This is a genomic window from Niabella digestorum, assembly GCF_036409055.1.
In the GTDB taxonomy this organism is placed as follows: Bacteria; Bacteroidota; Bacteroidia; order Chitinophagales; family Chitinophagaceae; genus Niabella; species Niabella composti.
In genome coordinates this window covers 57672-115342 of the sequence record NZ_JAZGLY010000001.1, presented here as the reverse complement: position 1 = coordinate 115342, position 57671 = coordinate 57672, and the positions used below count along the sequence as shown (strand labels likewise).

The 57671-nt window shown below is 40.6% G+C and carries 46 protein-coding genes (2 of these 46 cut by a window edge); 19 read left to right on the top strand and 27 right to left on the bottom strand.

Annotated features, from left to right (window positions below; genetic code table 11):
• The 3 genes from miaA to V2H41_RS00500 form a co-directional block, all read right to left on the bottom strand.
• On the bottom strand, window positions 1-322 hold the beginning of the coding sequence (miaA, locus tag V2H41_RS00510; RefSeq protein WP_330973149.1) for a tRNA (adenosine(37)-N6)-dimethylallyltransferase MiaA. Its footprint begins 587 nt before the window's first position; only the first 322 of its 909 coding nucleotides appear in the window; it begins with the start codon at window positions 320-322; its stop codon lies off the left edge, out of view.
• A 40-nt stretch (window positions 323-362) separates the two neighbouring features.
• A complete protein-coding gene (locus V2H41_RS00505) occupies window positions 363-923 on the bottom strand; it encodes an IS1096 element passenger TnpR family protein (protein ID WP_330973148.1) in 561 nt (186 codons plus the stop codon).
• Between the two features lie 199 nt (window positions 924-1122).
• On the bottom strand, window positions 1123-2619 hold the full coding sequence (locus V2H41_RS00500; protein ID WP_330973147.1) for a glycoside hydrolase family protein: 1497 nt from the start codon (window positions 2617-2619) through the stop codon (window positions 1123-1125).
• Window positions 2620-2671: 52 nt separating this feature from the next.
• On the opposite strand from V2H41_RS00500, the gene V2H41_RS00495 reads away from it, so the two are divergent.
• Window positions 2672-4879 (top strand): HAD-IIB family hydrolase, encoded by a 2208-nt coding sequence (locus tag V2H41_RS00495; protein WP_330973146.1) that lies wholly within the window; start codon window positions 2672-2674, stop codon window positions 4877-4879.
• A 51-nt stretch (window positions 4880-4930) separates the two neighbouring features.
• On the opposite strand, the gene bglX is transcribed toward V2H41_RS00495, so the two are convergent.
• The 13 genes from bglX to V2H41_RS00430 form a co-directional block, all read right to left on the bottom strand.
• Entirely contained in the window at window positions 4931-7216 is a 2286-nt protein-coding gene (gene bglX, locus V2H41_RS00490; RefSeq protein WP_330973145.1) for a beta-glucosidase BglX, read from the bottom strand.
• A 43-nt stretch (window positions 7217-7259) separates the two neighbouring features.
• Window positions 7260-7934, bottom strand: a complete 675-nt coding sequence (locus V2H41_RS00485; protein ID WP_330973144.1) for a GDSL-type esterase/lipase family protein — start codon at window positions 7932-7934, stop codon at window positions 7260-7262.
• 68 nt (window positions 7935-8002) lie between these two features.
• Entirely contained in the window at window positions 8003-9775 is a 1773-nt protein-coding gene (locus tag V2H41_RS00480; RefSeq protein ID WP_330973143.1) for a family 43 glycosylhydrolase, read from the bottom strand.
• Window positions 9776-9783: 8 nt separating this feature from the next.
• Window positions 9784-10365, bottom strand: coding sequence for a glycoside hydrolase family 16 protein (locus V2H41_RS00475; protein ID WP_419784731.1), 582 nt, complete (start codon window positions 10363-10365; stop codon window positions 9784-9786).
• A 367-nt stretch (window positions 10366-10732) separates the two neighbouring features.
• Window positions 10733-11815 carry a LamG domain-containing protein gene (locus V2H41_RS00470; protein WP_330973142.1) on the bottom strand — a complete coding sequence of 361 codons (1083 nt, stop codon included), beginning with the start codon at window positions 11813-11815 and terminating at the stop codon, window positions 10733-10735.
• A gap of 36 nt (window positions 11816-11851) precedes the next feature.
• Window positions 11852-13399 carry a RagB/SusD family nutrient uptake outer membrane protein gene (locus V2H41_RS00465; RefSeq protein ID WP_330973141.1) on the bottom strand — a complete coding sequence of 516 codons (1548 nt, stop codon included), beginning with the start codon at window positions 13397-13399 and terminating at the stop codon, window positions 11852-11854.
• A 92-nt stretch (window positions 13400-13491) separates the two neighbouring features.
• Window positions 13492-16596 (bottom strand): SusC/RagA family TonB-linked outer membrane protein, encoded by a 3105-nt coding sequence (locus V2H41_RS00460; protein WP_330973140.1) that lies wholly within the window; start codon window positions 16594-16596, stop codon window positions 13492-13494.
• Between the two features lie 191 nt (window positions 16597-16787).
• Window positions 16788-18137 carry a glucoamylase family protein gene (locus tag V2H41_RS00455; protein ID WP_330973139.1) on the bottom strand — a complete coding sequence of 450 codons (1350 nt, stop codon included), beginning with the start codon at window positions 18135-18137 and terminating at the stop codon, window positions 16788-16790.
• A 20-nt stretch (window positions 18138-18157) separates the two neighbouring features.
• Window positions 18158-19858, bottom strand: a complete 1701-nt coding sequence (locus tag V2H41_RS00450) for a glucoamylase family protein (protein ID WP_330973138.1) — start codon at window positions 19856-19858, stop codon at window positions 18158-18160.
• Window positions 19859-20015: 157 nt separating this feature from the next.
• Entirely contained in the window at window positions 20016-21536 is a 1521-nt protein-coding gene (locus V2H41_RS00445) for a RagB/SusD family nutrient uptake outer membrane protein (protein WP_330973137.1), read from the bottom strand.
• 56 nt (window positions 21537-21592) lie between these two features.
• The gene (locus tag V2H41_RS00440; RefSeq protein WP_330973136.1) at window positions 21593-24817 is read right to left on the bottom strand and encodes a SusC/RagA family TonB-linked outer membrane protein; all 3225 of its coding nucleotides are present in this window, start codon (window positions 24815-24817) and stop codon (window positions 21593-21595) included.
• A gap of 158 nt (window positions 24818-24975) precedes the next feature.
• Window positions 24976-26037: a FecR family protein gene (locus tag V2H41_RS00435; RefSeq protein ID WP_330973135.1), complete on the bottom strand. Its 1062-nt coding sequence runs from the start codon at window positions 26035-26037 to the stop codon at window positions 24976-24978.
• Window positions 26038-26106: 69 nt separating this feature from the next.
• Window positions 26107-26706 (bottom strand): RNA polymerase sigma-70 factor, encoded by a 600-nt coding sequence (locus V2H41_RS00430; protein ID WP_330973134.1) that lies wholly within the window; start codon window positions 26704-26706, stop codon window positions 26107-26109.
• Window positions 26707-26921: 215 nt separating this feature from the next.
• Between V2H41_RS00430 and rpoN the strand changes: the two genes are divergently transcribed.
• From rpoN to V2H41_RS00410, 4 genes are all read left to right on the top strand, one after another.
• Window positions 26922-28421, top strand: coding sequence for an RNA polymerase factor sigma-54 (gene rpoN / locus V2H41_RS00425; RefSeq protein WP_330973133.1), 1500 nt, complete (start codon window positions 26922-26924; stop codon window positions 28419-28421).
• Between the two features lie 138 nt (window positions 28422-28559).
• Window positions 28560-29474 carry a PfkB family carbohydrate kinase gene (locus V2H41_RS00420; RefSeq protein WP_330973132.1) on the top strand — a complete coding sequence of 305 codons (915 nt, stop codon included), beginning with the start codon at window positions 28560-28562 and terminating at the stop codon, window positions 29472-29474.
• 157 nt (window positions 29475-29631) lie between these two features.
• Window positions 29632-29934, top strand: coding sequence for a hypothetical protein (locus tag V2H41_RS00415; protein WP_330973131.1), 303 nt, complete (start codon window positions 29632-29634; stop codon window positions 29932-29934).
• Between the two features lie 291 nt (window positions 29935-30225).
• Complete coding sequence (locus V2H41_RS00410) at window positions 30226-31218, top strand: aspartate-semialdehyde dehydrogenase (RefSeq protein WP_330973130.1); 993 nt, start codon at window positions 30226-30228, stop codon at window positions 31216-31218.
• A gap of 93 nt (window positions 31219-31311) precedes the next feature.
• Here V2H41_RS00410 and bcp read toward each other — a convergent pair whose 3' ends face one another.
• Both bcp and V2H41_RS00400 read right to left on the bottom strand, forming a co-directional pair.
• Window positions 31312-31779, bottom strand: coding sequence for a thioredoxin-dependent thiol peroxidase (gene bcp, locus V2H41_RS00405; RefSeq protein WP_330973129.1), 468 nt, complete (start codon window positions 31777-31779; stop codon window positions 31312-31314).
• Between the two features lie 17 nt (window positions 31780-31796).
• A complete protein-coding gene (locus tag V2H41_RS00400) occupies window positions 31797-33785 on the bottom strand; it encodes a peptidoglycan DD-metalloendopeptidase family protein (RefSeq protein WP_330973128.1) in 1989 nt (662 codons plus the stop codon).
• 274 nt (window positions 33786-34059) lie between these two features.
• Between V2H41_RS00400 and carB the strand changes: the two genes are divergently transcribed.
• The 5 genes from carB to V2H41_RS00375 all read left to right on the top strand — a co-directional run bounded on the left by carB (window position 34060) and on the right by V2H41_RS00375 (window position 41466).
• Complete coding sequence (gene carB / locus V2H41_RS00395) at window positions 34060-36912, top strand: carbamoyl-phosphate synthase large subunit (RefSeq protein WP_330973127.1); 2853 nt, start codon at window positions 34060-34062, stop codon at window positions 36910-36912.
• A gap of 147 nt (window positions 36913-37059) precedes the next feature.
• Entirely contained in the window at window positions 37060-38334 is a 1275-nt protein-coding gene (gene serS, locus V2H41_RS00390; protein WP_330973126.1) for a serine--tRNA ligase, read from the top strand.
• Window positions 38335-38345: 11 nt separating this feature from the next.
• Window positions 38346-38654: a hypothetical protein gene (locus V2H41_RS00385; protein ID WP_330973125.1), complete on the top strand. Its 309-nt coding sequence runs from the start codon at window positions 38346-38348 to the stop codon at window positions 38652-38654.
• Between the two features lie 125 nt (window positions 38655-38779).
• On the top strand, window positions 38780-40234 hold the full coding sequence (locus V2H41_RS00380) for a DUF1800 domain-containing protein (RefSeq protein WP_330973124.1): 1455 nt from the start codon (window positions 38780-38782) through the stop codon (window positions 40232-40234).
• Between the two features lie 32 nt (window positions 40235-40266).
• Window positions 40267-41466, top strand: a complete 1200-nt coding sequence (locus V2H41_RS00375; RefSeq protein ID WP_330973123.1) for a DUF1501 domain-containing protein — start codon at window positions 40267-40269, stop codon at window positions 41464-41466.
• Window positions 41467-41488: 22 nt separating this feature from the next.
• On the opposite strand, the gene V2H41_RS00370 is transcribed toward V2H41_RS00375, so the two are convergent.
• Window positions 41489-42871, bottom strand: a complete 1383-nt coding sequence (locus tag V2H41_RS00370; protein ID WP_330973122.1) for a hypothetical protein — start codon at window positions 42869-42871, stop codon at window positions 41489-41491.
• 15 nt (window positions 42872-42886) lie between these two features.
• Complete coding sequence (locus V2H41_RS00365; RefSeq protein ID WP_330973121.1) at window positions 42887-43588, bottom strand: SDR family NAD(P)-dependent oxidoreductase; 702 nt, start codon at window positions 43586-43588, stop codon at window positions 42887-42889.
• 86 nt (window positions 43589-43674) lie between these two features.
• On the opposite strand from V2H41_RS00365, the gene V2H41_RS00360 reads away from it, so the two are divergent.
• A complete protein-coding gene (locus V2H41_RS00360) occupies window positions 43675-44370 on the top strand; it encodes a YjjG family noncanonical pyrimidine nucleotidase (RefSeq protein WP_330973120.1) in 696 nt (231 codons plus the stop codon).
• On the opposite strand, the gene V2H41_RS00355 is transcribed toward V2H41_RS00360, so the two are convergent.
• A complete protein-coding gene (locus tag V2H41_RS00355; protein WP_330973119.1) occupies window positions 44367-45272 on the bottom strand; it encodes a DUF72 domain-containing protein in 906 nt (301 codons plus the stop codon). The genes V2H41_RS00360 and V2H41_RS00355 overlap by 4 nt on opposite strands.
• 23 nt (window positions 45273-45295) lie before the next feature.
• Complete coding sequence (locus V2H41_RS00350) at window positions 45296-46264, bottom strand: UDP-3-O-(3-hydroxymyristoyl)glucosamine N-acyltransferase (RefSeq protein ID WP_330973118.1); 969 nt, start codon at window positions 46262-46264, stop codon at window positions 45296-45298.
• A 634-nt stretch (window positions 46265-46898) separates the two neighbouring features.
• On the opposite strand from V2H41_RS00350, the gene V2H41_RS00345 reads away from it, so the two are divergent.
• From V2H41_RS00345 to V2H41_RS00330, 4 genes are read left to right on the top strand one after another with little or no spacing between them, the layout of a single operon-like run.
• On the top strand, window positions 46899-47774 hold the full coding sequence (locus V2H41_RS00345; RefSeq protein WP_330973117.1) for a YicC/YloC family endoribonuclease: 876 nt from the start codon (window positions 46899-46901) through the stop codon (window positions 47772-47774).
• A gap of 41 nt (window positions 47775-47815) precedes the next feature.
• Window positions 47816-48289, top strand: a complete 474-nt coding sequence (locus tag V2H41_RS00340; RefSeq protein ID WP_330973116.1) for a gliding motility lipoprotein GldH — start codon at window positions 47816-47818, stop codon at window positions 48287-48289.
• A 6-nt stretch (window positions 48290-48295) separates the two neighbouring features.
• Window positions 48296-49288, top strand: coding sequence for a sensor histidine kinase (locus V2H41_RS00335; protein ID WP_330973115.1), 993 nt, complete (start codon window positions 48296-48298; stop codon window positions 49286-49288).
• 30 nt (window positions 49289-49318) lie between these two features.
• On the top strand, window positions 49319-50023 hold the full coding sequence (locus V2H41_RS00330; RefSeq protein WP_330973114.1) for a response regulator transcription factor: 705 nt from the start codon (window positions 49319-49321) through the stop codon (window positions 50021-50023).
• A gap of 6 nt (window positions 50024-50029) precedes the next feature.
• On the opposite strand, the gene V2H41_RS00325 is transcribed toward V2H41_RS00330, so the two are convergent.
• Both V2H41_RS00325 and V2H41_RS00320 read right to left on the bottom strand, forming a co-directional pair.
• Entirely contained in the window at window positions 50030-51694 is a 1665-nt protein-coding gene (locus V2H41_RS00325; protein ID WP_330973113.1) for a C45 family peptidase, read from the bottom strand.
• Window positions 51687-53198, bottom strand: coding sequence for a phytoene desaturase family protein (locus V2H41_RS00320; RefSeq protein ID WP_330973112.1), 1512 nt, complete (start codon window positions 53196-53198; stop codon window positions 51687-51689). Before V2H41_RS00320 ends, V2H41_RS00325 begins: the two co-directional genes overlap by 8 nt.
• An 82-nt stretch (window positions 53199-53280) precedes the next feature.
• On the opposite strand from V2H41_RS00320, the gene V2H41_RS00315 reads away from it, so the two are divergent.
• From V2H41_RS00315 to V2H41_RS00300, 4 genes are all read left to right on the top strand, one after another.
• Window positions 53281-53670: an HYC_CC_PP family protein gene (locus V2H41_RS00315; protein ID WP_330973111.1), complete on the top strand. Its 390-nt coding sequence runs from the start codon at window positions 53281-53283 to the stop codon at window positions 53668-53670.
• 118 nt (window positions 53671-53788) lie between these two features.
• Entirely contained in the window at window positions 53789-54217 is a 429-nt protein-coding gene (locus tag V2H41_RS00310) for a heavy-metal-associated domain-containing protein (protein ID WP_330973110.1), read from the top strand.
• A 95-nt stretch (window positions 54218-54312) separates the two neighbouring features.
• Entirely contained in the window at window positions 54313-54855 is a 543-nt protein-coding gene (locus tag V2H41_RS00305; RefSeq protein ID WP_330973109.1) for a heavy-metal-associated domain-containing protein, read from the top strand.
• Between the two features lie 57 nt (window positions 54856-54912).
• On the top strand, window positions 54913-55722 hold the full coding sequence (locus V2H41_RS00300; RefSeq protein ID WP_330973108.1) for a hypothetical protein: 810 nt from the start codon (window positions 54913-54915) through the stop codon (window positions 55720-55722).
• A gap of 53 nt (window positions 55723-55775) precedes the next feature.
• Here V2H41_RS00300 and rplQ read toward each other — a convergent pair whose 3' ends face one another.
• The 3 genes from rplQ to rpsD form a co-directional block, all read right to left on the bottom strand.
• A complete protein-coding gene (gene rplQ, locus V2H41_RS13925; RefSeq protein WP_409966559.1) occupies window positions 55776-56375 on the bottom strand; it encodes a 50S ribosomal protein L17 in 600 nt (199 codons plus the stop codon).
• Window positions 56376-56482: 107 nt separating this feature from the next.
• Complete coding sequence (locus V2H41_RS00290) at window positions 56483-57481, bottom strand: DNA-directed RNA polymerase subunit alpha (protein ID WP_330973107.1); 999 nt, start codon at window positions 57479-57481, stop codon at window positions 56483-56485.
• A gap of 109 nt (window positions 57482-57590) precedes the next feature.
• Window positions 57591-57671, bottom strand: the final stretch of a protein-coding gene (gene rpsD, locus V2H41_RS00285; RefSeq protein WP_330973106.1) for a 30S ribosomal protein S4. Its footprint extends 525 nt past the window's final position; the window shows 81 of its 606 coding nt (coding positions 526-606); the start codon falls outside the window, past its right edge; the stop codon is at window positions 57591-57593.

Here is a 57671-nt window from a genome sequence, read left to right as displayed (position 1 = left end):
TAATATACAGTCCGGTTCCTCCGGTAACCACTACCGTATTATACTGCTGAAACAACTTTTTAAGCAGTTCCAACGCATAGGTTTCGTACCATGCCGCACTAATATCGTCGTGTATGCTGTGCGAGGCTATAAAAAAATGAGGTACTTGCGCCAGCTCTTCCGGGGTTGGCCTTGCCACACCTATATTGAGTTCCTTAAAACACTGCCGGCTATCTGCAGAAAGAATGACTGTATTAAAATATCGGGCCACTTCAATAGCGTAGGTAGTTTTACCTACGGCGGTAGGTCCGGCTATTACAATAATCGATTTTTGATGATGCAATTCCTTTTTTATATCAATGGTCTGATGTCTTTAACAATTATTAATCTTCATCTTGATAATCATCGCTAGCATCTTCAAAACCATAATCTTCACCCTCTTCATCCTTTTCGTTAAACCCCTCGGCACCGCGCACCAGATCGTACTTCTCCTCAATATCCGCAAACCTGTCTCCTAGCAACCCTTTTGTACCATACTGCTTGGGCCCGATACCTTCCGAACGTACAACAGCGGGATAGTCCAAGCGGCTATCTTCGTCCTTCGCCACATTAATCAATTCTATCAGAAACCCCCATTGCTTATGAAAATCATAGGTATAGGTAAATTTCTGATTAGTATTACGTACTTCGGATCCAATAGTAGTCTCGGCCATCAAAAGGGGTTCGGCCTTATATGGTTTGTCGTATTTTTCCAGCGTTATTTCCCGTCCTTGTTGCCAGTTATCATTACTCCTGTAAAAGGTTGCCTGATGTTTGTTGTCAAACTCATACGCCTTCAATATGGCATGATGCAGATCCAAAAAGGTCTGCGTATGCTTAATTACCACATCCCTATAAATGCTCTCGTCTTCCTCAAAATATACCCTGAATTTAAAAACTGCCATATGCCGAAGGTACAAAGTTTCTGTAAAAGTAAATAAGAGTGCCTTCAATTTAAAATATCGTATGCGTTACTCCTCTTTGCTATAATACCCTAAAAAACAATGTGATTACAAACACCTTTCTTCATTGTCAAATAACTTCTTGTAGGTTGATCAGAAAAGTCTGTAGCGCATCGATTGTTTTAAACGAAAAGAGGATAAATCAGTTTAGAAAGATATCCTGATCAGATAAATATTCGTCTTCTAAAGGTGGTAATTTTTTAATGAAACTATTATTGAGCGATACTACGGAGGAAGCCGAGTAAAGTCCGATATACTTATTACTGTAAGTATAGTCGATTAAAGTAAGCTTTACCAATCCATCAATAACGAGTTCGATATAATTACCGTAGCGAATAAGTTTGAAATGGTACGTGTATTTGGGATTAATGGTAAAAACATTATCCTGTAACACTTTAAACTTAAAGTTGGAGCGGATATCCGCATCGTTGAACCCCCAAGCACGTAGTTCCACATGGCCGTTGATTACATCAAAAGCAAAATAGTATCCCGATCCTTCCTCATCCATGTCGGTTACCAATCCCAGTTTTCCCATTCCTTCCACCGATATCACACCTTCCCAAATAAAATCGTCTGCAGGTTTTTCAAACACAAATATTTCGTATCCGCTTCGAGAGCCCATCACCCAACGGTTATCTTCCTTGATAAAAGTAGCAGTAGGATTATTAAATAATTGTTTAACTGTAGAGAACTGATTTTGCTGTACCGCGTCATACGCCACCTCTTCCCAGTGATCGAAACTCTTCAATAAAAGCCTTCCCCTATCATCGGTGTCCAATTGCTTGGGAGGAAGAAACACCCGATAAGAATTAATCATGCCCGATGTATAGAAAAACGAATAAATCAACAATTTTCCGTTTTTGCTTTCTACTACCCGAGCGGCATAGTTCCCTTGCGGTAGCAAAACATTAGAATGAAAGGCATGATACTCCCCCAATATATCGCTACTGAACCAGTAACGTACTTTTACATCTTCTCTTATGGATGCAATAATATAGTGGCGCCCGTTCAACTGAAAGATACAGGGACACTCCAGATCGTCATACACCATTGGAAAATGTAGGGGCGGCAAATAAGTAACCTTGTTTTCATGATACTGCAATAGACCGATACATCCTCGGCGCGATATAGGCCCATGCGATACTCGGGCACATACCAGAAAATAAGTCTGATTGTTATAATCGAAACGAAACGGATCTCTAAAACTCAACCACTTACGAGGATTGTTTTCTACACTTTCATAATAAGGACCCTTGGACTCGATGGGGAATACCCCTTCATTCTTTTTTTCCCAATGATATAAATCCTTAGAAAACGCCCTACCTATTAAGGAATTCGTTCCCCGGAGCTTTCGCTGCAACCCGGTATAATACATTTCAAATCCATCGGCGGTTTTATATACATGCATCGTCCACAGCATATCATCATCCCATTCACCGGGATCGCCTACAAATAGCGCATTTTTTACACGCTTCCAGGATATACAATCTTTGGAAACGGCATGCGCGATGTAATCATGATTGGGAATAATGAGATGAAAAAGATGATAGACGCCGTTGTGCAGTATAATAGTTACATCGCCTATTTCCCAGTCACTAAAACCAGAACCGGAATAAAAACGTCTTTGGATTTGCTGCATTTCCGATAAAAATACTTATATTCCACCTATCCTCAAACACTTATCCGTAGATATGAAAGAGTATTATATACAATTATTTAGCCCTCACGGACTTATCCGCTATAAGAACCCAGAGATTGGTAGAGACAAAGACACAGGTGGGCAAGTGAAATATGTTTTAGAATTATTGGAAGCTTTATCACAGCATCCTCAAGTTAGAAAAGTAGATTTATTCACCCGCCGAATTTCCGATAGACGCGTCTCCACATCGTATAGTCAGCCTATTGAAATTGTAAATGAAAAAGCAAGAATAATAAGGATCGAATGCGGAGGCAGCACTTATAAGGAAAAAGAGCAACTCTGGGATCATCTGGATGAATTTATTAACAACACTATTCGCTTTAATGAAGAAGAAGATGATTTTCCGGATATATTGCACGGGCATTATGCCGATGGCAATTACATAGCTTGCGAACTTAGCAAGATATTCTCACTGCCCTTTATTGCAACGGGACACTCATTAGGCCGCAACAAGAAAAACATTCTCCTCAGTCAAGGATGGACGGAAAAGAAAATCAATGACAAGTTCAATATGGAAAAAAGAATCAGGGTGGAGGAGAATATTCTGGAACAAGCCGACATGATTATCACCAGTACCCAACATGAAATCAACACCCAGTATAAGGACTATCATAATAAACATAAGGCTACATTTAAAGTCAATCCCCCTGGTATCAACACCGATGTTTTCTACCCTTATTACCGCCTGGAAATGCCCTCATTTACTATGACCATCGAGCAAGAACAGGCATTACACAGAATTAATTCTGAAATTGAACGTTTTCTTTTTAATGCAGAGAAGCCTCTTATTCTATCCATTGGCCGTGCCGATAAGCGAAAAAATTTTGAATCGCTAATTACCAGCTATGGGCAAGATAAAGAATTACAAGCCATGGCCAATCTAGCCATTTTTGCGGGTGTTCGAAAAGATATTACGGAAATGCCGGATGATGAAAAAGAAATACTGACCAATCTGCTACTGCTGATGGATAAGTATGACTTATACGGAAAGATGGCTTTACCAAAGAAAAATGATCCTAGCAGAGAGGTTCCCGAAATTTATCGCATAGCAGCACGTAAGAAAGGTGTGTTTGTAAATGCTACTCCCGGAGAAAACTTTGGACTCACAATAATCGAAGCAGCTGCTTGTGGTTTACCTATTGTAGCCTCACCCACCGGTGGTCCTAAGGAAATTGTAGAATCGGCACAAAACGGTATTCTGGTGGATGTAGAAGATACCGAAGCTATCGCACATGCTATTAAAAAAATTATTGCCGATGAAACACTCTGGGAGCAATACTCAGCAAACGGTGTGAAAGCCGGAGCCGAGGATTATACCTGGAAAAAACACGCCGAACGGTATATTGCCGCTATCGATGAAATTTTTGCCCATAAGGCTGAAAAGTTCCAGTCTCAATCATCCTTTGGTAAAAAACTCTCTTCGGCCGAAGTTTTTTTCATCAGTGATCTGGATGGCACCTTAATTGAAGGAGACCGTAGCGAAGGCCTTGCTGAACTGATGCAATGGATACAAGAACATCGCGTGGCATTTGGCATCTCGAGTGGTAGAAATAAACATCTTCTCAAACAGGCACTGGCAAAACATCCACTACTGAAACCCGATATTATAATATGCTCTGCGGGTACAGAGCTTTATTATACTACTGAATTTATACCCGATCGTGGATGGGAGAAACATATTAATCATCAATGGAAACGAGAAGCTATTGTACAAACACTAGCTTCACTCCCTTACTTGCAAATGCAGGAGGAAGATGCACAGTGGCCTTATAAGATCAGCTACTATGTGTCGAACGATTTTGGCGATGACGAGCTGGCGCATATCAATAAGCTCTTGGATGATAGAAAACTTCATGCAAAGATTCTGCTTACCGATAACCGATTTTTAGACATCATACCTCGTCGTGCAGGAAAAGGTAATGCAGTCCGTTATCTCAGCTACAAATGGAAATTGCCGGTAGAACAGTTCTTTACAGCCGGTAATGGTGGCAATGATCTGGATATGTTACAGGGAAGAGTTAAAGGAATTGTAGCAGCAGATTACAGCAAAGAACTGGAGATTCTCAGGAACAAAAAAACCGTATACTTTGCCCAACAACCATTGGCAAAAGGTTTATTGGAAGGTATTATTTTTTATTCCAAGCCATCAGAAAAACAAAAAGAAAACACTTCCGAAAAAAAAGCAGATTCCAGAAAATAGGAATCTGCTTTTTTAATACTCCCGGTAACTTTTACAAGTAATATGCTACATCTATTTCGCCCAATTCACTTTAGCAGTCTTTACATCTCTTGAATTTCCGCCAATCATGATCTCAAATTCGCCGGGCTCCCAATCATATTTTAATTCGCTGTTATAAAATTTTAAATCCTCAGTAGTGATGTTAAAAGTTACTGTTTGGGTTTCTCCTGCCTTCAGCATGATTTTCTGAAACCCTTTCAACTCTTTAACCGGACGGGTAACAGATCCTACTAGATCGCGTATATACAATTGCACAACTTCTGCACCGTCGTATTTTCCTGTGTTGGAGATGGTAATACTTGCTTTTAAAGTTTGATTACCTTTCAAAGAAGTACTACTTAACTGTACATCACCATAAGAGAATGTAGTGTAACTAAGTCCATACCCGAAAGAATACAATGGATCATTATTTACATCAATATAATTGCTGCGGAATTTTTGAAACCACTGACCTTCGGCAAGCGGGCGACCGGTATTTTTATGTGCATAATAAATAGGAATCTGTCCCACATTCTGAGGGAAAGTCATGGTAAGCTTCCCTGAAGGGTTCACATCTCCAAACAAAACATCGGCAATGGCCGTACCGGCTTCAGTTCCTCCAAACCACACATTAAGAATTGCGGGTACATTTTTGTCTTCCCAAGTAAGCGTTAACGGACGTCCTGTAAATAATACCAGTACCACGGGTTTGCCAGTAGCTACCAGTTTTTTCAATAACTTCTTTTGTGTATCAGGAATATTCAAATCGGTACGGCTACTGCTTTCTCCGCTAAACTCGGCAGATTCGCCCATAGCGGCGATAATTACATCGGCTTTAGCAGCAATCTCCAATGCCTCCTTTGCCAGTTCATCCTCACTACGTGCATCGCGATTTAATCCTTTACCAAACATTGTAGCTCTTTCTTCCAAAGCCGGATCGGCAGTGAGGTTACTACCTTTGGCATATAAAATCGTTGCTTTATCTCCTAACACCTGTTTTAATCCAGCCAGTACAGATACAGACTTTTCATGCTGTGCGGCTACACTCCAAGTGCCAGTCATATTATTGGCAGCATCGGCCAGCGGCCCCACCAGTGCAATAGTGCCCGACTTTTTAAGTGGTAATGTATTATTAGCATTTTTCAGCAGAACGAAACTTTGTGCAGCAATCTGCCTAGCTATTTTACGATGCTCGGCTGTAAAGATTTCGGTTTTAGCACGATTTTCATCGCAATATTTATAAGGGTCTTTGAACAATCCTAGTTTGTATTTTGCTTCCAGCACGCGACGGCAGGCTGCATCAATCTCCGCAAGGGTTATTTTGTTTTCTTGTAAGGATTTCTTCAATGTTTTCAGAAAACCCTCTCCCACCATATCCATATCAATTCCTGCTTTTAACGCTAATGCCGATACGGTTTGCAAATCTCCTAAACCATGATCGATCATTTCATTAATACCGGTGTAATCAGTTACTACAAAACCTTTAAAGCCCCATTGCTTGCGAAGCACATCCGTTAGCAACCATTTATTAGCAGTTGCCGGAATTCCATCTACTTCATTAAAGGAAGCCATTACGCTTCCTACCCCTGCATCCACTGCTGCTTTATAAGGTGGAAAATACTCGTTATACATACGGATGCGGCTCATATCTACCGTATTATAATCACGACCGGCTTCGCCTGCGCCATAAAGGGCATAATGTTTTACACAAGCTAGAATGTTGTTTCGGGCTTTTAAATCGCCCTGATAACCTTTTACCATGGCTTTGGCAATCATGGAGCCCAGATAAGGGTCCTCACCATTACCTTCAGAAACTCTTCCCCAACGAGGATCGCGCGAGATATCTACCATTGGGCTAAAAGTCCATGCGATACCATCTGCACTGGCCTCGATGGCCGCAATACGTGCTGACTGCTCAATGGCTTTCAAATCCCAGGTGCAGGACAATCCTAAAGGAATGGGAAATACGGTTTCATAACCATGGATTACATCCATACCAAATAGCAACGGTATTTTCATACGACTTTCCTCTACCGCTACCCTTTGTATAGCCTTAATTTTATCCACCCCCTTAATATTAAATAGTCCGCCCACCAGTCCTTTTTTTACGCTGATACCAATATCAGAATTGGTAGCGGTACCGGTAGTAAACTCTCCGGCACTAGGAAGGTTAAGCTGCCCTATTTTTTCATCCAGCGTCATTTTGCTCATTAACGCAGTAATAAAACGATGCATCTCTGCATCGTGCTGTTGCTGAGCAAATCCGGTTTGTAATAATAAAATGACAAATGTTATAACGAATGTGATATTTTTTTTCATAGAGTGCAACTTTTCGCGAATCCATCAAATATTGTAACGAATGCTATCGGGCAGGTTTTTTCAAATAAGGTTTGATAGCCTTTTGCCAAATAGCATACCCTTTTGCGTTCATATGTAAATTATCTTCGACAAATATGTCTTTCATGATGCTGCCATCTTTATTAAACATTAAGGGATAGACATCAATAAATGCTGCGTTTTTATCTTTTGCCAGTAATTGCTTAATTCTTTTATTGGCTTCAGAAAACTTGGGTAGCAAATGTTCCCTACTAGGGCTTGGTTTCATAGCCACATAAGCTAAAGGAACAGTAGGATATTTGCTTCTGATAAGCTTATATAATGTATTAAAACGTTCCATTACTTCATCCACTGAAGGATTATCTTTTGCCGCAAAATCATTTTCACCACAGTAAATAACTATCTGACGTGGATTATACGGATAGATGACTTCATATCGGTAGCGAATCAAATCTACCAGACGGGATCCTCCAAAGGCCCTGTTCAAAATTTTATAACCTGGGAAATAGTCATTCACATCTTTCCATTTGGTAAAAGAAGAACTACCTATAAACAAAATCTGATTGGATTCGGGAAAGGCAATGCTATCTTGCTGTTTAAATTTCTGTACATCTTTCCAATATGGAAAAGGCTGTTGTGCTACTGCGTTGTGTGCAAAAAAAATCAGTACAAAGAATACAATCCAGTTAAGTTTTTTCATACTTTATATTTTAATCAAATTATCCTCTTTATATATTAATATGCTTTCAAAAAATAATCCATTAAGGATTAATCCACCTTAATCACTTTGCTTCGCTCACTTACACCGTTCTCATTAACAGCTTGAATACTGAAGTAGTAAGTTCTTTTGGCATCCATTGCTTTCATCCAGTACTCATTATTACTATGCACCATAATACTCGTATAAAGTTTATCAGGATGCGTGCCATAAAAAATATTATAGGCATAAGCATTGTCTACAGGCTTCCATTTAATGAAAGCACTTCGCTTATCTTTTTCAGTTCTTAATACGACGAAGTCTTGAACTGAATCGGGACGCGCCCCATTGCCATGGCCAAATACCCTGAATCCACTCAATGCAAATTTACCTGTAGGCATGTAAATATTCTCAATTTTTATATAACGAGCCTGCACAGGTTTTTCGAGTTGCACATAATCATGAGGAACATCCTTTTTATTATTGCTCTTGTCTACTAGGAGATTCCACCTCTTTCCGTCAATCGAATAGAATAGTTTATACTGATGATACTGGTCGGTTCTTTTACCCAACCTGTCATCATCCACATCCTGATCTGCATAATTAATCTGAATAGCATATACAGTGGATATATTTCCTAAATCTGACTGAAACCACTCTCCCTTATTTCCCGTCTTAGCACTCCAGTAAGTTTTGATTAACTCATCCACAGCATTATTGGGTACATATGCACCAAGTGTAGACGAAGCCTGAACGGGTTTGTTATAATTTAGGAGCATCCACCCAGTAAAGTAAGGAGACAAACCATCTTTTCCATATTCGCTTTTTATATCGGGAGATGGAATGTAATGAGGGTAATCACCAAAGGTAGTATTGCACCACATCACATCATCTTCATCAAATCCCGTAGGCCATATTCCTATTCTGCGTTCAAAAGTATTTTTAACAGAGATTACTGTAGTTGCAACATGCCAGTATTGATTATAATTATCCTGAAAAGTAGCACCATGTCCTGCTCCTCTTACAAATCCACCTAGCTTAATACTTAGCGGATCGCTCTGTGCTTCAAACGGACCTAATGGACCATTTCCCGCCAGCAATCCATCCGCATAACCGCTGAATTCCGTACCCGGTGCACCGTATTGCAAATAATATTTATCCTTATACTTAGTCATATGGGTTCCTTCGATGAAAGGATCGAGAAAAGTATTATCCATATGCTCTCCGAAACGTTGCCATCCATAACGCCAAGATTCCAAGAAATATAGCTCTTTTCTGGCTCCTTGTGGTTTTAATGTTTTTCTATCTAGTTCAACGCCATAAATAGGGTACACATTACTGCTTCCGTTGTACATGTAGAGTCGTCCGTCGTCGTCGGTAAAGAAAGCAGGGTCCCAACCTCCGATATCAAAGGAATCCACCAGCGGCTTCCATTCATTGCCCTTAGGATTTGTGCTCATCCATATGGTAAAATCTCTAGTATAGGTGGAGCCCATTACAATCATGGTATCGCCAATAATACCCACAGCAGGTGCGCACAGATCGTCATAAGTTTTATTCCAAGGTCTTAAAAAACTTCTGGAAATAAAGTTCCAGTTCAGCATATCACTGCTCCACCAATAACCCCATTGATTAGTGCTAAATAAATAATAATCCCCTTTATAATTTACGATAACTGGATCCGCTGTAGTACGATGTCTTCCCCAAGTACTGAAGTTTGGAATAGGTGTATATCCGTAATCAATGTTGATCGGATTACAATATGTCTGCCTTTGGGCTACAACTTCAGCACATGAAAAAAAGCACGTCAAACTCATTATCAACAATATTCCATATTTTTTCATAACCATCATTATTCGCTTTTACCTATGAAAGGATAATACTTGATATAGTCAATCACCATTGCTGCAGGAAAAATATGTTCATCTACATCGGGTCCTCCCCAGTTACCACCAATGGCAATATTGAGAAGCAAATAAAACTTTTTATCAAAAGGCCATGTGTTATAATCTCCTTTATGGTCGTTTTCAAAACTAAAGACTTCTCGATCATCGAAGAACCCTTTAATATAATCAGGCGTCCAGTCTACGCGGTACAAATGAAAATCAGAAGTTGCATTTGAAACTTTTTGCTGAGCTGTTTTTTGTGTACCCTGTATATGATTGTATGCAGCTGTATGTACACTAAAATGTACCATACCTTCATCCTTGCCTACATGTTCCATAATATCAATTTCGCCCGACTGTGGCCAACCTCCATAACTCCAATCTGTAGGGAGCATCCATATAGCAGGCCAGGTTCCTACTCCTGCCGGTAGTTTTGCTTTCACTTCTATACGACCATATAAAAAATCCTTTTTGTGCCGAGTAACTAATCTTGCGGACGTATAACGACTCTTACCTCGTTGCTCTTTTAAAGCAATAATATGCAACATTCCGTTCCTTATAACTGCATTAGTAATAGCATCTGTATAATACTGGAGCTCGTTATTTCCCCAACCATTATCTCCGATATCATAACTCCAGATGGCAGTATCCGGCTGCCCATCTTTATTAAAATGCTATTCCCATACAGGTTGATCCGCGAAATCAGATGCTCTTCCATACAACTTAGGTGGTGCTGTATTCAAGCAAGCGTTTGTCAACCCCCCAATAGCAAAACAACAGAAAAACAAATCTCATTTCCAGCAATGCATTTTATAAAATGTAAGATACATCTAAATTCCCGACTCATCCACACTCATCAAACAATAAAAGCAGGCAAATACAATTTGCCTGCTTTGGAGAGTATACCAACACTAACTACTCATTCATGATTTGTTGTATTTCTGCTTGTGTCAAGACTTTGTTGAATACTCTGAATTCATCATAAAGACTTAAATCGGACTTATGATCCCAATATGAGAATGTAGGACCGCCCGAGCCAAGCTCGATGGTGGTACAACCTGACAACTCTAGCTTAGATGTATACGTTCCAGAAGCAACTTGTACTCCATCTACGTATATCTTGGTTTCGGTAGGTGAAATGGTAACGGTGATGAACCTCCATACACCTACATTAGAAGACATTGATGGAGTCTCAATCCAAGTTTCACCTGTTGAGTTTCCTACATTAATCTTTATCAACTGATTGGCCCCTTCTCTGAACAATCTGAAACCATATCTACGGCTTTCGTCATTATTAGCAATACTTGGATTCCCTACGACTACCAAGCCGGATCTGTCAGGAACATTATTCAGCTTATACCAGAATGCAAAGCTGATTTCGTTATTAGGACCATGCAGTCCTGCAAGCGGATAAGACAGATAAGCATCCGCAGCACCCCTATAAGCTGCCCCTACTTTTCCTTCAGAAACACTTGTAGTGCTAGGAGCTCCATTAATAGTAGGGTTTACAAAGTTGATCAAATCTTTATAGTCCCCTCCTGGATTGAACGGAACATATAAAGTTTCGCTGTCGAGGACCTTGTTGTACTTGGTAATATTAAATGTATAAGATTTTGTTGTGCTTTTACCAGACAAATCAGTAGCAACTATTTTAAACGTATGAGTACCCACACCGAGGTTGGCATAAGTATAGGTCTCTGATATCCCGCGATAATCTATAAAGTCCTCATACGATTTTAATAAAGTTTCATTCAGGTAAATATCCACCTTTGCCAGCTCAATATCATCCTTCACATCAAACTTAAAATCAAAATTAGCAACATCAGTAGTAGCCGGATATTGCACATCTGATGAAGGACTAATGATATTAATGGTAGGAGCAGACTCATCAGGCCCGGGATCTACCTTTGAAATGGGGTCGATGTATCCCTTCTTGCAGGCCATTAAGGACAGCGATAGCAGAATTCCTGCAGTTATATGTTTAAACACAGTTTTCATATATCAAATGTTTTATCATTTTTAAATAAGATTGGATTAATGCTCAGGATGCGTGTCTGCATATTGTTTCAGCAAAAAGCTTTTATCCAATGCCGCTAATGGATAAGGGAGGTACTTTTTATTCATAGCAAAAGTTCTACCATCGTAGCTCAACTCTGTTGTGTTTTCGAGGCGAATCATATCATAGAATCTAATTCCCCATTCCATTGCCAATTCGGCGTATTTTTCATCCATCACCTGTTGGCTTGTTACACCGCTTAATGCAGGCATACCAGCTCTGGTCCGTACTAGATTTACTGCTGCATCTGCGCTTCCTGCTCCTGCAGCGCCCCCTCTTGTAACAGCTTCTGCATACATCAACAATATTTCGGCATAACGAATACAGATGTAGTTTTTGTTGCTGGCATATCCTGTTCTTCCCGGAATGTTTTCTATTGAGGGCAGGTAATGCTTTCCACTAAAAAAGTACGCCCTCGGATTATCCAGAAAAACATCACCTTCCTGTGTAGTATTAGATACCCATCCAGGAAGTGTCGCATAAGCAGGATCTGCCTTGATTCTATCAATTCCAGAGGGAGTAAAAATGACACTCGTTTGCAGACGAATGCGCTCACCACGGCTAAGCATAAATTTGATATACTTATCACTTGGTTCATAAAAGCCCCATCCTGTAGTTACAGTACTTACAACAGGATTCCAGGCCGGAGGTCCGAAGAACGCACCCAGATAGTTGCGGCTTTCTCCCGAACCAGTATTAAAATCAGAATACTGCAACTCCAAAAGGTTTTCATTGGAAAGTTTTCCTGCAGTTTTGAACAGCTTATTGAAGTCGTTGTGTAAGCTGAATTTTCCAGAGTTGATAATGAGGGCAGTGGTAGCAGCCACACCGGGATAATCTTTCAACTCTTGCTGGGCCATTGCTTTTATCGCTAATGCAGTATATTTTGTTACACCTCCTTTCAGGTCGGTACGTTGATTCGGATGCATATCAGGCAATTTGGAAGCTGCATCATCCATATCCTCAATAATCCATCTCATGATATCTTCCTTAGGCAATACCTCAAGAGCAGCCTGATCGGTAGAGGCCACCTTGAATACACCACCCCAAGTTCTGGATAGCTGTAGTGTTATAAAAGCCCTCAACACTTTACACTCGGCAATGTACTGATCGATTAATGAGGCATTCACTCCATTTTGTTTGAAAATTTCCAATTGCTCCATCTGGGCTGTAATCTGCAACACATTTTGAAACATACCGTCCCAAGTACTATTCAGCATCCAATAGTTGGCATCGTAATTAAATAAATCGATATCATGATAGGGTTCCTGGTCATACGGAGCTGATTTTCCTCCACCAGAATTGACGTCATCACCTCTTACCTGAAGCAAGGCCAGTTGTTCCCAATAAAAGTTTAGAAAAGTGGAATATGCCCCCACCAATGCGGCTCTTGCGGCGCTGGGGTTGGTATAATCGACATCACCTCCTACTGTTTCCAACTCTCGGGGCGCATTAAGTTGCTTATTGCAACTTATAGAAAGCATTACTATGCTTAACAGACCTAATATGTAAATTTTCTTTTTCATTGGTTCATTTTTTAAATAATCGGATGAAAACTTTAATGCTAACAATCACTCATGGCTGATAACATCTTTTTCATCTTTTGCTGCTAATATTTTTAGAACTTCACACTCCAGCCTAATGTAAATACAGCAGGAATTGGGTAGGTATCTAAGTCAACACCATCGAATCCCACTTCAACATTGGTAGATTTACTTTTAGACCAGATGAACGGTCTGTCTGCAGTAAAGCTGAAGCGCATTTCAGGAATTTTATCGTTTTTGGGAATGGTATACCCCAGCTGTACGTTCTGAACTCTGAAGAATTTACCATCCTCCAACCAGAAACGAGAGTTTCTCTGGTTCCAACCGGTTCTGTAACCTTCGGAAGAAGGATAGCTATTGGTGGTTCCCTCTCCATGCCATCTGTTTTCAGCCAATTGGGCATCAATATTTCTGCCTGCAGTTCTGAACACTTCGGCACGGCTTCTATTTAAAATGATATTTCCTCCCTGACCATAGACGCGAAGAGAAAAGTCAAATCCTTTATAATCCAGACCCAGATTCGCACCATAATAATAAGTAGGAATTGGAGAGCCCAGATAAACGCGGTCATTAGCATCCAGTACGCCGTCACCGTTCACATCCCTGAACTTGAAGTAACCTGGTTTTACAGTTCCGGGTGCTGCAGCATTTGCAGCTCTTGCAACTGGATCTGCATCTACTTCTGCTTGATTTTGATATACCCCTACTATATCCCAACCATAAAACACATCAAACGGCTGTCCTACTACTAATCTTTGTTGGAACTCAGCCATACCTCTATTTAGGAAAGGCTGGCCAGCCAGATCAGTAATTTCATTATGCAGTGTGCTGAAGTTTCCGCCAATAGTATAGCCGAAGTCATTTGAAATTTTACCTCTCCAGTTTACCGATACCTCAATACCACTGTTACGCATAGAACCCACATTCATGTAACTGGTTTCGCTACCCACCTGAGGTAATACCGGAATAGCAAGATTTTTTGTGTTTTTTACGAAGTAATCCACATCAATAGTTAACCTTCTACGAAGCATTTCTAGGTTAAGCCCTACGTTTAACTCTTCATTAAACTCCCATCCTAATCTATCTTCATAGGTAGAGAACATAAATCCATCCACTCTGGTATCGTTAAATACACTCCATGTAGCGGTAGCACTTTTAGCCCTAGCAACAGGCACGTTACCGTTTGCTAGGCGACCCCAGCCTGCTCTAAGTTTCAGGAAGTTGATAGCTTCTACATCTTGTAAAAAGTTCTCCTGAGAAACAATCCAAGCCACACCCACAGAAGGCAGGGTAATATCTCTTTGCTGGTTGTACTTATTAGCTGCTTCATTTCTTAAAGTAAAGTAAGCGATGTAACGGTTCTTAAATTTGTACTGCAAACGACCAAAATAAGAACGACTATATACACGGCTAGGCGTAACACCATCCCCTGCATCACGCGTTTCTCTTGTTTCGGGAGAGGTATTATTGATATACCAGGTTTGTTTGCTTTCTCTGGAGAAGGGACTTCCTTCATAGAAATAACCTTTACTCCATGAGTAGCTGAGTTTTTCATCTCTGAATGAGAAACCGGCCATGGCTGTAAGATCATGGTCGCCCAAAATTTTATTATAAGTGAGTACATTATCGAATGTATAGTTTTCCTCCAGCACATTGGAACGGGTAATGGATGAGTTGGCCAAAGATCTTTGATAAGCCTCATGGATATAATAAGGTAAATCCATCAGACGGTTATTATCGTTCCTATTGTTGTAAGAAAGACTGGTTTTAAAGTTCAGCTCTTTAGGAATAATATGAAAATCGCCATATACGTTTGCTGTTACTCTTCTTCTTTCTCCCAAACGATCGATATTATACATATTGGGAAAAGGATTCTGATGGTCTCGATAACCTATATCACGTGCAGAAGAGTAAGGAGCTGAGTATACAGTTTGACCTTCATAATTGGGGTCCAGCACAGGCAAAATAGGTACAGCATAATAAATTTCTTGCCAGGGACCGCTATCATCATAACGCTCACTTTTACTATACACCAAACCAGACCCTAAGGTCAGCCATTTCTTCGCTTTTGCTTCGAGTTTAAGTCTCAAATTATAACGCTTATAGCTATTCTTCATATTTAATATACCGTCCTGAGTGAAAAAGCTTCCTCCAACGGAGTAAGAGACTCTTTCCGAACCTCCATCAACAGAAACATCGTGGTTCATAATCGGAGCTACTCTTAAAGCTTCTTTATACCAGTCGGTATTAACATCTGGCAACTCAGGATTGAGTCGGCTACGTCCGTAACGCGCTATTGCCATGTTCACACTTTCGATTTCGGCGTTGGAACCCGACTCTTTTGCAAAGCGTACAAACTGTTCCGCATTTGCCATCTTAATAACATTGGTGGCTCTTTGCCATCCGTAGTATCCTGAATAGGTAATCGATGCATCTCTGTTATAGCGGCCCCCTTTGGTGGTAATCACTATTACACCGTTAGCGGCTTTATAACCATAGATAGCTGCAGAAGAAGCATCTTTCAAAATTTGGAAGTCTTGAATATCGCTTGGTGATAAAAAATCAATATTATCCACGAATACCCCATCCACAACGTATAGAACACTTCCTCCATAGAGTGATTTGATACCGCGAATATTGATTTCTGGAACATCTCCAGGACCTCCAAAACTGCTGATTTGTACACCCGTTACATTACCTTGTACTGCATTCAACAAAGCACCATTTGGAGTTTTTTGCAACGTCTCCGGAGAAACGGTAGCAATGGAACTGGTTACATCTCCCTTGCGGGCGGTACCATAACCGATTACTACCACTTCATCCATTCTACCCTGTGTTTTCACCAAAGTAATATTTACTTCAGTTGCCCCACTTAATGCATACTCCTGTTCCTGATGCCCCACAGAAGAAAACACCAATACCGCATCGGCAGAAGGAACCCTTAAAGAATAAAATCCCTCAGCATTGGTAGTAGTTCCGATGTTGGTCCCTTTCACTTGAACGCTTGCTCCGGCTAAAGGCGTTCCATCATCGCTAGTAACTCTACCTCTGACTTCGATGTTTTGCTCTTGATAATACAAGGGAACAGTTAGATGAGTTACAAGAGAAGCTTCGGAAAGCTTCGTCACTCCTGTTAGACTAATAATTAGCATTAGTCTCCAAAATAGAATTGTTCTCATAGATAATATTTAATTTTTATAGTATAAATAAGCTCAGAAGCCACATCAGACTTCCGGTTATCGTTGTCCAATAGTTGAATTACTGTCAGTCTATTTTATTTTCATCGGATTATCCAGTCGCAATCGTATTACTTTTCATACAAGCTTTTGTTTAGGTACAGATACCAACTATCCGTTAACAGTTCTAAAACTCAATTCATATATGGACTGGTAAATCCTATTTTTTTTAATCCGCTCTGAACTTCCGGGATGCTCATAAATAAATTCCACAATAAACCTGTTCGATAATTTTCGATCATCACAACAATAGGTCCCTGATCTATAGCCAAATGCGATTCTGCAAACCAGTTTTGTGTAAGATTAAATGCATCCTTAAAGCCATATTCACTCCACAATTGATCTCCCAAATCGACATAAAAATGGCGCAATGCTTTCATCGACTTATCAGGCGTATAAGGGAATGCGGAAAGTGCTGCCGTAGGTGTAATAGTGCCATGATCATTGGTGGGCGAATGAGCATTGTAACCATTGTAGGTATCACTAGCTGTAAGTCCCCAGCAATTTTCGCCATAACCTTTAAATCCTTTAGGATTATCCACACAGTATGAATAATTAATCAAAGTATGGTTTTGATTTTGCTGCCAGTAATCGGCATACCTGTCTTTCAATCCCTGCGGACTCAGCCCTAAAAATGAATAGTGTGAGAAAAATAATGGCCCACCATAATCAAAACCTAAGGGAAGTACATAATTATAGAAAGTTTTCCCATTGTTGAAAAAACTGCTCTGCGCCCATCCTTTGTGATAAACATCGGCACTTACCGGATAACGTGTTGCAGATGCTGCTAACACATAAGTTATCAAACATTCATTAAATCCACGAATCGGAAAATCCATCGCCCAACCGTTATTAGGACTCCAATGCCAGTATAGTACATCACGGCCATCGCGTGTAAACCAGTTCCATTCTATATCATTCCACAACCCTGTGATGCGATTGCGCAATTCACTTTCTACTTTATTGTTCTGATTAAAATATTGTCTGGCGCATAATAATCCCTGAAAAAGGAAAGAAGTTTCTACCAAGTCAGCCCCATCATCCTTACGACTAAAGGGAATGGTTCTACCAGTTTCACCATTTAGCCAATGTGGAAATACACCGTGATAAGAATCTGCCTTATACAAAAAGTTAACCATCTTCAATAAAAAGCGAGCAGCTGTATCTCGTTCGATCCATCCACGATTCACCCCCACAATAATGGCCATTACACCAAATCCTGTACCTCCGGTGGTTACCACTTCATGTCCGTAATGGAACGCCTCATTGCTTCTCTCTCTGGCCATACCGCTTACGGGATGTGCAAAATCCCAGAAATATCGCAAGGTTTGCTTCTGTACCAAATCTACCAATGCCGAATCCGAAATGTTTTTATCAATCTTCAACGTGTACGGAATAGCATGGCTCTTTACAGCAGGTTTTTGTGAGAAAGACGAAAAACCTGTAACAATAAAAAGAATGCTAATACAAAAAATCCTCATCATCTTTTACAATTTTTATTATTCTACAATCCCGGAGCATTAAAACCCAGCTTCGATAATCCGTTTTTCACTTCAGGAGCACTCATAAACAAATTCCATAGCAAGCCGCTCCGATAATTCTCGATCATCACAATGATGGGTCCCTGATCGATAGCTAAAAAAGCATCATCAAACCATGGTCCATCATTCTTCATTACGTCGAGTGTAAACGCGTCCACAAAACCATATTCTTTAAACAACTTATCTCCCAAAACATAGTAATAGAAATGCAAAGCCGCCAACGATTCTTCGGGTGTGTACGGCATAGATGATATTGCAGCCGTAGGAGCAATATAACCTAGATCATTACTAGGAGAACTGGCAGCATAGCCTCCTCGGATGTTACTAGCCGTCAATCCCCACACCGAATCACTATAGCCGTAATAATCTTTAGGATTGGCTTTGCAATAATTATAATTGATCAACGTATGATGGCGATTCTGCGTCCAATAATCAGCATAGGCATCGCTAAGTTCATAAGGCTTTAATCCTAAGAATGAATAATGCGCGAAAAATAGCGGCCCGCCTAAATTAGGTCCCAAGGGCAAAGTATAACCATAATAAATAGTACCGTTTCGGATACCTCCGTTTTGCGCCCAACCATTATCGTATACCGACTTGGCGATACTATAATTTTCTGAACCGGCAGCTAACACATAGGTAAGCAAACATTCATTCCACCCTTGAATTTTAAGATTCATTGCCCATGAAACAGTAGGACTCCAGTGCCAGTATAACACATTATCGTTTTCCTTCTGAAACCAGTTCCACTGTACTCTGTTGACAATAGTATTGATATCGTCCCTCAACTGTACCTCCTCTGCCGTCATTCCATCAAAGTACTGTCGAGCACACAATAATCCCTGCACCAAAAAAGCAGTTTCTACCAGATCGGCGCCATTATCATTGGAACTGAAAGGAATCACCTCGCCTGTACTACCGTCTAGCCAATGTGGATACACCCCATGAAAATGCTGTGCCGTATTTTTCAAAAAAGCAATCATGGTCTGCAATCGGTGTAGCACCTCGGCTTTGGTTTTAAAACCTCGCTCTGCCGCAACAAGCAAAGCCATAATTCCAAACCCGGAGCCTCCAGTGGTGACAATCTTAGAATCATGCTTAGTACCTTCACGTATTAGGCCGGAAACAGGATGTGCAAAGTCCCAGAAGTACTTCAACGTTCTGCGCTGAACGGTATCGAATAAAGCTTCATCTGAAATCTTCGGAAACTTGCGCGAAGAATCCATCTTGGTTACAAAACTACCTGTGAAACCTCCAGTCATAGTTCCACCTGATACAGACTGAACATCCTGATTTACGATGATATTAAACCTGGTCAGGAATGACAGATTATTTACCGGCTGTAAAATGATGGCCGAATCATTATTAGAAAGAGCTTTATTAACAGATACCATAGAGCCTGTTGCAGTAACTAATGATACGGCATTCAGAGATGAGGCTGCTAATGGTTGCGAAAAGCTCAATTTAATCTGAGGTTTCAGACTAATGTTGTAACGAGCGTTATTAAGATTTACACCATCAACAGTAACATTGTTAAGGGTGGGCACCTTTGGGTCGACTGAGGGCGGCGGCGCTACAACATCACTCTTACTCCCGCAGGAATAAACAAGCAATGATGCAATAAGCATGCAACAAACAATACTATTTTCAAATCTCTTATACATATGCATCATTATACTCTCCCAAATATTTTTCTATACTTATCAGTTTTAAATTGCAATGGCTTACCGATTTATCGCATTCTTATATATCAACAACAGTAACCATTCACTACAAAAAATCATTTCCTTATATTTTAAAAAACGCTAACAGTCTTCTACTTTAATTCGGGTAGCCCGGATTTTGTGTCAATACGTTCTTACTTAAGTCAATCTGGGTTCTGGGTATCGGTAGCAATACATCCCTGTCATTACGAAAATTGGTTTTCCCCACAGCATGCAAAGTTTGTTCAGCAATGCCCCATCGAACTAAATCGAAAAATCGATCATGCTCCATAGCAAGTTCGGCCCTACGTTCTCGCCGAATAGCCTCACGTAACTCAGCCTGATTATCGGTAGTAATATCAGGTAATATACTATTGTTGCCGCCTCGTGCACGTGTTCTTACTGTGTTCAAAGCAGTACGTGCAGCAGCGATATTTGCCGCGCCTCCCAGTTCATTGGCTGCCTCCGCATACATCAATACCACATCAGCATACCTAAGTATCCTAATATTCATCCAATTACCTGATAAGGAACCTACGGTTCTTCTCATTACTGGACTGGTCAGTACTTTATGATTATACATGAGGTTAGGTAAACCAGCTGGTAAAATTTCTCCATATAGGGATATGGCACTATCGCCGGTTGTATACAATATTGTTCTTCTTCTACGCGGGTCTCCGGCCTCATACGAAGTATCCAAGTTGCGACTGGGCGTATACCACCCCCAACCCATATCCCAATTACCAGTACCTCGTACACCCATAATGGATGCGTATTGCACACCATTGGCAGTGGGAGTTACAAAACTTGCTGTAGCTTGTACCTCGAATACAGACTCGGAGCTGTTTTCACCTTCTTCGGTAAAGATTTTGTCGTACGGAGTATTCAAATTGTATTGACCGGATTTCATTACCAGGTCCGCGGTAGCCATTGCCTGAGCCCATTTCTTTTGAGTTAAATAAACTTTTGCCAGCAAACCGTTAGCTGCGCCCTTTGTAAGTCTACCAGGAAACTTTTCCGCATCCCAAGTAAGAGGCAAGTGTTGTGCGGCAAATTTCAAGTCTTCTTCAATAAAAGCGTATATCAGCTCTGGGCTGCTTTGGGGTACATTACTTTGCGCTGCAGGATCATCAAACACTTGATCGATCAATGGCACTCTACCAAACAAGCGCACCAACATGAAATAGCCATACGCTCTTAAAAATCTTGCTTCACCCTCTGATTGTTTTTTAATTTCTTCAGAAGCATTGACGGTGTTACTATTACTATTCCTTATCTGACTAATGGCAATATTAGCCTTGTTAATTAGATTATAATATCCCACCCAAAGCGTATTCACAAAAATATTGTTGGGTTGTACGGGAAAATTATCCATATCAATAGCATCAGCACCGCCATCAGAAGGGGTGCTTCCTTTATCGCCATCATCGCTTCTTATTCCTGTAGCACAAATGAACGCCTGACTATGCACATTAAAGCTTCGTAGCTCCGCGTATATTGCAAATAGATAAGTATCATAGGGGCCCGTACCACTCGGATAAGGATAAGTATCACTGGTATATTTTCCTTGTGGGTTACGATCCAGAAATCCTTTTTTACAACCTGCACAAACCAACGATGTCACTAAGAGACACATCATTAGTTTTAAAAAGCAAGTATATGTTATATAAGATTTCATACGATACTGATAAAAAACTAAAATGCAACATTCAATCCTACAGAATACACAGCAGGCACAGGATACAATCCATTATCAGCGCCTGCAGCAATAGGATCGCCTAATGGAGCTTCCGGTGTATATCCTGTAGTTTTTGAAAACGTAACAATATTCTGTCCGCTTATATATACCCGCAACTGTTTAATAGTTGCTTTCTGGAACAGTTTCTGAGGTATATTGTATCCTATCTGCAGCATCCTGACGCGTAAATAATCTCCCCGCTCCAGAAAGTAGCTACTAAACAGATAGTTGTTCCCGCGGGATGCATCCAATATAGGCTCTACATTGGTGCTACCTGGCCCATTCCAGGCATTCAATCGGTTCACCTCATAATTAAGTATTGCAAAAGTGGCGGTACGTCTTTGAACATACACTTTATTACCCGCAACACCCTGTGCTTCCACTAATACATCCAATCCCTTATAACCCACATTCAGAGCACCTCCGAAGTTATGAGGAGGAAAAGGAGTTCCCAGATAAACTCTGTCATCCGAATCAATAAGGCCATCATTATTTACATCTTCAAATGCGATATCGCCCACTCTGGATGTAGGAAGAACAGGCATTCGTTCCAAATCCGATGCAGTCTGATATATACCTATCTGACGGTATCCGTAAAAATATCCAATGGACAGCCCTGTAGCAGTTCTGTTTGCACCATTATTCCCTAATATTTCAAAATTGATATTATCGCCAATAGATGTAACCTTATTCTTGTTATAACTGTAATTAGCCGATATACCGTAACGAAAATCTCCCACTTTATCTCTCCAGCCTATGGTAACCTCAAGTCCTTTGTTAGCAATAGTTCCCAAGTTGGTTTTGTACGTATAATTGCCTGCAGTTCCTGGAAGCGTAATGTTCGTAATTATATCTTTGGTGGTACGATCATAAAAAGTAATCTCAGATGATAGACGATTGTTCAACAATCTAGCATCTATTCCAACATCGATACCTCTCACTACCTCCCAATGCAGATTGGGATCCGGAACATATTCGGGTGTAACACTCGGATAAACCCGATCTCCAAAAACGCCTGAACTACGTATAGTAACCCCTGGCAAGTATAGATGAGGTGGCAATCCCATACCGCTACCCACCGTACCCCATGCACCACGCAATTTCAAAAAATCAATACTTGATATCTTCTTAAAAAACGCTTCTTCGCTGAGGACCCAGCCGAGTCCTATACTGCCAAAATTACCCCACCGGTTGGCCTTGGAAAACTTTGAGCTCCCATCGCGTCTATAACTTAGATTTAGCAGATACTTATTGGCATAGGAATAGTTGACTCTGGCAAAAAAAGACATGAAAGCTTCTTCAGTTCCATTGCCAAGATTAGACAATGGATTATTGGGGTTTACGATATCGAGATACCAAAAGTCAGGATCGCGCGGAATATTCAAAATAGTATCGGTTCTACTTCCCCCCACTCTTGTACTACCTATAAACAAGGTAGTAAAACCAACTAATCCTGTAATATGCTGTTTGTTTACTTTCTTAAAAAGAGTGAGTGTATGATCCTGTTGAAATTTTCTCGTTTGTACCTGTTCTTGCGTTACTGAGGTTCTTGCAAGATTATTAAACGTTGTATCCGTAGCGCCTCCCTTTTCTCCCAGATTAATATACCGATATGGCAACGGTGTATAACCTCTTAAGTTATCAAAGCCCAAATCGGCATAGAATGAAGAACGCCACGTAAATGTTCTTAAGATTTTTGTTTCTGCAAAAATATTTCCGACAGCCCTGTAGCCATCTCTTATCACATTATTTTTAAACTGATTAATTCTTGCAACAGGATTAGCAATCTGAGCCCGTTGAAAGCTTGGCATGCTATAATATAAATCTTCGTCGGCTTGCACCGGAACAATCGGCGCCGCTCTTAATGCATAACTGATTACATCCGTGGTAGGCGCAACTTCCTTCCAGTAAAATCCTGTAACATCTCCACCTATTTTAATATTATCGGTAATACGTAGCTCTTGATTAAGACGAACTATTAATTTTTTATACTTATCATATTTCAACACCCCCTCCTGCACATTGTATCCCAGACTAAATAACGTAGCAGACTTTTCACTGCTATTCGCTACTGTAAGCGTATTATTATTAATACGTGCATGCTGAAAAATGAGATCCTGCCAATCTGTGTTAGCTGTGTAATTAGTATAATCAAATGCAGGCGCATTGAGGTTTTGCAACTGCATGTCGTAAAGCTTTTTAAATCCCTCGGCGTCGGTAAGTTTTATTTTGTTCACTACTTTCTGTATACCCACTGAGCTCTGGAATGAAACTCTGGTTTGACCTTTGGCAGCTCTTTTGGTAGTTACGATAATCACCCCGTTTCCTCCCTGTAATCCAAAGATGGCTATAGAAGAAGGATCTCTTAATACTTCGATACTTTCAATATCTCCGGGATTCAGATAGTCGATATTGGTTTGAAATACTCCATCCACCACATACAACGGATCGGAGTTCCCTGTGCTGTTTACCCCACGAATACGCACGGTAGGCGCAGCTCCCGCCCGACCACTATTAACAATTGTAAGTCCCGCAACTTTTCCTTGTAAAGAACTAATGGGATTAGTATTGGGCATTTTTGCAATATCGTCTCCTCCTATTGAAGTAATGGTGCCTGTTAAATCTCTCTTGCGCTGTGTACCGTATCCTATTACTACTACCTTTTCCAAACTTTGTGCCGCCGTAACCAGTGATATATTAAGATCTCTCCTATTATTAAGCGCTTCTTCTTTATAGTTATATCCTATAGATGTAAAAATTAGGACAACATTCCCGTCGGGCACTATAAGTGAAAATCTTCCGACCGAATCGGTAGCGGTTCCTATGGTGGTGTTTTTTACCTGCACTGATACTCCGGGAATAGGTATACCTTTTTCATTATACACCAATCCTGTTACTTTAATATCTTTTTTTGCCGGATCCTCTTTAATCACAATGAGCTTATCCGGCAAACTATTAAAGGTCAACGGAGTGTGCATTACCAATTCTTCCAGCACCTGATTGATATTGGCATTTTTGGCATTCAACGTTATCTTGTTTTTCAAAGCCGGCAAATCATCACTATATAAGAATCGATAACCTGTCTGCTGTTCTATGGAAGCTAATACTTCAGCAATCGGCATCTTTTTTACCTGCAAATTGATACGTTCCTGCCCGATGATTTCTACGGGCAGATACAGCATACACATAAGTATCAATGCAAGCGTTAGTTTCATATTAGCAAGTCCTGCTCTCAAATGGAAGTAGCATTCTATCGAAATCGTTTTTCGGCCTTAGTTTTTATTAACCTTAACTATATCGAAGTGTGCTTCCATTTACAGTAAAAGTTTCTTTCATCGTATTATCTAGAACTAATGATAACTTCATCAGCCTTTATCTTATAGCTAAAAGGTTTGGCCATTTGCAATGCTCGAAGTGCCGCTTCCAAAGATTCATTCTTAAATGATCCTGTAAAACTTAATTGCTTTACCGCATCATCTTCAAATACAAACTTAACCTTGTACCTGCGCGCCATTTTTCGAGCAATCTGCTCCAGCGATTCGCTTTTAAAATCAATACGGCCGTAAATCCAAGCTGTTTCAACACGTTCCTCCTCCTGAATCGTACTGTCTACAGATATTAACGAAATAACGTCCACATTATTTAAAACCGATATATACTCTTTTGTCAGTACTTTTTTCGGAATTACCATTTTTTGGTTGGGATACATCATAATTGGATGAAAGCGATCATCCTTATCTTTGGTCAGTTTTATTAGTCCCCGATACAGGGTCGTTTGAATTTCCGTGTCCTCTTCATAACTTTTCACATTAAATGCCGTGCCCAGTACGTTAATATTAAGCTCATTGACGTGAACAATAAAAGGCCGGAGGGTATCCCTGACAATATCAAAAAACGCTTCTCCTACCAATCTTACCTCTCTGGTAGCTCCATTAAAATCACTTTCAAAAAATAGCTTGGAATCTGAATTCAACCACACCTTACTACCATCTGCCAACATCACAGGATCGGTCATAGGTGCGGCATTAGTAACAATGGGTCTGGTAATAGGCTCCCGCTCCCCACTGCCTAGTTTTAAGAAATAGCCTAGGCCTATAATGATTAAAACACTGGCAGCTGCTGCCCAAACTCTCTTAGCCCGAATTTTTCTTATTCTTAAAACATTATGCTCTTGCTCGCGGGAAGCCTTTTCCAGTATCCTCTGTACGGTACGGATCTCGGGCTCTTTATGTTGGCTATCGAATTCTTGTTTACTTTCTAATATTTGTAATAACCAGGCATACTGTTGCTGCAAATGCGGGTTTTCATGCAGATATTGTTGCAACAAATCTCGCTCTTCATTAGTAGCCTCATTAAAAGCGCATCTGGCCATTAATCCCCATATGTCCTCAGTATTGTTCATGTACAATCATCCCTTATACTATAAAGACTGGGGAAAACAGAAAATCTACTAAAGGCAAAAAAAAGTTTTTTAAAGAGTTTCTTTTTCTCGAGGAAACTTTATTGCATTCTTTGAAATACCCATAGCCTGACAGATACGCTTAACAGCTATAGCCATCTGTGCATCAATCGTATTGACGGATATATTTAATATAGCTGCAACTTCTTTATATTTTAGTCCATCTTCCCTGATAAGCTTGAAAATCATTTTACAACGGGGTGGTAATGCCTCTATGGCTGCGTTTACACGAGCCAGCATCTCGGAAGAAATTAATAAGGAGTGTGGGTCCTGATGTATCGCCTCGATAGATGTATTAAGATCATCGAAAGGAGCTGTAATCAACTTCTTGGCTTTATCGGACAAATAACTGAGCGTTTGATTTTTGGTAGCAATATATAGGTATACGGATATATTATCAATGCTCACTAATGAGCCACGTTTATTCCACAACTTCACAAAAACATCCTCCACCACTTCCTCAGCCATCTCCGAAGATTGCAGTATGGAAATAGAAAAAGCAGTCAGTCGCTTACTATACAATGTATATAGCTTTGCGAAAGCGGCTTCATCACCCCTATCAATCAGTTTTAATAACCCCTCCGCCTCTACCTTTAAACCTTTCTCCAGCATAGCAATCTAAAATATTTTATAAAGGTACACCTTTTTAACATTTCATTGTGACATCTTTAAAAATGGCGGATTGCCGCGTCCGAGTTAAATTATATTAACATCTTAATAGCTAAATTATAAGGCAATAACGCAAACCAATCCCGTTGAGAGTGTGTATATTTGCAAATCGGCTTGATTTTTGTAAATACGACCTTCTTTTTAAAAACTAACGACCTGTGGCATTAGGACAAACATTACAACAAAAGCTATTACAGAAACTTTCCCCACAGCAAATTCAGCTCATGAAGTTGCTGCAAGTTCCTACTGCTAATCTGGAAGAAAGAATAAAAGAAGAGTTGGAAGCCAACCCAGCCTTGGAACTTGATGAGGGACACCATAAGGACGAAGATGAATTTAATGATGAGTTCGCCTCGCAGGAAGAAGAAGCGGACACCTATGAGGAACAGGATGGTAGTGTCGAAGATTATGAAAACATCGACGTTACTGAATATTTGCATGATGACGATGGAGAAATTGCGGATTATAAAACCCGCGACGAAAATTATGGTGAAGATGATGACGAAAGTCGTCAAATTCCTATTAGAACAGAAGCCAGTTTTTACGATACCCTGGTTTCGCAACTCGGAATGCTATCCTTATCCGACACTGAAAGAAAAATAGCTGAACATATTATTGGTAGTATTGACGAAGACGGATACCTGCGCCGAGATTCACAGGCATTGGTGGACGACCTTGCCTTCCGACAAAACATTGACACAAATGTGGAGGAAGTAGATAAAATCATCGGCTTAATTCAGCAGTTCGATCCACCCGGTGTGGGTGCAAGAGATTTGCCGGAGTGCCTCCTGCTGCAATTAAGAAGATTGAAACAAGAGGGTAAAGATGTTGATACTGCTATACTCGCCATCGAAAAATACTTCGATGAGTTTACTAAAAAGCATTACGAAAAGATACAACGCGGCCTTAATCTTACCGAAGATGAATTAAAAGAAGTGATTCAGCAGATTGTAAAGCTCAATCCCAAACCGGGTAGCAATATAGGCTCTGTGAATAAAGCCGAAAGCTATGTGGTACCCGATTTCTTCATCATGAATAACAATGGTAAGCTGGAACTCACGCTCAACAGTCGCAATGCACCCGAGCTGCGCATCAGCGAGTCGTATAAAGACATGATGAAAGAATACAGCCGCGGATCAAAAAAAGACAAGCAACAAAAAGAAGCAGTACTTTTCATCAAGCAGAAAATAGATGCCGCCAAATGGTTTATCGATGCCATTAAGCAAAGACAGCATACATTGCTGGAAACTATGAATGCTATTATGCAGCATCAAGAAGAGTTTTTCCTCACCGGAGATGAAACAACTCTCAAACCAATGATCTTAAAAGATATTGCCGAAAAAACCGGACTCGATATTTCCACGGTAAGTCGCGTGGCTAACAGCAAATTTGTACAAACGGAGTTCGGCACTTATCGTCTCAAGTTCTTCTTCAGCGAATCTCTGAGCACCGATAGTGGTGAAGAAGTATCTACACGCGAAGTGAAGAAAATTCTGAGCGATATGATTCAGGCAGAAAGCAAAAGACATCCGCTGAGTGATGAAAAACTTACTGAATTACTACAAGAAAGAGGTTATAACATCGCACGCCGTACCGTGGCCAAATATCGCGAACAACTCAATATTCCTGTAGCCCGACTCAGAAAAGAGTTGGTATAAATTATTTTCCCGATTTAAAAAAATGACTTCGGTCATTACGGAACCGTACCAAAATCAATTGGGGTTTATCAAATAATACTAAGTTTGCAGCCATAATAATTATACTTAATAAGTTTTAATAAATATCAAAAACAAAGTATGTCTGTTATAGTAGTAGGCTCTATGGCCTTTGACGATATTGAAACCCCGTTTGGAAAATCCAATAAAATCGTGGGCGGTGCGGGCACTTATATAGCGTATGCAGCTGCCAATTTTATAAAACCCGTACAACAGGTATCCGTGGTGGGATACGACTTTCCCGCCGAAGAATTGGAAGAGATGCGTAGCCGCGGGGTAGATACTGCAGCCGTGGAAATTGTTTCCAACAAAAAATCTTTTTTCTGGGCTGGCAGATATCATCTGGATATGAACACCCGCGATACATTGGTAACCGAGCTCAATGTGTTGGCCGATTTCAAACCTGTAATTCCCGACAGCTATCAAGGCGCCGAGTTTCTAATGCTAGGCAACCTAGCTCCTTCCATACAGTTAAGCGTAATCCATCAGCTGAAGAATCGCCCCAAATTGATTGTTTTAGACACCATGAACTTCTGGATGGATGTGGCACTGCCCGAGCTGGAGGAAGTGATCAGCCAAATTGATGTGCTGTTGGTAAACGACAGTGAGGCTCGTCAGCTTACTGCCGAATACTCGCTGGCGAAAGCTGCCAAAAAAATATTGTCCATGGGGCCCAAATATCTTGTTATCAAAAAAGGAGAACACGGAGCGTTGCTCTTCGACAGCAATAAAGTATTCTTTGCTCCTGCCCTTCCGCTAGAAGAAGTCTTCGATCCTACCGGCGCTGGAGATACCTTTGCCGGAGGTTTTATCGGCTATCTAGCACAGACCGGCGATATTTCCTTTGACAACATGAAAACTGCCGTAATTGCAGGAAGCGCACTGGCTAGTTTCTGTGTGGAGAAATTCGGAACCACACGTCTCAAAGAAATTACAAAGGACGATATTAGCCATCGCATACAACAGTTTCGCGAACTAACACATTATCAATCTTAATAATCATATTTACAATATCTTACATCCCAAAAGGCTTTATCAACACAGATAAGGCCTTTTTTATATCGGTAAATGCACAAAAAAAGTCGGTAAATAACGAAACAGGATACAACGTTTGCATGGGATTTGAACTCCTTTAATAAACAAATCGTAAAAAATGAATCAAACACAAAAATCCCCACCCCTGCTATTTTGCATCATTATGGATGTCATCGGCATGCTTTCCTTCACAATTCCCGGAGTAGGAGAGTTTTCCGATGTTATTTGGGCACCCATTTCAGCTATCATTCTGGCGAAAACCTTTGGTGGCGTAAAAGGAATAGCCGGTGGTATATTCAACTTTATTGAAGAAGTAATGCCTGGAATGGATATTATTCCCACATTCACGATTATGTGGTTTTTAACCCATAAAGTTAAAGCCAGTAAAGAGGCAAGTATTATTTCTGTGCAAGCAAAGTGAGCATAATAAAATGGTTATAGTTACTCCCGTATACCGAGACGGGAGTTTTTTATTGCAACTAATCCGAGCAGAAATCAAAAAATATTTTGTTGATTTAAATCATCGCTCTATTTTTGCGACCCATGATTATCAACATCACCATAAAGAAGCATACAAAGATGAAACGCGTTCTTCACGGAAGGCTGTGATTTTTGTATACGTATATAAAAGAAATTGAACAGGCCTTCCGTCGATCGGAAGGCTTTTTTTATAACAAAACCCACAGGGTATCTTAAAAAAACAGTATAAAAAATGAAAGTTGCAGTAGTAGGTGCCACCGGCCTTGTAGGCACCAAAATTTTAGAAGTACTTGCCGAGAGAAATTTTCCTGTTACAGAGCTGATTCCTGTAGCTTCTGAAAAGAGCGTAGGAAAGGAAATCAATTTCAAAGGCCAAAAATATAAAGTGGTAAGCATGCAGGATGCTATTGCTGCCAAGCCAACGATTGCTTTATTTTCCGCAGGAGGCGGTACCTCTACAGAGTGGGCTCCTCAGTTTGCTGCAGTGGGTACCACTGTAATCGACAACTCATCGGCCTGGAGAATGGATCCCACTAAACCATTGGTGGTACCCGAAATTAATGCCGATGTATTAACTACCAATGATAAAATCATTGCGAACCCCAACTGCTCTACCATACAAATGGTAGTAGCACTAAATCCGCTGCATCAGAAATATAAAATCAAACGCATCGTCGTATCTACCTATCAGAGTGTAACAGGTACCGGCGCAAAAGCTGTGGAGCAATTAATGGGAGAAAGAAATAAAAATACCGAATATCCCATGGCTTATAAATACCCCATCGACCTGAATGTTATTCCGCAGATTGACGTATTTACCGAAAACGGATACACCAAGGAAGAAATGAAAATGGTTAACGAAACCAAAAAAATCATGCGTGATGATAACATCAAGGTTACCGCTACTACGGTGCGTATTCCGGTAATGGGAGGACACAGTGAGAGCGTAAACGTAGAGTTTGAAAACGAGTTCGACCTTCAAGAAGTGAGAAGTCTGCTTGAATCAGCTCCGGGTGTTGTGGTAGAAGATGATATTGCTAATCAAATCTACCCGATGCCACTGAACGCACACGAAAAAGATGAGGTTTTCGTAGGACGTATTCGCAGAGACGATACGCAACCCAAAACCTTAAACATGTGGATTGTGAGCGATAACCTGCGCAAAGGAGCAGCTACCAATGCGGTACAGATTGCGGAATACCTTATATCTAACAATCTCGTATAAGCAAAAAATAAAAAAATAATAAAAGCCCTTTTCTTAACTGAAAAGGGCTTTTATGTTTGGAACAGGAAACACTTATTTATCCGCAGCTACGGCTTAGTTCTGAAAACCTGCGATAATCTCCTCGGCATGCTGCTTGGTCTTGGGTTTCAGAATAATTTTTTTGATGCGGCCTTGCTCGTCGATGAGAAAAGTGGTGCGATGCACTCCCATATACTTGTGACCAAACATCTGCTTCTCGCCCCATACACCATACTTTTCTAAAATTGTATGCTCTGTATCTGCAATGAGCGGGAAAGGTAGGTTGTTGCGCTCTTCAAATTTTTTATGTTTCTGTGCATCATCAGGGCTTACACCTACCACTTCTATACCATGTTGTTTTAATACAGAAAAATGATCCCTGAGGTTGCAAGCCTGCACCGTACAGGTAGGTGTGAAGTCTTGCGGATAAAAGTACAATGCCAGTTTTTTACCTTTATATTGTGCCAACGATATCTTATTGCCATTCTGATCTTTTCCTGAGAAAGCCGGAGCTTTCTGTCCTTCCTTAAGATGTGTAGCCATAGTACTCTACTTATACTTTATTTCTTTTTTTGAGTGGTTGTTTTGTTATTAGATGTACTTTTTCCTGAAGACTTGCTGCTCGCTGCAGACTTCGAGGTGGTGGTGGTTTTTTTGGTGGTTGTTCCGGTTTTCGATGCCGTTGTTTTTGAGGAAGTAGTCTTAGATGCCGAAGTCTTACTAGTTGTCTTGCTGGTTTTACTTCCCGTGGTTTTAGATGTAGCACTTTTTGATGGCGTAGTAGTTTTTTTAGTCGATGTAGCGCTCTTCGCACCGGATGGAGCAGTAGCTCCCGCTGGAGCCGGAACGCCGCGAACAAATTTCCAACTACGTTTTGTTATATTACCGGCAATGTCTGTAACGGTCACTGTCAAAGTATGTTCACCGGGTTTGATGCGATTGTCAAAATTATAAATCCAAGTGCGCCCCTTATCATTGGTAAATCTTATCCATTTACCATCCACTTCTGCCCTGAAATCAGCTATTCCGTAATTATCAGTAGGCGTAAACGTGATACGCTTTACATTATTCAAATTAATCACACTTCCCGAACCTAAAGAATTAATCGACGGAGGAACATTATCCACAAAAGCTTCAAATGTGCCGAAATCCCTGAACTGCGCCACCAACCACTCGCCCTTCCATTCCGCTTTTTTTACCGTAGTATTTTTACCTGTCCTCTTAATTACAATCCGGTCGCGGTTTTCCGGAGCTATAGGTTTGTTCGGTTTAATTTTTACTTCAAAATTGCTATGTACCGGAATATAGGTTTCTCCTATTTTGTGGGTGGCCGATACGCTATTGAGTGCAGCAGACGTGGAACTGGAATAGTTCGGATTCATTTTATCATATAAGGCATTCATGGGCAGTGTTACCGAAAAATGACTTTTCACTAGCGTATTGGTTCTGCCCGGCAGCCATTCATAATTTTTCACTGAGGGTGGCGTACCGCCATTGTTTTTGATTTTAAAACTTATAGTAGACAGATTGCCATTTGCATCGGCTACTTCAATTTTAATATCGTGAGGGTCAGTATCCTTCAATTCAATTATACCATTATTGCCTATGTCATAATAAACGCCGCTTAGGTCGCCAGGCAGTTTGGACACATGTTGCATCCAGCTGCCACCCGTACTTTGCATTTTATAATCAATATGAGCATTCATGTAACGGGTATCTACATAATCCACGCTGTCAATATAAAAACTGGATATTTCTTTACCATCCATAAAAAGACGGGCACTGTAGATACCATCCTGATTGTTGGTTCCATTTCGGGTATCATAGGCTTGAATGGCAAAACTTAGTTTAGTAAAATTGGTATTGATAACGCCGCCCGCTACTGTGTAAGCGCCGCTGGATTTTGATAATGGATAAATCGCAGGCGATTGGTCATAGACAGAATTGCTTCTATCGTACATCGCAATTCTTACAATGGTAGGCGGAATATTATCCACTATAGGGGTTCCAAATAGTGTTGGATTCAGTCGTTTCCCCGATTTGGTGTCAATAATTTCCCAGTGCACATGAGGACCTCCCGAACCACCAGTAGTTCCGCTGAAGGCAATAAAATCACCTTTCTTAACCGGAAAACGTCCCGGCGGAATTTTCAAATGTGTTACCCAGGATTCGGTTTTATATTGATGCTCGGTTACATATTTTTCCAAATCGTCTCTGAAGTCGTTCAGATGGCCGTATAGGGTAGACAATCCATTGGGATGATCAATAATAATCCATCTTCCCCAGCTTAGCGGTTCTATCCCCACAAATGAAATATAACCGTCTGCAGCCGCATACACATTCTGGTTTACTACCTGATTGGTACGCACATCTAATCCCATATGCCAGTGGTTGGGACGCAGCTCTCCCATATTTGCTACGATGTCGGGCTTTAAGCCGGTTACCCATCTAAAATAGTTCTGAGGATATTTAGGTTTTTGGTATAATTGGCCAAAAGCTACAACACCTGTCAGTAAATAAGCGAATAACAAAAAAAACTTCTTCGACATGTGCCAAAAATAGGCAATTGAAAATTGATAACGCGACAGTATCTATCTATGCCCCGTTTTTAACAATAAATTCAATGGGGCCAATATTTTATGTGATGAAAACTGAACAAAAATATCTTCCACAAGAGCCAACAAACAAACGTTCTGCAGCTACCCCCCAATGCAAAAAAATCTCCCCTTCTCTTAAAATAATTTAAAAAACCTACCGCGCTTTTAGTGTCAATCCACTATTTTTGCGCAATTTGTTTTTTTTAGAAAAAGGGAAAAAAGTAAAATGCCTAAAGATCCTTCCATTAAATCAGTACTAATCATTGGCTCAGGCCCCATTATTATAGGACAAGCATGCGAATTTGACTACTCTGGCACTCAAGCCGCTCGCAGTTTACGAGAAGAAGGTATTAAAGTTATTCTGATCAATAGCAACCCCGCTACCATCATGACAGACCCCATGATGGCTGATAAAGTGTACCTGCTTCCTCTAACCGTAGAAAGTATCGAACAAATATTAAAAGAAAATGATATTGATGCGGTACTACCTACAATGGGTGGTCAAACAGCCCTCAACCTGGCAAAAGAAGCCGAAGATATGGGGCTGTGGGAACAATATAATGTGCGCCTGATTGGTGTAGACATTAAAGCGATTGATAAAGCTGAAGACCGCGAGAAATTCCGTCAGTGGATGATTGAACTGGGAGTACCGGTGGCAAAAGCTAAAACCGCAAACTCTTTCCTCGAAGGAAAGGAATTTGCACAAGAAATCGGCTTCCCGCTGGTAATTCGTCCTTCCTTTACATTGGGTGGTACCGGTGGAGGGTTTGTACATAGTAAAGAAGAGCTCGATGAAGCCCTAAACCGCGGTTTACAAGCATCTCCTATTCATGAAGTACTAGTAGAACAAGCTGTACTGGGATGGAAAGAATTTGAGCTAGAACTGCTACGCGATAATGCCGATAATGTGTGTATCATCTGTACAGTAGAAAATTTCGACCCCATGGGGGTACACACCGGCGACTCTATCACCGTAGCTCCGGCGATGACGCTAAGTGATACAGGTATGCAGCTGATGCGAAATACCGCTATCAAAATGATGCGCGACCTAGGCAACTTCGCCGGCGGCTGTAACGTACAATTTGCTATGAACCCCGTTACTGAGGAAATCATAGCTATCGAAATCAACCCTCGCGTAAGCCGTTCTTCAGCGCTGGCATCCAAGGCCACAGGTTATCCTATCGCTAAAATTGCGGCCAAACTGGCCATCGGTTATAACTTGGACGAACTGGAAAATCAGATTACCAAAACCACTTCGGCTTACTTCGAACCAGCACTGGATTACGTAATCGTAAAAATTCCGCGTTGGAACTTCGATAAATTTAAAGGTGCTAATGATACACTAGGGCTGCAGATGAAAAGCGTGGGTGAGGTAATGGCTATCGGACGCAGCTTTAACGAAGCCGTACAAAAAGCCTGTCAGAGCCTTGAAAATAATGCAATAGGCTTGGGGTACTATGGCAAAAGCCTGATGCACGCCGAAGAGTTGTTGGAATATATCAAAACTCCCAAATGGGATAGAATTTTCCGAATCAAAGATGCGCTGATGGCGGGCATTTCGGTAAGCACCATCTCCAAAGCTACCAATGGTATCGACAAATGGTTTCTTTCCGAAATACAAAAGCTATGTGTTATAGAGAAAAAACTCAGCGAACTGACTTTAGATACCTTAACGGTCGAGATACTCCGCGAAGCTAAAGTAAACGGCTTCAGCGATGCTCAGATTGCAGTACTGATAGGAGCTACCGAAGACAAGGTGTACGAAAAAAGAAAAACTCTCGGCATCCATCGCGTGTATAAAATGGTGGATACTTGTAGTGCAGAGTTTGAGGCAAAAACGCCTTATTTCTACAGTACCTTCGATGCTCCCAGCAGCTCCCTGGGCGAAAGTACCCTAGTACACAACGAATCCAAAGTTTCAGACAGGAAAAAAATCATCGTACTGGGTAGCGGCCCCAACCGCATTGGGCAAGGGATCGAGTTCGACTACTGCTGCGTTCACGGCTTAATGGCGATTAAAGAATCCGGCTACGAAGCCATTATGATGAACTGTAATCCCGAAACGGTAAGTACCGACTTCGATATGGCCGACAAACTATACTTTGAGCCTGTTTATTGGGAGCACGTGCGAGAACTCATTGAATATGAAAAACCGGAAGGTGTAATTGTTCAGCTGGGAGGACAAACCGCCCTGAAGCTCGCTGAGAAGATTAAGGATATGGGTGTAAAAATCATCGGAACCTCTTTCGATGATATGGATATTGCCGAAGATCGCGGACGCTTCAGTGATATGCTGAAAGAACTGGAGATTCCTTATCCCGACTATGGTACGGCCACTAATGTAGACGAGGCTATTGAAGTAGCGAACCGTGTAGGCTATCCGGTGCTAGTACGTCCTTCTTACGTATTGGGCGGACAGAGAATGCGAATTGTGATTAACGACGAAGAGCTGGAAAAAGCTGTGGTAAGCCTGCTGAAACATATCCCCGGTAATAAGATTTTGATCGACCACTTCCTGGATCGTTGTCAGGAGGCAGAAGTGGATGCTATTTTCGACGGCGAAAACTTTCACGTAATGGGTGTAATGGAACATATTGAGCCGGCCGGTATTCATAGTGGAGACAGCCACGCCATGTTGCCAGCATTTAACCTATCGCCCATGGAAGTAACTACTATGGAGCATTACGCCGAGAAAATCGCAAGAGTACTCAATATTAAAGGGCTTATCAACATTCAGTTTGCTATTAAAGACGGAAAAGTGTATGTGATAGAAGCCAATCCGCGTGCTTCACGTACTACACCGTTCATCGCCAAGGCATACCAAATTCCTTATTTGAATATTGCCACTAAGGTGATGCTTGGCGTAAAAAAACTGACCGATTTCAAATTCGAAAAGAAATTGGAAGGTTATGCCATAAAAGAGCCCGTATTTAGCTTTAACAAATTCCCGGGTGTGAACAAGGAGCTGGGCCCAGAAATGAAAAGTACGGGTGAAGCTATCCGCTTCATAAAAGACCTAAAAGATCCTTATTTCAGACAACTGTATAAGAATAGAAGCATGTTCCTAAGCAATAAATAATCGGCTTCTTAATATAAAAATGAAAAGTGCGGTATTGAAAACCGCACTTTTTTATTTCGAGGAAATATTAGCCATATCAAGCCTCTTTCCGAAAAAAAACTGTCATACTGTGGCAATGGTTTTATTTTTGCGAAAAATTCGTTCAGCATGTTACAAGTAAATGTGATCAGGCAAAATGTGCAGGAGGCAAAAGATCGTCTTGCAGTTAAAAACTTTAAAAACCTGGATCTGGTTGATAAAGTACTTGAGTTAGATGACCAACGTAAGAAGTTACAATTAGAGTTTGATACTACTCAGGCTTCCATCAACAGTGCTTCAAAGGAAATAGGAATGTTAATGGCAAAGGGTGAAAAAGAAGCCGCAGAAGCCAAAAAACAGGAAGTAGGAACTCTTAAAGCCAAAATACAACCCATAAATGAACAATTGGCCCAAACCGAAGCAGCCTTACATGAGGTATTGGTTCAATTGCCCAATTTACCTTCTTCACTTGTTCCCAAAGGCGATAGTGCTGCGGATAACGTAGTAGTACGCGAAGGAGGTTCCAAGCCGGTTCTACCTGCCGGGGCTAAACCTCATTGGGACCTGATTAAGGAATACGATATTGTAGACTTCGAAACCGGCGCCAAACTTACCGGTAGCGGCTTTCCTTTATATAAGGGAGCGGGTGCCAAATTGCAACGTGCATTAGTACAGTATTTTTTAGACTTTAATACCGAAGCAGGCTATACTGAATACCTGCCTCCTTTTATGGTAAACGAAGCTTCTGCTTATGGTACAGGCCAGCTACCAGACAAGGAAGGACAGATGTATCATATGCAATTGGACAACTTCTATCTAATACCTACTGCCGAGGTTCCGGTTACCAATATATACAGAGATGTCATTCTGAAACCAGAACAATTACCTGTTAAAATGACGGCTTATTCTCCTTGTTTCAGAAGAGAAGCCGGTAGCTTCGGTAAAGATGTGCGTGGCCTGAATCGGGTACATCAATTCGAAAAAGTAGAAATTGTACAGCTGGTACATCCGGAGAAAAGCTATGAAGCCCTAGAAGAAATGGTAGCTCATGTAGAAAAGCTATTGAGCTCCCTAGAACTGCCCTATCGCATCGTAAAACTTTGCGGAGGCGACATGAGCTTTACCTCAGCGCTCACTTATGATTTTGAAGTGTATAGTGCAGCACAGGACCGCTGGCTGGAAGTAAGCTCTACTTCTAACTTCGAGAGCTATCAAACCAATCGGATGAAGATTCGTTTTAAGGACGAGAACAATAAGACTCAGCTCGTGCATTCCTTAAACGGCAGTGCATTGGCTTTACCTCGAATCGTGGCCTGTTTGCTCGAAAATAATCAGAGAGAAAATGAAATAGTTCTTCCTAAAGTTTTACATTCATACTTTGGAAAACCATCTATAACAAAGTAAACTTGTTCCATATGAGAAAAATTGTCGTTACATTGACAGTCATCACATCTGTGTTGATTGCCTGTTCTCCTAAGTCATCTAAGAGTTCTGCCGCACCACAGGCTGCTGCAGAAGCTATTAAAGGATCTGCTAAAGCCGGAGCGACCATAATCAAGTCCGAAAAATGTACGAAGTGCCATAAGGACAAATCCGGGTATGTGCCAAAGCATACTTTCGAAGAGCAAGAAAAAGTAATTTTAGGAATGGCAAAGCGTGCAAAGTTATCCGAACAGGAAACAGCCGATTTGATAGCATTTGTTAAAGCCAATGCTAAAAAGTAAATATTTTAAATTAGATATGATTCATAAGTCCGGAAATTCCCTCTCCGGACTATTTTTTTGTATAATTATTGTCGCTGTTATTAAACTTAAACTACTAAATTTCGTCATAGGCAAAAATTGCTTGCATGAATACCTCCAATAAACTGAAAAATCTGCACTTACTCTGGCGAGCAAGCTTTGGTCCAACAACAGAGCAATTAGGCGATTTGACCCGGCTTACCCCCCAGAAATACTACAAAACCCTTGTTAAAGCCTCCGAAAAAGAACCTGCATTCATTAGTGTAGCCGACGATGCCCTAATTAAAGCTTATGAAGACTTGCAGGACCCCGAAAAAAGAAAAGAGTATAGCGAAATGCAGCGGCGTGACGTAAACAGAATGCAACTGGCAGCCATACGACAGCTGAATCTTCGCTGGTTTAAGGAGATGGTGACCACACAAGCACAGCTGCGAGAAAAAATGGCCTTTTTCTGGCATTGTCATTTTGCCTGTAGAAACAACAATGTTTTCTACAATCAGTTATTACTGCACGTTTTTCGCCAATACAGCTTAAGCGACTTCGGCACCTTGCTGAAAGAAGTTTCGAAGTCCGCTGCCATGCTTTACTTTCTGAATAATCAACAAAATCGTAAAGGAAGACCCAACGAGAATTTTGCACGTGAGCTAATGGAGTTATTTACACTAGGACGCGGACATTATACCGAAAAAGACGTAAAAGAAGCCGCCCGTGCGTTCACTGGATGGACTGCAGACCGCCAGGGAGCCTTTGCCTTTAAAAAGAGCTTGCATGATATGGGCAAAAAGACGGTTTTAGGACAAACCGGTAATTATACAGGTGATGATATTTTAGACATTTTGCTTAACCACAAACAAACTGCCAGGTTTATAACCCGCAAAATATACACATTCTTTGTAAACGATAATGTGGATGAAAATATCGTTAACCAACTTGCCGAACAGTTCTACAACAGCGGTTATAATATCGCAGCATTGATGGAAACAATTTTTACAAGTGATTGGTTCTATAACCCGCAAAATATCGGCACAAAGATCAAATCACCGATAGAATTACTTGCAGGCATTCAACGCATGATACCCATGCAGCTGGATAATGATAATGCCTTGCTAAATCTACAGCGGATACTGGGTCAGCAATTGCTATATCCACCCAATGTGGCTGGATGGCCCGGAGGAAAATCGTGGATTGATAGTAGCACTCTGATGATGCGCTTACGTATACCTCAAATGTTTTATGATAAAGACGAGCTGAATGTATCGCCCAAACAGGATGATGACATCATGATGGGTAGAAAGGCTGACGGCACGGCAGCCGTACCCACCCCAGTAAGAAAACCTTACGGAGCCATCAACGCAAAGATCAACTGGGCAAAATACACGGCTCAATATAACAAGATTAAAAGAGAGATGCTACTGGATACGATTGCCTCTAATTTGTTTCAGACTGATGCTTCAAAAGTTAAAAACGTAGTAGCCAAAAACATTGATACATCCTCAAAGGAGGCTTTCATAAAAACAGCGACCATTCAGCTGATGAGTACTCCCGAATATCAGATGTGTTAAGGAATAACGATAGCCCTTAAAAAAATAGAACTATGTTAATCAAGCGCAAAGAATTTCTACAAATAGGCTCGCTGGCCACAGCATCCATGATGCTACCCAAATTTTTAAAAGCATTTGAATCCCCAGCACTCGTTCCTCCGGGCAACAAGGTAGTTGTAGTGCTGCAGTTAAGCGGGGGTAACGATGGATTGAACACAATTATTCCCGTGCGGAACGACATCTATTATAAGCTACGCCCTACTCTGGGTGTTAAACGGGAGAAAACTCTCAAGCTTACCGATGAAGCTAGCCTGCATCCAGCACTTACAGCACTAAAAGAGCTGTACGATGAAGGCCATATGGCTATACTCAATAATGTAGGGTATCCTAATCCTGATCGCTCTCATTTCAGAAGCATGGATATCTGGCATTCTGCAAGTCAAAGCGATCAATACTGGAATACAGGATGGATTGGTCGTTATCTGGATGCCCAATGCAGTGGTTGCGATAAACCTACTTATGCGCTTGAAGTAGATGATGTATTGAGCTTAGCACTAAAGGGGAGTCAGGCCAATGCTATTGCAGTTAAAGATCCCAAAAGACTATACGGTACAGCCAATGAAAAGTTCTTTAGAGAAGTCCTGAAAAATCATAAAGACCATCATGATGAAGAGCCGGTAGAATATTTGTATAAAACCATGGCACAAACGTTATCATCGGCTGATTACATATTCAAACAAAGCAGGTTACACCCTACTAATGCTTCTTATCCTAAAACCGAACTAGGCAATGGCTTCAAGACGATAGCCTCACTTATTTATTCCGATATCAATACTAAAGTGTATTATATCTCTCTGGGGAGCTTTGATACACATGTGGGGCAGGATGCGCAGCAAACAAGGCTTTTCACACAAATGAGCGATGCCATAAAAGCTTTTACTGCCGACCTCAAGAAAAATAATCGTTTTGAAGATGTACTATTATTTACTTTTTCGGAATTTGGAAGAAGAGTTGCTCAAAACGCCAGCAATGGTACTGATCATGGTACTGCTAACAATATGTTTTTAATAAGTGGTGGGCTGAAACAAAAAGGCATTCTCAACGACCTACCCGATCTCACCGATCTGAATGAAGGCGATTTAAAATTTAAAATTGACTTCAAAAGCGTATACGCAACAATTCTTAGAAGATGGTTAAATGCCGATGCCGATAAAATTCTTGGAGCCCATTACGACATGCTTGACTTTATTTAATTCGGCACAAGATCGTTATCCGTCATAAGTGTAAAAGCAGCTCGCGTGCTTTCTGAAGCAAGGTATGCCTATCTGTTTCGGCACCTGCTATGCTATAGATATGAATATCCAACTCGGTAAGCAGGTGAAGGATTGCAGTTTGGCGAGCATCGGCAATCTTTTCTTTTTGCATTATGTCTCGGAGAGCATCCTTCGTAAACAACGCTACAGGCAATCCGAAGCGCTTCTCAAAGTATCGAATAATGCACTGCTTTAGTGTTATATAGAAATCAATCCCTCCATTATTCAGCCTGTCAAAAGCCGGTTTTAAGAAATCATCCACTGATAATTGCTCTAGAACAATATGCTCTCTTGATGAATATTTCTGCGAACTATTAAGCGAGACTATTCGTTTTTTATGTTGATTATATCTGATGAACAAGACAACAATGAGCAATAAAATCAACAGTACCCCTCCAACAAGCCATCCTTTAACTTGTTCACTAGCATCAGTAGCAATAACCTCATGCACCGCTTGGCCATTTTCTTCAGTTACCATAAAGGCAATTGGAATGTTGGTGATAGTTTTATGCCGGTAATCCACTATATCGTAGTAAGAAAACTTAATAGAAGGGATTATATACCTACCGGGCTTTAAGGTCTTAAACGGAATCGTATAGGTTATATATCCGCTACCATCCACATTCGATTTATCAATCTTAGGTGGAAAAGCTTGTACATCTTCTGGCCATTTAACTTCCGGCATTTTGATTTTATCAAAATGCCCTTCTCCGGTTAGGGTGATGATTAGCGCAGCTTCTTCTTGCGGCACTAACATCTTTTTTGAGAGCTGTACGTCCATCCTAAAATTGCCTACAATTTCGGATGCGTTAGGAGAAGCTGAACTAGGCACTCCGGTCGCTAATATTGTTAGCGGGACTGAAGCTATATTAAGGCTATAATAGCCATTGCTTAATGAATAAGACTCCTTTACACCACTCAGTAAAGGATCTTTGCGACCATTAGCATCTATCAATTTGACATTATTATGCATCACCAACTCATCTAGAACCAACTTTCCCGATCGCTGTGGTATCAACTGCACCTTTAGCACGGTGTGTACATCAAATGGAATTCGATCTACGGCTTCTCTAGATGGAACAGCGTCTGCATCTGTTTTGAGGTCTTTCACTTCAAAACCCTTAAAAGAAGGGTTCTTTATGACAGATGACTCTGAGTTGAGTGCACTATACAGCTTATAAGTAACAATGATAGGCTCGCCAACAAAACAATCGGTATTACTGGCTTCTACCTTTATGAAAAGATTGCTTTTGATCCTTTCATCCAAAGGAACATAGTCGTCATTTTGACCGTAAACCGAAAAAATAGGCAGCAGTAATAGTATTATGTAAGCGCAATACTTCATAAATGATGATGCAGCTTAAAGGTCGCCCAGCTGCGGTCTTAAAACAATATCTTCTACACAAGCCCCAATGGAAAGCTGAGCAGCAGTAAATATCATGCTGGCAACATCCGAGGCTGCCATTATTCTGTGATCCCTATTATCAAAGTCTCCCCACGAATCCGTAAGTACGGCACCAGGGAACACCGAGGTTACCTTAATATTATAAGATTTTAATTCTTCACGCAGGTTCTTGCTAAAGCCGTGTAATGCGTATTTGCTGATGCTGTATGCTCCACCGTTGGAATATGCCTGTAAAGACGCAATCGAACAAATATTAAAGATATGTCCCCTCCCCTGCAACTTCATGGCAGGAACCAGCGTACGGGTTACATGATACGCGGAATATAAATTGGTCGCCATTAATCTTTCGAGTGTGCCATCGGGTTCATCACATACGGTGCCCGGTTCGTATACACCGGTATTATTGATCAACACCTCAGGAACCGCTTGATCCAGCACCCATTTGCCGAAATCCACAGCTTGTTTCTTATCGGATAAATCAAAAGCCTTGGCGTGGGCTTCGATATTATCGTATTTAGTAAGTAGGCGCTCCAGTGCCTTGTACAAATTCATTTCATTGACTGATGTCAGATATAGATTATATCCGTTCCGGGCAAAAATATCTGCGATAGCATAACCTATACCGCGAGAAGCACCGGTAATTACAACATTCTTCATATTACACGACTCTTTTTCTTTTTATGCAATAAATGTACCGTACAAAGTACCGAATTTCAGAATTAGAATTTTTACTTTTACGGCATATGAAGTATAAGCATTTGTTTTTCGATTTGGATCATACGTTGTGGGATTTTGACACGAACGCCAAGCTTACGCTGCAAGAGCTTTATGAAACGCTTGATCTTCAACGAAAAGGAGTGGATGATTTTGAAAAATTTTATCAAAATTACCTCCACCATAACATGAAGTTATGGGAAAGATATCGTAATGGCTTCATAAAACAGGCCGAATTGCGCATCAAAAGAATGCGGCTCACATTGTTGGATTTCAAAATCGGAGACGAAGCGCTGGCTGAGACGATGAGTAAGCGCTTTTTGGAAATGTTACCCACACGTAAGGCATTGTTTCCTCATACGGTGGAAGTACTAGAATATTTGAAAAATAAAAATTATCAGCTACACTTAATCACTAATGGTTTTGAAGAGGTACAGCATCAAAAAATTGTCAACTCCAACATACATCATTATTTTGACAAAGTAATCACTTCTGAGGCTAGTAACAGTCTTAAACCCAATAAAGAAATTTTTGATTTTGCATTGTCTACCACAAAAGCGCACATTAAAGAGAGCATAATGCTGGGTGATGACCTCGTGGCCGATATCATGGGTGCCAGTAATGTAGGTATGGACCAGGTATTCATCAATCATATTGGAAAACAGCCTGACTTTACACCTACCTATACAGTAAAATGCCTGAAGGAACTCAAAGAGATTTTTTAGAAAAGCTTTGCTTGTTTGTCGGCTGTGCCAGCTTCTGGCATATGTGGTACCTTCAGCTCCAGTTTTAGGGCTTTATTCAATTTTTCAATAAAATATGCGTATAAAAGTGGAGACGAAACCTCCACGTTCTGGTGAACGAAAAAGTATAGTTGTTTCAGTCCTTCCCTATGCCATTTCTTCAAGCGCAATATCCAATCATCCAGCCGCTTTCGATCGATAGTATCGTCGTTACAGCCCACATAGCGAACAAATGCTACAGGAGTAGTTAATCGCATATGCATCATATCTCTGCGACCCGCCGTATCTACAATAATATTTGTCACTTTATGTTTCTCTAGCAGCGTACAAAATTGTTCCCACACGGCAGCGTCTCTAAACCAACTTTCATTGCGCACCTCTACTGCCAGCGGCATTCCTTTCGGAAATTCCTTAATAAAGATCTCTAGTTTTTCGTATTCCTTAGGAGAAAAGTTATCATGTAGTTGCAAAAAAATCATGCCTAGCTTTTTCTCAAAATTTGCCACCGCATTACAGTAGGTTTCCGTAAGCTTTCTTACATCCAGTAATCTTTTATAGTGGCTAATACTATTGGTAATTTTAGGGAAGAACTTAAAACCTCCAGGTGTTTTTTCTTTCCATTTAATTACCTGTTCCACTGAAGGCATGTTATAAAAAGTGGCATTCAGCTCTATACTATTAAAATGCTGGGCATAATAAGCTAACTCATCCTTTACTCCTCGAGGATAAAATCCTTTCAAATCGGTTTTATTCCATTTGGCACAACCCACATATACCTCAAAGCGCTTACCCTTCGCACGTTGTAGTATGGTTGTGGTAGCTGGAGGATCTTTAGGAATAGAAAAGTCAATACTTTGTGGGTGTGGCACCTGTCCAAACTTCATAGTGGCTAACTTTATCTTGTAGGTTATTTTTCATTTACCGTACCGGAAGACAATGCTTTCAGTTTATCCCACATTTCGGGAATGCGTTTTATCCAGGCAAGCTCTTTTACTTTAGTGCGCGCTTCGAGTGCCGGTGTACCAAAATATATTTTACCCCCATCTAGAGAAGAAGGAACCCCACTTTGTGCATTGATTACTGCGCCTTTTCCGATAGTAAGCGTTTTGCTAATACCTACCTGTCCCCACAAAATGACCTCATCTTCTATGACCACAGCACCTGCTATACCTACCTGTGCGGCAAACAGGCAGTTTCTTCCCACAACGGTATCATGTCCTATATGTACCTGATTATCTATTTTAGTGCCCTCTCCGATCACGGTATCACCTGTAACCCCTCGATCAATCGTACAGCCGGCGCCAATCTCTACAAAATCTTTAATAACCACACGTCCGCAGCTGGTCATTTTTTTATAATGGATTTCTCGATTGGTTTTCTTGTTATAATAAAACGCATCACCGCCAATTACCGTACCACTCTGAATAATTACATAATCACCGATAACACAATGGTCTAATATGGTAACATTGGGATAAATAACACAGTTTTTTCCTATTACTACATTATTTCCCAGATACACATTAGGCATCACTACAGATCCCTCCCCAACAACTGCCGACGCTGCAACAAGATCCATAGAAGGCTTAAATGGACGGTACTGTTCTACTATTTTCAAATAGGCCTCAAATGGTTCATCGGTAACCAGTAAGGCTTTCCCCTCGGGAAAGTCGGTTTCCTTATTGATGATGATAAAACTAGCTGCAGACTTTATACAAGTTTCATAATACTTTGGATGATCGACAAATACCAGATCCCCTTCTTCCACCATATGAATTTCATTAATACCGGTAGCATAGGCTTCGGTATTACCAACTAATCTTGCATTTATAAGGCGGGCAATTTCTTTTAACGCTACAGGTTGTTCGAATTTCATAAAAAACGTTTTATCAAACGTACAGAAAATTTTGCATCACGAGTATAGTACTTAACAGTATCCACTTATTTTCATTTGCAGCAATATATCCTCAACATTCTAATGAATAGCGTAGTATCACCTCACTAAACAAATAATAGAAAACTACATTTACCATAAAACAACGCACGGATGCAGTAATACATTGTTTTTTTCAATAAAAAAATCCCGACGATATGATACTAGTAGTATGGATACTATACTAGCTTATTCATCTAAACAATTTATAAACGGTCACTAACCTATCTTCTGAAACGCTTTATTCATGCATGTTTCAGAAACTTAATATACATGCAATAAAAACGTTCTTACTCATCATACATGATTGTGCCGTATAGAAGCGGGATGATATCCACAATCACTCTTATTATTTGTTAATAAAATTTTTGTCAAATTATTTTTATATCGTTAAAATAATATTTAATATTGTGTTGGGAAATTTGTTTCCCGTACTTACTAACCCATCAATATAAATATCCCTTCTTCCTTTGAAGGGATTTTTTTTCAACTATAAGCCAACGATTGAAACTTACTCCACTCATTAAATTTGTGTACAAGCCATATGCAAACGTTATCTTTACATTAAAACATAGTTATGCTGAAATCAATGACAGGCTTTGGCCGTGCAGAAAGAGCTATTGGAAGAAAAACATTTCTGATCGATATCAAGTCTTTAAATGGCAAACAATTTGATTTATCATTACGTTTACCGGCACTCGTCAAACCGTTTGAGTTCGACATCAGAAAGACTCTGGCAGAAGGATTGAATAGAGGAAGTGTGGATTGTACCATAAGCCTGAAAGAAACAGGTGATGCCACACCTGTGGTTATCAACACAGATTTAGCAAGAGCTTATTATCATACCTTGGAGGGATTATCGAAAGAGTTGGGTATGGACACATCCAACATTCTAAATGCGATTATTAAGTTGCCCGAAGTAATTACCCCCAGTAGTGAAACGCTTTCCGATGATGAGTGGCAAGAGTTACAAGGACTCATAAAAGAGGCAGTTGCAGATTTGAATAAGCACCGGGAAAATGAAGGCAGTATTCTAGAACAGGAATTACGTAAACGAATTGAGAATATTCTTTCCTTGCAAACCGAAATCACTCCTCTTGATGCCCAGCGCCAAGAAAATATTCGAGATGGTATTGTAAAACTCTTGGAAGAAAAGGTGGGAAAGGATAACTATGATGAAAATCGCTTGGAACAGGAATTGATTTATTATATCGAAAAAATCGATATTACCGAAGAAATGGTTCGCCTCCAGAATCATTGCAACTATTTCATGGAAATACTTGCAGAAAATACCGACATCAAAGGGAAAAAGCTCTCCTTTGTTTTGCAGGAAATAGGCAGAGAAATCAATACTACCGGTTCCAAAGCTTACGATGCTGCCATTCAGAAAATTGTTGTAATGATGAAAGACGAACTAGAAAAAGCCAAAGAACAGGTGTTGAATGTATTGTAGCAACTCCACAACTTGGCATAACTTTGCAATAAATAAGAAAAGTGCGTTACATTTTATTATTTCTTTCACTTGCAGTAACCATTATTTCGTGCAAAGAAGTTGTTGTAGACGAAAAGTTGGCAGACTTTCCTTTACACGAATGGCCTAAAAATATCCGGGCTGTAGTGCGGTATGATATACCGGATAGTGCCGACTATCAGCTATACTTTGTGATGCGGCATACATATCAATTCCCCTACAATAAATTGCTGGCCAAACTGGAAATTCAGGATTCGGCCAAACACATACTTTCATCCTACGACCTCACCATTCCTTTAACCGATAGTTCTGGAAATTGGGCAGGTGATGTAATGGACGATTTGTATTATCAGCGAATCAAGGTGTTACAACCGGTTCATCTAACGCCCGGTATACACCGCTTCGTACTGGAGCATCAGATGCGAGATTCCACCCTACCCTATATTTTAAATGCTGGCATTGCACTGGAACGGATCGACAATACACCCCCTCGTTAAACTTGTATGAAAAAGGATCTCAAAACCCGGTTAAAAAGAGCTACACGCCTTTTTTGGCTACTGCTAATCTATGTAGTAGCCGCTTTGGTATGGTGGTTTGTGGCTTTGGAGCTGCAAAACCGCCAAATGTACTCCCTTCAGTTATACCATCTAGAAACAACCGTATCTAGAGAGCAGCAACCCAGTTTGTATGATGCTGAGCTGGCACGTATCCGCGAAGGGCATCATCGCAATACCATTAAATACGCAGGTGAGGGTGTCGTATTTTTAGGACTGATCCTCTTAGGTGCCGCCTATGTATTTCGCTCTATTAAACAACAAATTCTTTTACAAGAGCAGCAAGAAAACTTCGTAATGGCGGTTACTCACGAATTAAAAACCCCCATTGCCGTTGCAAAACTGAATCTGGAAACCTTACTCAAGCATCAACTGGATGAGCAGAAACAGCGGAAACTAATACAGATGTCGCTGGAGGAAACCAAACGCCTGGATTTTTTAACCAACAATATTTTGGTATCCTCCCAATTGGAGAACAAAAATTATAAATTAAATAAAGAGGAGATCGACTTTTCCTCGCTCTTAAAGGACCGGGTGTCGGAATTTTCTCAACGTTTCCCCGATAGAATTATTCACAGCGATATATCAGACGGAATTGATGTTTTGGGAGATCCCCTGCTATTGCAAATATTGATAAACAATTTAATAGAAAACGCGTTAAAATACTCAGAAAGAAAGGACCCCGTCACCGTCACACTGCGCAAGGAAAATGATGCGGTGGTTATGCGGGTAATGGACGAAGGCATCGGTATTGCAGAAGAAGAGCGGAGCAAGATTTTTTTAAAGTTTTACCGTGTGGGTAATGAAGCCACCCGTAAAAAACAAGGAACGGGTCTGGGGTTATACCTGTGTGAGAAAATTGCTAAAGATCACAATGCAGACATTTTAATGACAAATAACAATCCAAAGGGAAGTATTTTTGCAGTCAAATTCAATAGCTGAATTTCAGCCCTTTGACAAATCTAGAGCAGAATGGAAGAAAGACCATCAAATATTCTTTTGGTAGAAGACGAGGAAAACCTTCATGAGGCTTTAAAACTGAATCTGGAGCTGGAAGGCTACCAGGTCACCTCTGCTTATGATGGCAACGAAGCACTTCAAGCTGTAAAAAACGAATATTTCGACCTCATCATACTAGATGTAATGCTGCCCGAAATGGATGGCATTGCGGTAGCCGAAACCATCCGTTTGAACAACAACGAAGTGCCAATTTTAATGCTCAGTGCCAAAAATACCAGCGCCGATAAGGTGCTGGGATTGAAAAAAGGCGCCGATGATTATATCACCAAACCCTTTAATCTAGAAGAATTACTACTTCGCATAAAAAAACTGATTGAAAAAAATCAAAAACTGCAAGAGAAGAGCACTCTCGGCAATACATACTCTTTTGGAGGGAATATTATCGATTTTAAAGCTCAGGAAGCCACTACGAAATATGCCGGTAAGGTCCAGCTAAGCAAGAAAGAAACCATGCTTTTAAAGCTGCTTATTGAAAATAAAAACGAAGTGGTTCCCCGGGAAAAGATTCTACAGTATGTGTGGGGGTATAACGTATATCCCACTACCCGTACTATTGATAATTTCATTCTCAATTTCAGGAAATACTTCGAAAAAGACAGCCGCAATCCACGCTATTTTCACTCAGTAAGAGGTGTTGGATATAAATACACCGAATAAACTTTGTTATGGTTGCTGACATTCAGCAATCAGCTCCTCGATGCGCTTTCTTTCCTCCACAGTAGCAATTTCTTTTTGCAACGCCTGTTGGTAATAAGGAAGGGCTTTAGCGTATTCTTTTCTCTTAAACCAGTAATCCCCCACTATTATATAACTATTATAGAAGTTGGGGTTAATGGCGATAATACTATCGGGAGCAAGGCTTCCCTCCTCAAGTAATTTAGACTCTTTATTTCGAATAGATGCGTAGCGTCTAAAGGTCTCTGTGGTGATAAAACTGTCTGCAGGAATAGTGAGGGCTGTATCACAAATCTCCCTGTTTTCTTTCAGACCTTGTTGAGCAAAAACTTTTTTCAAGTCGTAACACACAAATTCACCCAGCTGCCAAGGTGAGGTAGACACCCACATTTTAAGCTCTTGCGGTTGAAAAACTACCGCATGATGTGCGATAAACTGATTAATGGCTTTTTCATTGCCCAAACCAATGTCCGCATCATCCAATCCTTTATAATCTCTAAGAACATTTACGGTTTTCTGCACCGAATTTTTTCCGTTATGGCGTACTAGCTGTGTGAGTCTTTGATAGCGGTAGGCAGATGCACTATTCTCAATCTGCTTTACATTGAGCTCGCTATTTCGGAATTCATTACTCTGGAAATGATTGGTACAGAAAATTTCATTTTGATTGGGGTCATATACCGCTATGGAATCGGGAGTTTTTTCAATAATCACCGCCTTATTATCCGCTGCCGACCCTACTAAAAACGATTCGCTTACAAACATTTTCCGGCTTCGGGCTATAGCTACTGCCTCTGAAATATTTTTGGCATACTGAATAATTTCTCGGGCGACCAGACTCACAGGAGTCGCAGCTCCAGATGGAATTTTACTCTTGGCGGCATTGATGGTTACTGTAAGTCCTTTTTCATTCATACCGGATACTACCCCCACAAACCCAGCCCAAGTAATGCTCGCAAACTTGTATCCCTCAGATGGGTTAACAAAAGCAATGATCTTATTTTTTGCAAAATCATCACCCACCCAAAAGTCAAAATTACGGCCGATAATAAGCGTGCTGTCTTCTGATGCGCTTCCCCAGGTACCAAAGGAGGTACATCCCACCAGCTTCATATTTTGAAGTGCATGCCCTATATCATGTGCTGAATGATAATTTAAAATACGCTGATAATTGGACCCGATATACCGGAATTCATCCGATGCGGAAAACGACACCCCATAAATCTCCTGCTGATACTCCGAATCCACATATTGAGGCAGTTCCTTATTAAACCAGCCGATAAAGTACCGCAGAAAACGCAGGTACAACGGGGAAGGAATCATTTTATGAATTTGAGCAGTAAAATACGATTCCTGCTCCTTTACCAACTCTTCACTTAATTTTCCATTTATGATGCCCCTTTCAAAGGGTTGTCCTTCAATATACATCTCATACAGACCCGCTTTATTTTTCCGAAACCAGTTATTTCTAATAACATAAAATCCAGAATCCAATTGCGCCCGTTGCAATTTTAGTTCAGAATAATTTCCTTCTACTACCGGCGGCCTGACTTTGGACACACGTAATAGGTAAATGATAAACAGCGCCAAGATGAAGGCAATAATACCTATCACCCATAAAAAACTTCGTAAAATTTTATTGCCTTTATGCATTTCTAATATTATCTATAATTGAAGAATCCTTCAATAACATTATGCAAGTAAGTGTGGCACTTAATGATGTACCCAATATACCGTGCAAATTTATGTTTTGGCCCGTTAAAAAAAGATTAGGAATTTTCGTCCGCGGACTTATCATTGTTTTGAGGGGGTCATGATAATCCTTTAAAATACCGTACATACTTCCTGTAGGATCCCCAATATAATCACGATTCGTGAGCGGGGTGGAAGTATAATAGCTTTTTATATTCTGCACAATATGCGGAAATCGATCACCCACCAAATTCATTAATGCTGTTGCTTTTTGCTTTTTAAACGCTTCGTAATTCGCCCCGCGAAATCCCTCTTTTCCTACCCGATTATAGGTATGTACCCAGGGGCTTACCTCCTCGTACCGCATAGGCGTTAAAACCGAAACCGTTGCGGCATATCCTTTACGATTTTTATCTTCCGCGAAATATAAACCGTAACCTAGTGGCCAATTTGGGAGCATATAATTATTTATGTTCCACAATTCACCTTCTTTGTGGTAGTAATAATTGCATTTTTCATAAGGGACAGTACCTTCCTTCAGTACCATATGCAACGAAAAAGAAGATATGCCCCCAGATAACTCCGTTATACGTTTTTTGTATACCTCTCCTATAAGACGGGAGCGGGTAATTTTCAATGTTACAGCCGGATGAATATTAGAAATAAAATAATCCCCATATAGGCAATCGCCGTTTTCCAGTTCAATATGGGTAATAACTCCAGCTTCTTCTACCATAGCCGTTACTTCACTATTTCGAAGAATATCCCCACCATGGTTTCTGATAATCCTACCCAGTATTTTCGCAATTTGCGAGCCACCCCCTACACATTTCCAACTACTTTCAATATAGCTATTAGCGATAAGTGCATGCATGTGGAAAGGAGTGGTATTACCATCTCCAGCATATAAAATATTATTTCCTGCCAGTACTGCTTGCAGTTTTTTATTAGTTGTAAAAGACGCTATAACCTCCTGGGCGCTTTCATTATTGCCTTTATATTCATGCGCTTCCTCCCCCCTTAGCCTCAGATTATATAAGGGAAAAGAAGCACAAACCTCTTTCACCTTATTGCAGTATGCAATGATATTATCCCGTTCCTGGGAAAAAGATGCGGCAAGAGTATTCACAAAAGCATCATATCCCTGCGACTGGCAGTAAACGGTGGGATCGTTTCCAATAAGAATTTTATCAAAACATTCATCCATCCGCTCGAGCTTCAGCTCCTCCATGAGCCCCACATATTTGAAAATCTGATAAAGATTCTGTCCTTTTTCCAGCCCGCCAATATAATGTACGCCCGTATCAAACAACTGCTTGTCGCGTGCAAAGGTTTGCAGATTTCCCCCCAGTTGCTTATTTTTTTCTACCACACACACCTTCATGCCTTTACGAGCAAGTAAGGCGGCGCACAAGAGCCCTCCGATACCACTTCCTACAACAATTACATTATATTTTTTATTCAAAATCACCACTTAACAAATTTCAAGAAAATTGATTGCTTTTTAACAAAAACGAATTATTAATTATTTCTAATTTTGCCATGTAATGAAAAAGGCGATTTTGTCCATATTACTCGTATGCTATGTTATGATGACCACCGGAGTGGTGGCTATCTCGCATTATTGTATGGACAGACTAGCCTCCGTATCACTTTTTGTCTCTAGATCTGATAAAAAATGTGGCAAATGTGGTATGGAAAAAGAACAGCACGCCTGCTGTAATGACCAAGAAGCTTTCATTAAGCTGGAAACCGACCATAATAAAACTTCTTTTGTAGTACTGGAATTACCTCCCCTACAAAAGTTGCCGATATTAACTACTGATTTTCTACTCACTTCTTTATTCAACGGCTTCTATAAGCCAGAATATATTGACATTTCCCCACCCTTACCGGATAACGAAGTTTATCTGAAAAATAATGTTTTCCGAATATAGAATGTTTTACGGCAATTAGATGCGCTTAAGCTACATGCTTAAGTAGAAGCTCTTTTCAGCCTGATAATTATTATTTCCGTGAATTTCTTTCCAAAAAACATTCTAAATCACTTATAACATGAAAACATTTAGATTATTTACCCTTTCTATTATATGCTCCTTGATTTCTTTTGTAGGATTTGCACAAAATAAGACTGCCACTTTTGATGTTTCAGGCAATTGTAGCATGTGCAAAAAGACAATCGAAAAAGCTGCTAAATCTGCAGGAGCTTCCTATGCCAACTGGGATATGGATGCCAAAAAGCTTACCGTACATTTCAATAATAAAACTTCAGTTGAAAAAATTCAGCAAAAAATAGCTCTTGCGGGCTACGATAATGCCGGAGCCACAGCTTCTGATGCCGCTTATGATAAACTGCATGCTTGCTGCAAATACGAAAGAAAAGCAGCCAAAGCAGATGCCGATTGCTGCGAAAAAGGCGAGGCCTGTTGCAAAGACGGTAAGGCAGACTGTTGTAAAGACAAAAAATCCGCCGCAAAAAATTAAGTAGCGTCCTCCGTTTTGTTAGATATATTCAGATAAATGTGTATCCTTCGGGATATGCATTTATCTTCTATCTCATTATTTAAATCATTACAACAATGAATCGTTTTATTATTTTAATAATCTCCGTTCTATGCTTCGGCTCTAATATACAAGCACAATTTTCAAAAGCGACATTACAAGCTACCGGGCTTACCTGCGCCCTCTGTAGCAATGCCATTAATAAAGCACTGGGAAAACTACCGTTTGTGGAGTCTGTTCAGTCAGACATTAAAAATACCGCTTTCAATATCCGTTTTAAATCAGGCAGCGAGGTAAATGTAGATGCTTTGAAAACGGCCGTAGAAAATGCGGGCTTTTCTATTGGTAGTTTAAAGCTTACCGGGAACTTTCAAAATCTGAAAGTGCAAAATGATCAGCATATCAGAATAGGAAATGCCAACTACCACTTTTTAAATATTAAGGATCAAGTTCTACACGGAGAAAAAACCATTACCATCGTTGATAAAAACTTTGTCTCCGATAAATTCTATAAGGTTGTAAAATCCTATAGCAACAAAGCGTGTGTACAAACCGGTAAGGCTTCGCACTGTTGCCCTGATGTTGTTACAGGCTCACGCATTTATCATGTCACTATATAATGTTTAACCCGGTTTCGCACTGCTTTCGTAGTGTGAAACCTTTTTAATTATTACCTCGTGAAATACATATTTCTGCTAGCTTTAGCAATGCAAGGAATGATTGCATTTGCTCAGGAGCTCTACATATATACCGAACCAGCATCCAATATCCCCGCCAAAGCACTTAGTGCCAAACTCACGGCCACTTATGCCGAAAAAATGGACAATAACATAGCTCAGCGTTACACGTCGGCCATATACCTAGGGCTTTCTAAAAACATAATGCTGAAAGCTGCAGCCACTTTTGCGGATATGAATACCTCTTATTTTCGCTACGAGTCTTTCTCCTTATATGGAAAATATCGTTTCCTATCAAAAGATGAGGCGCACAAGCATTTCCGCATGGCTATATTTGCTGACGGGTCTATCAGCAGGTCTCCCTACCGTTACGAAGAAATTGCGTTGATGGGCGATAAAAGCGGTGCGGAAGCCGGACTTGTAGCTACACAGTTAATCCACAAATTGGCTATCAGTGGTACAGTAAGCCATACTCAAGTATTGGATAAATCCCGGTTTGAAAAAGGTGTCGATTACGAGCGACCCTATCAGGCTATGAATTACGCTTTATCGGCAGGCTACCTACTGTTGCCCCTCAAATATGAAAGCTACCAGCAAACCAATCTCAATCTATATGCCGAATTATTAGCGCAGCAAACGCTCGACAAAAAAAGATATTATATCGATCTGGCTCCTGCAGCACAGCTGATTTTTAATAGCAATACCAAGCTTAATTTGGGATACCGCTTTCAATTGGGAGGAGATATGACACGTATGGCACGCAATAGTTTTCTTATAAGTCTAGAAAAAACTTTTTTTGAAGCCTTGTAAATAAAAAAAGCCTCGCAAATTGCGAGGCTTTAGTTTTTTTATGAAAGAACGAACTAAGCCTTTGCTTCTTCGTTACCTTCTTCTTTTGCTTCACCGGCTTCATCTTTTGGTGCTTCTGCTTGTGCAGGAGCCTCAGGAGCAGGTGCTGCATCTTCTTGTTTTGCTTCTTCAGCCACTGCTGTTTCTGTAGCAGCAGGAGCTGCTTCAGTAGCTTCAGCTTTTTTCTTACCGCCGCGACGACGTGTACGTTTGGTAGTGGTGGTTTTGTCTTCACCTACACCTTTACCGTAAATTTCGTTAAAGTCAACTAACTCAATCATCGCTTTTTCAGCAGCATCCCCAGGACGGAATCCCAGTTTAATAATACGTGTATAACCACCTGGGCGGCCAGCAACTTTCGGTGCAATAGTACCAAACAGTTCCTTAATAGCCTCTTTATCCTGTAGACGGCTGAATACTACACGACGCTGATGAGTTGTGTTTTCTTTACTCTTTGTAATCAGCGGTTCAACAAACACACGCAGTGCTTTAGCTTTAGCCAGCGTAGTCACAATACGCTTGTGCTTGATCAACTGACAAGAAAGATTAGCTAATAAAGCATCTCTGTGTGCTTTAGTGCGACTTAAATTTTTGATTTTGTCTCCGTGACGCATGACATGATAATTTGAGGTTCAACCCGGTAAACCGGGCAGACCGGTTAATAAATTCGGCTGTACCGTGTCAGGAATTACAGCCTACTTATAAAAATTAGAATAAACGATTAATCTTCCTTTTCAATTCCCAACTTCTGCAAATCCATTCCGAAGTGCAGTCCTCTTTCGCTCAGTACCTGCTCGATTTCAGCAAGTGATTTCTGACCGAAGTTTCTGAACTTCATCAAATCCTCCTGTTCGTATTGTACCAGCTCGCTCAGAGAGTTAATCTTAGCGGCTTTCAAACAGTTGAACGCACGTACAGACAGATCCAGATCCTCTAGCGGAGTTTTCAGAATCTTACGCAACTGTAAGGTTGATTCGTCCACCAGATCTTCCTTCTTCTCTTCTTTATTATCGAAGGTGATGTTTTCATCTGTAATAATCATCAGATGCTGGATCAAGATACGGCTGGCTTGCTTAACAGCCTCTTCCGGATGGATGGTACCGTCGGTTACAACTTCCATAATCAGCTTCTCGTAGTCGGTACGCTGTTCCACACGGGTATTTTCAACGCTGTATTTTACGTTTTTAATAGGTGTGAAGATGGAGTCTATTGGGATCAGACCTGCAGGAGCATCTTTCACTGCGCTTTCTTCAGCAGGAACATATCCGCGGCCTTTGCTAATAGTTAACTCGATATCCAGTTTTGCAGAGGAGTCCAGCGTGCAAATCAGCAAATCCGGATTCATTATTTGGAAGGACTGAGTGCCTTCGCCAATCATACCTGCAGTAAACTGGGTTTGATTTTTAATAGAAAGAGAAATTTTCTCATTAGCAGCTTCATGCTCCACAATTTTCTTGAAACGAACCTGCTTTAAGTTGAGAATAATTTCCACCACGTCTTCACTAACGCCTTTGATGGTAGCAAATTCGTGGTCAACGCCTTCTATTTTGATAGCCGAGATAGCATAACCTTCCAAAGAGCTCAGTAAAACCCTGCGCAGCGCATTTCCGATAGTAACACCATAACCTGGTTCTAATGGAGCAAACTCGAACTGGGCTTCAAAGTCAGAGGCTTTCTGTAAGATTATCTTATCAGGCTTCTGGAAATTTAAAATTGCCATATTTTATTTTTATAGAGTGAATGGTAAGTAACGATGTAAGTTTACAGTTGATAGATGCTTATGAACATATCCAGCCCATAACCAACTGCCCCTTCAACCCATATCCTTATTACTTGTTGTACAATTCAACAATCAACTGTTCTCTGATGTTTTCAGGAACCATTTCCCTTTCGGGATAGGTGATGAAAGT

Excerpts from the sequence above, each read along its gene's own strand:
- V2H41_RS00505 (WP_330973148.1), bottom strand. The coding sequence starts at position 923 with ATGGCAGTTTTTAAATTCAGGGTATATTTTGAGGAAGACGAGAGCATT.
- V2H41_RS00500 (WP_330973147.1), bottom strand. The coding sequence starts at position 2,619 with ATGCAGCAAATCCAAAGACGTTTTTATTCCGGTTCTGGTTTTAGTGAC.
- V2H41_RS00495 (WP_330973146.1), top strand. The coding sequence starts at position 2,672 with ATGAAAGAGTATTATATACAATTATTTAGCCCTCACGGACTTATCCGC.
- bglX (WP_330973145.1), bottom strand. The coding sequence starts at position 7,216 with ATGAAAAAAAATATCACATTCGTTATAACATTTGTCATTTTATTATTA.
- V2H41_RS00485 (WP_330973144.1), bottom strand. The coding sequence starts at position 7,934 with ATGAAAAAACTTAACTGGATTGTATTCTTTGTACTGATTTTTTTTGCA.
- V2H41_RS00480 (WP_330973143.1), bottom strand. The coding sequence starts at position 9,775 with ATGAAAAAATATGGAATATTGTTGATAATGAGTTTGACGTGCTTTTTT.
- V2H41_RS00475 (WP_419784731.1), bottom strand. The coding sequence starts at position 10,365 with ATGTTGCATATTATTGCTTTAAAAGAGCAACGAGGTAAGAGTCGTTAT.
- V2H41_RS00470 (WP_330973142.1), bottom strand. The coding sequence starts at position 11,815 with ATGAAAACTGTGTTTAAACATATAACTGCAGGAATTCTGCTATCGCTG.
- V2H41_RS00465 (WP_330973141.1), bottom strand. The coding sequence starts at position 13,399 with ATGAAAAAGAAAATTTACATATTAGGTCTGTTAAGCATAGTAATGCTT.
- V2H41_RS00460 (WP_330973140.1), bottom strand. The coding sequence starts at position 16,596 with ATGAGAACAATTCTATTTTGGAGACTAATGCTAATTATTAGTCTAACA.
- V2H41_RS00455 (WP_330973139.1), bottom strand. The coding sequence starts at position 18,137 with ATGATGAGGATTTTTTGTATTAGCATTCTTTTTATTGTTACAGGTTTT.
- V2H41_RS00450 (WP_330973138.1), bottom strand. The coding sequence starts at position 19,858 with ATGTATAAGAGATTTGAAAATAGTATTGTTTGTTGCATGCTTATTGCA.
- V2H41_RS00445 (WP_330973137.1), bottom strand. The coding sequence starts at position 21,536 with ATGATGTGTCTCTTAGTGACATCGTTGGTTTGTGCAGGTTGTAAAAAA.
- V2H41_RS00440 (WP_330973136.1), bottom strand. The coding sequence starts at position 24,817 with ATGCTGTATCTGCCCGTAGAAATCATCGGGCAGGAACGTATCAATTTG.
- V2H41_RS00435 (WP_330973135.1), bottom strand. The coding sequence starts at position 26,037 with ATGAACAATACTGAGGACATATGGGGATTAATGGCCAGATGCGCTTTT.
- V2H41_RS00430 (WP_330973134.1), bottom strand. The coding sequence starts at position 26,706 with ATGCTGGAGAAAGGTTTAAAGGTAGAGGCGGAGGGGTTATTAAAACTG.
- V2H41_RS00420 (WP_330973132.1), top strand. The coding sequence starts at position 28,560 with ATGTCTGTTATAGTAGTAGGCTCTATGGCCTTTGACGATATTGAAACC.
- V2H41_RS00415 (WP_330973131.1), top strand. The coding sequence starts at position 29,632 with ATGAATCAAACACAAAAATCCCCACCCCTGCTATTTTGCATCATTATG.
- V2H41_RS00410 (WP_330973130.1), top strand. The coding sequence starts at position 30,226 with ATGAAAGTTGCAGTAGTAGGTGCCACCGGCCTTGTAGGCACCAAAATT.
- bcp (WP_330973129.1), bottom strand. The coding sequence starts at position 31,779 with ATGGCTACACATCTTAAGGAAGGACAGAAAGCTCCGGCTTTCTCAGGA.
- V2H41_RS00400 (WP_330973128.1), bottom strand. The coding sequence starts at position 33,785 with ATGTCGAAGAAGTTTTTTTTGTTATTCGCTTATTTACTGACAGGTGTT.
- carB (WP_330973127.1), top strand. The coding sequence starts at position 34,060 with ATGCCTAAAGATCCTTCCATTAAATCAGTACTAATCATTGGCTCAGGC.
- serS (WP_330973126.1), top strand. The coding sequence starts at position 37,060 with ATGTTACAAGTAAATGTGATCAGGCAAAATGTGCAGGAGGCAAAAGAT.
- V2H41_RS00385 (WP_330973125.1), top strand. The coding sequence starts at position 38,346 with ATGAGAAAAATTGTCGTTACATTGACAGTCATCACATCTGTGTTGATT.
- V2H41_RS00380 (WP_330973124.1), top strand. The coding sequence starts at position 38,780 with ATGAATACCTCCAATAAACTGAAAAATCTGCACTTACTCTGGCGAGCA.
- V2H41_RS00375 (WP_330973123.1), top strand. The coding sequence starts at position 40,267 with ATGTTAATCAAGCGCAAAGAATTTCTACAAATAGGCTCGCTGGCCACA.
- V2H41_RS00370 (WP_330973122.1), bottom strand. The coding sequence starts at position 42,871 with ATGAAGTATTGCGCTTACATAATACTATTACTGCTGCCTATTTTTTCG.
- V2H41_RS00365 (WP_330973121.1), bottom strand. The coding sequence starts at position 43,588 with ATGAAGAATGTTGTAATTACCGGTGCTTCTCGCGGTATAGGTTATGCT.
- V2H41_RS00360 (WP_330973120.1), top strand. The coding sequence starts at position 43,675 with ATGAAGTATAAGCATTTGTTTTTCGATTTGGATCATACGTTGTGGGAT.
- V2H41_RS00355 (WP_330973119.1), bottom strand. The coding sequence starts at position 45,272 with ATGAAGTTTGGACAGGTGCCACACCCACAAAGTATTGACTTTTCTATT.
- V2H41_RS00350 (WP_330973118.1), bottom strand. The coding sequence starts at position 46,264 with ATGAAATTCGAACAACCTGTAGCGTTAAAAGAAATTGCCCGCCTTATA.
- V2H41_RS00345 (WP_330973117.1), top strand. The coding sequence starts at position 46,899 with ATGCTGAAATCAATGACAGGCTTTGGCCGTGCAGAAAGAGCTATTGGA.
- V2H41_RS00335 (WP_330973115.1), top strand. The coding sequence starts at position 48,296 with ATGAAAAAGGATCTCAAAACCCGGTTAAAAAGAGCTACACGCCTTTTT.
- V2H41_RS00330 (WP_330973114.1), top strand. The coding sequence starts at position 49,319 with ATGGAAGAAAGACCATCAAATATTCTTTTGGTAGAAGACGAGGAAAAC.
- V2H41_RS00325 (WP_330973113.1), bottom strand. The coding sequence starts at position 51,694 with ATGCATAAAGGCAATAAAATTTTACGAAGTTTTTTATGGGTGATAGGT.
- V2H41_RS00315 (WP_330973111.1), top strand. The coding sequence starts at position 53,281 with ATGAAAAAGGCGATTTTGTCCATATTACTCGTATGCTATGTTATGATG.
- V2H41_RS00310 (WP_330973110.1), top strand. The coding sequence starts at position 53,789 with ATGAAAACATTTAGATTATTTACCCTTTCTATTATATGCTCCTTGATT.
- V2H41_RS00305 (WP_330973109.1), top strand. The coding sequence starts at position 54,313 with ATGAATCGTTTTATTATTTTAATAATCTCCGTTCTATGCTTCGGCTCT.
- rplQ (WP_409966559.1), bottom strand. The coding sequence starts at position 56,375 with ATGCGTCACGGAGACAAAATCAAAAATTTAAGTCGCACTAAAGCACAC.
- V2H41_RS00290 (WP_330973107.1), bottom strand. The coding sequence starts at position 57,481 with ATGGCAATTTTAAATTTCCAGAAGCCTGATAAGATAATCTTACAGAAA.